Origin of the sequence: Thalassospira australica, from assembly GCF_044790785.1 — a bacterium.
GTDB classification, from domain to species: Bacteria; Pseudomonadota; Alphaproteobacteria; order Rhodospirillales; family Thalassospiraceae; genus Thalassospira; species Thalassospira australica_A.
In genome coordinates, this window is record NZ_CP085258.1 from 1,423,737 (window position 1) to 1,480,251 (window position 56,515).

Genomic DNA, 56,515 nt, shown 5'->3' on the forward strand with positions numbered 1-56,515 from the left:
TTGCCAATCGCGGCACAGGTTGCAGGGGATGATCCCGACAGGGCGGAAAAGATCGCGCAAGCCCCAAGGTTGGAAATCACCAATCCCCCCGGCACACGCGTTAACCAGCGATCAAGTACGGAATACAGATCCCCGCCGGCGCGCGAAGACGCGACAACCGCCCCCATCAGGATGAACATCGGGATCGCAAGTACTTCGAAACTTTCGAGTTTGGAAAACAGGATTTCAGGCAGCAGCGGCAGGGCGCTTGCGCCATCGAAAATCCAGATAAAACCGACCCCGACCATCAAAAGCCCGATACCGACCGGAATGCCGGAAAACAGGACCAGGGTCGTGGCAATGCCAACGATCGCAGCAAGAGAAAGCGGATCCATTGCATCTGCTCCTTAAAACGGGTTATCTTCGATATGGAAGGCTTTCGACCGGTTGGTCAGAAGGCACATCAGATCGGCGATGAATTGCAGGAACAGCAGGCCAAAACCGACCGGCAGCATCAGATATGGCTTCCACAGTTCGGCGGCCCAGATGGTCGGTGATTTCCAGCCGCCCTGATAGGCTTCGATGACCAGCTCCATGCCGTAAAAGGCAAACAGCCCGCTGATGCCAAGCCCGCACAGGAGGGTCGCAACCGCAAGCAGCCTGCGCGCACCGCGTTTCAGATACATCGGCAACAGATCGACATTCACATGCCCGCGCAGCAACTGCACATAAGGCAGGCCGATCAGGGTGCCACCGATCATCAGATAGATCACGGCCTCGGTCTGCCAGACGGTGGATGAATTCAGGATATAGCGGATAAAGACCAGTTGGCAGATCAGCAGCATGGCAATGAAGAACATCGCTGCTGCGGTAACGCCGCAGGCCCTGGAAAGAAAGTGAACGACATTGATCACATGATCGAGCGGCCCGCGCGGTGCCATCGGGGCAGGGCGCGCACCATTGCCGGGGCCGCCGTTTTCGGGCAGCGGTTCGACATCGGGTGGCGGCGGGAAACTGTTATGGTTCGATCGGGCACGCGGTGCCGGGTTGCCTTCGTCAGGCAGGTCGACCGGAAGGGAATTGGGAAAAACTGCGTTCGCCACGCTGGGACTCCTGAAGATCAAGGTCGTCGCAAAAAAGCGGAAAAGCGGTGGCACCGGCATGCACAGCATGCATCCGGTGCCACGCCACCATTATTCGACGGAAAGAGCCATATCGAGCAGTTCCTGGCCGCCCGGGGTTTCTTCGACAAATTTGGCATAGGAGGTTTCCTTCGCCAGATCCTGCCATGCCTGGAAATCTTCAGGCGTCAGATTGGCGATTTCAACACCGGCATCCTTGAATACCTGGATGCTGGTTTCGTCCTCTTTCTTGCCTTCAGCGAAGTAATAGGCCTCGGCTTTTTCCGCTGCGGCATGCAGGGCATCGCGTTGTTCGTCGCTCAACGCGTCATAGCTGCGTTTCGACATCAGAAGCGGCTGATACATGAACCACAACGCACTTTCGGCAGCAGGGGTATAGCACTTGACCTGCTCGTACAGGCGATAGGAGACAAAGCTCGACGAGCTGGTATTGGTCGCATCAAGAATGCCGGTCTGCATTGCCGGATAGATTTCCGAGCTTGGCATGGCAGCGATGGATGCGCCAGCACCCTGAAGCATCTGTTCGAACGACTTGCCTGCCGCACGAATTTGCATGCCTTTTACATCTTCCGGTTTGAGGATGCAGCCCTTGGTCGAGGCAAAGCCGCCCGCCAGCCAGCCCTTGACGATGGTAACGACCTGATCGCCATTCAGGATTTCTTCGATCTTGTCCATCATCGGCGATTCATTGAGCCGCTGGGCATGTTCGTGGTTTTTCACCAAGGCGGGCATCAGGGTCAGGTTGAATTGCGGGTGACGACCGCCGGCATAGGCCAGCGGATAAATGATCATGTCAAGCTGCCCGCGGGTCATCGGGGTCCATTGCTCGTTGGCTTTGAACAGCGAACTGGACGGGAAAATCTGGATTTCCAGATCGACATTGGCGGCCTTGACTTCCTCGGCAAGAATTTCAGCGACTTTGTTGCGAATGTCATTGCCCGAAAACTGGTGCGACAGTTTCAACGAGGTTGCATCGGCAGTCGAAGACATGCCGAAGGTGGCGATGGACAGGGTGATGGCGGCGACGGACGCCGACAGGGTACGTTTGAAAATCTTCATCTTTTCCTCCCGGATGAAGCATGCGTTTCTGGATGCATTCCTGACGCGTTTTCGCGTCTTTTTATTGGTGCGATTTTCGCAATATCAAAAAGCGTTACAGATTTCTGGCATTCTGTCTACGAGTTTTTGTATACCAGAAATGTGTATTGCAGTGCCACAGATGTACGCATAAGGATCGCGGCCATTTTCCCGGTTTTCTGCCAATTAACTTTTGCGTCGCAGTAGGGTTTGGGTGCGGGGCAGCACGGAAAAGGCTTTGCGCAGTACCATTTTATATGTTCTGGTATACCACGATTGCAGCGCAAGGATGAGGATTCCCATGTCACGGAACGGCAAGCTCGCCACCGATCTGGTTCAGAAACTTGAACGCGATATTGTCACTGGGGTTCTTAAACCCGGCGACAAGCTGGACGAGCGCAGCCTGTCCGAACGGTTCGGCGTATCCCGCACGCCGGTGCGCGAGGCCCTGCAAACGCTGGCCGGGTCCGGGCTGGTGGCGACCATGCCACGGCGCGGAACCATTGTTGCCTCGATCACGGTGGCCGATCTGATCGAAATGTTCGAAGTCATGGCCGAACTGGAGGCCATGTGCGCCCGCCTTGCCGCACGGCGCATGGCGCGTCCGGACATCGAAAAACTGATCGCACTTGGTGATGAATGCGGCATGCTTCAGGAACATGCAGACGCCGATGCCTATTACGAGGCCAACGTCAATTTCCACGAAGTGATCTATGCCGGATGCCGCAACAGCTTCCTTGAACGTCAGACCAAAAATGTGCGCAACCGTCTGGCACCCTATCGCCGTTTGCAGTTGCACCGGCCGGGACGGGTGAAAAAATCCAATGCCGAGCATTCCGAAATCCTCGAAGCGATTTCGACCGGCGATGCCGAACGGGCGGGCAAGCTCATGCACCAGCATGTCGCGGTTCAGGGCGAGGCGTTAAACGATCTTCTTGCCATCGTGCCGCGCGGTTATCTGGAGCCATTGGCAAGCTAGACGCTTGCGCTGCTTTGCGCTAAAACCCGCGCATGGCAAAGAAACGTTTGGATCAATTGCTTGTCGAACGCGGACTGGTGGAAACCCGGTCCAAGGCGCAGGCTTTCATCATGGCAGGCAATGTCTTTAGCGGCGAGCAACGGCTCGATAAGCCGGGGCTGCAATGCAAGGAAGACATGTCACTGACCCTGCGTGGGCAGCCCCATCCGTGGGTGTCGCGCGGTGGGCTCAAGCTTGAAAAGGGGCTTGCCGAGTTCGGCGTTGATGTCACCGGTTTTACCGCGATTGATGTCGGCTCCTCGACCGGTGGTTTTACCGATGTCTTGCTGCAAAACGGCGCAGCCAAGGTCTTTGCGGTTGATGTCGGGCAGGGGCAGCTTGACTGGAAACTGCGCAATGACGACCGGGTTGTTGTGATGGAAAAGACCAATGCGCGTCACATTACGTCAGAACAAATCCCCGATCCCATTGATATCGTCGTCTGCGACGCCAGCTTTATCGGCCTTCGCACCGTGTTGCCCGCAAGCCTTGATCTGGTCAAGCCGGGCGGTTGGCTGATTGCACTGATCAAGCCGCAATTCGAAGTCGGCAAGGAACGGGTCGGCAAAAAGGGTGTGGTCCGTGAACCGGAACTGCATCAGGAAGTCTGCGATACCATTTCCGACTGGCTGGCAAATCTACCCGGCTGGCAGGTGCTCGGCATCGCGACAAGCCCGATCACCGGACCCGAAGGCAATGTCGAATTTCTGATTGGCGGGCGGAAATCGGCTTAATCAATACCGATTCCAGCCAACAGCATCTGGCTTATTTGCCGATCACTTTCAGGAAATGATCGATCCCGGCCTGGGCGCAATCCTGATCCTGCGGCGGGGTGCCGGAACTGACCCCGATCCCGCCGACAACATCCCCGTCAACCAATACCGGCAATCCCCCGGCCACAATCGACAGACGCCCGCCGCATTCGGAATCGATACCGAATGCCACCATGCCCGGCTGGGCCGCGGCGGCATATTCGTGGGTGGCCTTGCGCGCACCCGCAGCGGTAAATGCCTTGTCCTGGGCGATGGCGGTGCTGGTGACCTTGCCGCCATCCATGCGTTCAAAGGCAATCAGAACACCGGACTCATCGGTGATGGCGATGCACATCGGAATGCCGATTTCGGTGGCGCGATTGCGCGCACCTTCGATCAGGATTTTGGCATCATCGATCGACAGGCGTTTGATGGTCAGCATCGGGCGTCTCCGGCAGGGTGTTATGAAACGGCTTTTTCTTGCCGGGGCATCTTAGGGGCGGCGTCATCGGGTGATCAACCGGATAAAACGTCTTTTCACATGGTGGAAGCAGCAAGGGCGATGCCACCGGTTTCCACATGATCGCGGGTGTTGCTTCCGACCGGTATTGATGGCGCAAGGGCGGCTATCGCGCCAAGGGCAAGTTCCCGAACCGCCGGATTGGCCTGCTCACGTATCAGAAGGGCGATATCGACATTTGGCAAGACCGGCAGGGCCGGGTCGTCAACAATCTGCAATCCGGCATATTCCGCCGTGCAGCGCGGCATCGCACCCAGCGCATGGCCGCCATCGACCGCGGTGATGATCATGGAATTGGAGTCGCTGCTGTGGCTGATGCGAAAGGCGATTTTTTGCCGCGACAGAATTTCCGTAACCGAACGGCGGATAACGCATCCGTCGTGAAACATCGACAGGCGCAAGGGACGGGCGTTGTGGTCAAACCGCGGATCGGCGACCCAGACCAATGGTTCGGATGTCACATGCAAGGACGGCGTTTCGGGATCGGCCGTCAGGATGGCAAGGTCAAGATCGCCATTGGCAACCCGTTTACCAAGGTTGCGGCTGATATCGGCATGGCAGCTTATTTCCGTTTCCGGCAGGCGCAGTGCCGCAATCCGCAGGATTTCCGGCAGGTAAATCGCGGCATAATCATCGGGAAGCCCGATGCGCAGTATCGCGGGCGCGGCATCAAGAAGATCGGCCAGCATCTTGTCATTCAGGCCGATGATCCCCTCGGCATAGGATTTGACGACAAGGCCGGTTGTGGTCGGGGTAATGGCATTTCGGTCGCGCGTGATCAGCGGCGCGCCAACGGTATCCTCAAGCTTTTTGATCTGCTGGCTGATGGCAGGTTGCGTGCGCAAAAGCCGTTCGGCCGTGCGTGTGAAACTTTGCGTATCCAGCACCGTCAGAAATGTTCTGAGCAGATCGATATCGACATTCAGAAGAGCCATAAGCGCAATTTATCCCGACGATAAGACGAAGCAATTTCACATCGATATAGCATCGCTGCAAGATAATCGCTATCAGCCACGGCGCATTTTGCACAAACCGCATATCGCCTGCCGTTTCGAAAGACCGGACCATGCCCCATGTCATTTCCGATACCCTGCGCAATGCCGGAAGCAATTCTGTTGCTCCCTCCGCCACCACGGACAGCGCGCAGGGTAACGAAGGATTGACCCCGATGGTGCAATCATCCCTTTGGGCGATTATCGCCCTTGTGGTGGCTGCCATCCTGATGGGGCTTGGCCCGATTTTTGTCCGGTTTAGCGATGTGTCACCTGATGCGTCGGCTTTCTGGCGCGTTGCACTCGCCGCCCCCCTGTTGGGTGCAACCGTCTTTCTGATACCGGCAGGATCATCAAAACCGGCCAACGGAAATGGTGTTTCTGCGCGCAAGCGTGGTGATACGGGCTTGATGATCCTTGCCGGTCTTTTATTTGCTGCTGATCTTGTTGCCTGCCATATGGCGATTGAAATGACGACGGTCGGCAATGCGATTTTACTTAACAACCTTGCCCCGGTGATTATCGGGTTCCTTGGTCTGTTTGGCATTGCGCGCAAACCCGGCGTGATGTTCTGGTGCGGGGTACCGTTTGCCGTTATTGGCGGCTATTTCCTGTTTCGCGCAAGTGAAACAGGCGCGGGATCCATGCGCGGCGATGCCTTTGCCGTTCTGGCCGCCTTTTTCTATGCCGGTTATCTGATTGTCATCAGCCGTCTGCGCCGTAATCACAGCGCGGTATCAATCATGTTCTGGAGCACCCTGACCACCATGATCGCCCTTGGCGCCATGATGGTGATCAAAGGCAATTTCGTCCTGCCGCCACATATGACAGGCTGGCTGGCGCTGATCGGGCTTGCGGTGCTGGTGCATGTTCTGGGGCAGGGGATGGTGTCGGTCGGGCTGAAGCGCGTTGACGAGGCCACCGGATCAATGATCCTGCTGTTGCAGCCCTTTGTCGCCTCGATCCTTGGGGCGGTGATTTTGGGCGAGATGCTTAATCAGTGGCATATCATGGGCAGTACGGCGGTGGTTGTCGCACTTCTGATCGCGACCCGTCGCCGTCGTACTCTCTAAGCTTATCGGGCAATCATGAACCAAAGGGTTCCAACCGGCATCAGGGTGGCGACAATACCCAGCATCGTCCAAAGCCTTACGCATTTGTCATAGGCTGCCGGCATGGCAGCTTCGCCCGCTGCAACCGTTTGGGCCGCGATCCGCGACATATAAAGCTGCAAGGGTAAAAGCCCGACCAGCCAAAGGGTCGCCGCCATGGCAAATAGACTGATGCCAATCGTCAGATGCGGGCTATCGGAAAGCGAGATGCCCCCGGCATGAAACAGCCCGATACCGCCAATCACAACCAAAGCCGCGCCAAAGGCGGTAAAGGCCAGATCGGTGACATTCACCAACCGGCAGGCAAAGGCAATGATCACCGGGTTTTTGCTGCGGTCGGCCAGGCTTTTCCAGACTGCGGTAACGATGATATTGCCCAGAAACAGCACGGCACCCAGAAGGTGAATGAATTTGACGGTGGTGTATTCCATCTTTGATGGCCTTCGAATTGCGGGATATCAGGATCTGGAATTTCAGATCAGGTTTTTTTCCGGTGCTGTCAGATCTTCGGCAAGAAGCCCCAGCACAAAGTCGTCAAGCTCCTGATCGGCAGGCGGGACGATCATGCCGTCAATCACCAGCATGGCGATGCCATGCGCGCGGCTCCATGCCGCCAGCGCACGGTTATAGGCCAGTGCGGCATCGCTAAGGGTCATGTCGGCCCGGCGATCAACCGATGTAACGGCGCGCTGCAAAACGTCAAAGGCGTTATCGGCGGCCTCGCGCAATTCGGGATATTGATCGAGCGGCGGGCGTTCGCGGCCAAAAATCAGGCGAAAATGCTGCGGGAAATCGACCGCGAAATGCACATAAGCCGCACCCAGCGCCATGATTCGTTCTTCATGGTTTTCAACATTTTCCGCGACATTTTCCAGACGCTCAGCAAAACGTTCAAACGCATCAATCGCTACTGCCGCCAAAATGCCATCCTTACCGTCAAAATGGCGATAGGGCGCTGCTTCCGACACACCGGTCATGCGCGCCAGCCGCCGCAGCGAAAGCCCGCTCGGACCTTCTTCGTTCAGGATGTTTTCGGCTTTTTGCAGCAGGACATTGCGGACGTCACCGTGGTGATATTTCCCCATTGGCTCGTATCTCGATTTTCTTATGTTAACTTCGTTAACTTTACTGACTTAGACGAGTATGTGCAAGCCCGTTTTTGTCTTTCAGATCGACATGAAAAGATTTTAAAAATAGGGTGTTGCTCTCGGGTTTTCTATAGCGAGAAACTGTACAGCAGGTTGGGAAGATGTTTGGTGAACTCCCTAAAGAAAGGCGTCGGTTTTGGCTTTTTTTCATCGCTGCGATGCTGGTTATCGTGGGGAGTGAGAGGCTTTGGGCGTTTCTGCCTTCTGAGGTGCCGCCGGGACTTGCCTTTGATGAATTCAATAAGCGCTGTGTCGTTAACGTTGATGACTTTTCAGTGCTTGCCAATGATGTGGAAATTGCCCCTTACCTTATTGATGGCGAGCGCATGAAAGCCGCCTTCTCCGAAGGGAAGGCCTATGCGTGGCAATACGAGCACAAGTCTTACGACGAGGTTTCTGTGTTATTGTCTGTAACGGAAAACCGTACGTGTACTGTGCTGATGTCCGGACAGGGTTTCGATACGATGAAAAGTGCACTGGAAAGTGGACTGGATGGAAGAATCAAACAGATCGATCTTCCGCCGGAACGACCGGGAACGGTTTCATATATTCTGTTCGACGAGTCTGGTTTTACTCGTCGTGCGATCATCGTTTTGACCCCGGTAGCAAAGAAGGGTTTTGACTTTGGTGTTGCTTTAGTCAAACCAGTGAATAGCCATTTTCGTGATGGAATCACGCTGGATGACTACCCTGTTTTTGAGGAATAACTCGAGTTGCGGCTTCGGGATTGTCCGGGGATTACGGTCTCACGCGTGATTAACTCAGAACAAAATCGAACCGCGCGATGTCGCCGTCAGATGCTTTTTGAACATCCATCAGCAGTGCCGGGTTAAACAGAAAGTCCCGCTCGTTGCGGGCTTCGCCAGGGAAATAAAGCTGTGTGGTCAGAACCCGGTCGTCCCCGTTTCGCACCTTGACGTGATAATGCGGGGTTCGGCTGCCATATTCGGCGGGTCGGATGGTTTCAAAAAAGTACCGGCCTTTGGCATCGGTTTTCTGATACCCGCGCAGCCGGAAACCGCGATTGTCATATTCACCGTCGCGATTGGCATGCCAAAGATCGACGATTGCGCCGCTGACCGGCTGGCAATCGCGGGTCAGGACAAACCCGATCAGGGTTACCGGGGCACCATCCGCATCGGCCCGAAAATCAGATTTTTCCGGAGGCTGGCGGCTATAAAACGGGCCTTCGGTGCTGCTGCGGGTTGGTTCATCATCGGTGCCGCAGGATGGCGTAATGTCGCGATTTACCGGCTGGGCGCGTAAGGTGGGTGCAAACATTCCCGCAGAAATGCCGGTCGCGCTGGCGGCAAGCCAGCCTTGCAACAGGCTGCGGCGGGTTGGCATGGCGTGACTTTGCCCGGATCGTGATAACGGCATGGCATATTGCCCCTTTCATCGCCTTTTGGCCTCGGTCTGCATCTTGGGATGCAGGCTGTCCGATAAAGTCGAGATAGCGGCTTTTACCCAAAAATCAACGTCCCGGCCCGATTTGTGATGACAGGAGACTGGTAAATTCAGGCCGGCGTTGTTGGTGTTGGCTTGTCGGCTTCGGCAGGTTGCGGGGCGGCAGAAGCATCGCCCCTCTGATCCGCAGAGGGTGTTGGGGCGTCGGGTTGCGGTGCCAGTGCTGGGGGTGGGGTGAGGTTACCATCGCTGCCCGATGTGTCGGCTGTGGGCACGGATGCCGTTGCGACCGGGGCCGTGGTATCAGATGCCGGGGCGGGTGTTGGAGTGGCTACCGATGCCGCCGCAGTTTCCGGCGTCACAGATACCGGTGCCATATCCGTGCTGGATACGGCGGATTGGGGGGCTGCGTTGCTCGTATCCGTTGCTTTTCCCTGTTCTGTTGCTGTTGACGATGTCGGAGCAGGATCAACGGGTTTAACCGGTGCGGCAGGCTCGTCGGGCGTGATCGAAAGCGTTGCGGACGGCGATGGGGTCGGGGCGGCTTTATCATGATCAGGGCGGATCAGGAAGCGGTCGGACAGGGTATCGCGCCCGACCAGAAGCGGCTGGGTAATGCCCGGTACTTCCAACAATCCCAGTTCAACATCACAGACAACATCGCGCAGGACCAGCTTCGTTCTGATCACGGGGGCTCGCACCGGGGTGCTGTTGGCGCTGGTTGTGATCTGCCGGAAGGTGCTTACCGGCATGGCAAGCCGCCAGGTGATCTGTCGCTGGATCAATTTGGAATTGTCATCAGGCGCGCTGTCGACAGTCAGCGAAAAGGATACTTTCACAGGCGGGGTTGCGTCCGTGTCTCCGGGCGTCCCGGTGCTGTTTTCGGCTTCGTCTTCGGGTTCCTCAACCGTGAGGTCACTAACGAAAAGGCAGCTTTGCGGGGCCGCGCCAAGGATCATCGAGGGCAGGGCCGCAATTCCCCAATCGGGCAAATCGACCGGTTCATCGGCATAAAGGACGGTGCGATTGCCCAAGCCGCCATCCCGCCCGGCGGGCTTTGTGGCCGATGCCGGTTTGTTGTTGGATGCAAGCATGATCAGGGCTTTGTACAATGTCGGGTTCATGCACCATTGACGGCGCACAATCCCGCTTGTGACAGACTAGTTCAGTAAAATAATGCCGCCGAAATTACTTGTTGCGGTTCCAGCCATCACACTGGCCGCGATGGCGCAGCAAATGATCAGCCAGAACGATGGCAGCCATGGCCTCACCCACCGGAACAGCACGAATGCCAACGCACGGGTCATGGCGGCCCTTGGTCACGACATCGACATCCTTGCCGTAAATATCGACACTTTTTCGCGGTGTCAGGATCGAACTGGTCGGTTTGACGGCAAAACGCACAACAACATCCTGACCGGAAGAAATCCCGCCCAGAATGCCGCCCGCATGGTTGGAGCCAAAGACCGGCTTGCCATCTTCTCCCATGCGCATTTCATCGGCATTTTCGATGCCAGTCAGTTCGGCGGCCTCAAAACCGTTGCCGATTTCAACACCCTTGACCGCATTGATCGTCATCATCGCCTTGGCCATGTCGGCATCCAGCTTGTCATAGACCGGATCGCCAAGCCCGACTGGAACACCGGAACAAACAACCTCGATTACGGCACCGACGGATGATCCATCCTTGCGTAGCCCATCAAGATATTCTTCGAAAACCGGAACGGCGGCTGCATCGGGGCAGAAGAACGGATTGTTATCAACCTCGTCCCAGTTCCAGTTGTCGCGATTGATTTCCTTGGTGCCCATCTTGATCAGGGCACCGCGGATTTTGATGTCATCACCAAGGATTTTGCGCGCAATCGCCCCGGCGGCAACCCGCATCGCGGTCTCGCGTGCCGATGAACGCCCGCCGCCACGGTAATCACGTATGCCGTATTTTTCCCAATAGGTGTAATCGGCATGGCCCGGGCGGAACTGGTTTTTAATCTCGCCGTAATCCTTGGATCGCTGATCAACATTTTCGATCAGAAGGCCAATCGGGGTACCGGTGGTTTTGCCTTCGAACACACCGGACAGGATTTTGACCTGATCGGGTTCGCGGCGCTGGGTGGTAAAGCGCGACTGGCCCGGTTTGCGTTTTTCAAGAAACAGCTGGATGTCTTCTTCGGTCAGGTCAAGAAGCGGCGGCACCCCGTCAACGACGCAGCCGATTGCCGGGCCGTGGCTTTCGCCAAAGGTGGTGAAGCGAAACAGGGAGCCAAAACTGTTGCCAGCCATTTCCGATATCCAGAATTCAGGTGTTTGAAGACAAAACGGGCTGCCAGCAAGGCAGCCCGCAAGATCATATCATGTTCAGATCAGGCTTTCTGAACATTGATGTCCGGTGCGTCTGCCTGCTTCATGCCGACCGTGTGATACCCGCAATCGACATGATGGGTTTCGCCGGTAACACCGGTCGAAAGGTCTGACAGGAAATACAGACCCGACCCGCCAACATCATCAAGGGTGACGTTGCGGCGCATCGGTGAATTATATTCGTTCCATTTCAGGATATAGCGAAAATCGCCAATCCCCGACGCGGCAAGGGTCTTCATCGGACCCGCCGAAATGGCATTCACACGGATGCGATCCGGACCCAGATCATTGGCAAGATATTTCACGCTGGCTTCCAGTGCGGCCTTGGCAACACCCATGACATTGTAATGCGGCATCACCTTTTCCGCCCCGTAATAGGACAGGGTCAAAAGCGAACCGCCATCGGTCATCAGCTTTTCCGCGCGCTGTGCAACGGCGGTAAAGGAATAGACCGAGATGTTCATTGAAAGCGCAAAGTTTTCAGGCGAGGTATCGACATAGCGACCACGAAGTTCGTTTTTGTCGGAAAAACCGATGGCATGCACGACAAAGTCCAGCTTGCCCCATTTTTCTTTCAGCGTTTCGAACACGGTATCAATGCTTGCGGCGTCGGTCACGTCGCAGGGCAGGACGATATCGCTGCCGACAGACTCCGCCAATGGGCGCACGCGTTTTTCAAGTGCTTCGCCCTGGAAGGTAAAGGCAACCTCGGCGCCGGCGGCAGCCACAGTGCGTGCAATACCCCAGGCGATGGATTTATCGTTGGCGACGCCCATGATCAGGCCACGCTTGCCAGCCATCAGGCCGGAAATATTCTCTGCGGAAAAGCTCATTTTCCCTCTCGTTCCCACGATCTCTCTCTGGCAGGCATACAGCGCGGAACAAAGCTGTGACCCACACAGGAAGCATTTGACATTGGGCGCATCCTACACAAAGCGAGGCCAAGGTCAATCTGGCCTGTTTTATCTTGTGCCGGCACGCTATCCTGTTGATCAATTGCACTATAACCAGAAATGGCGCAGGGATAAGTGTTTAATGGTTCCAATCGGGCAAATACTGAACGATCGTACCGGATTCTGGCGTTATGCCGTCATGCGTTTTATCCATGATAAATCCGTTCAGCGTGCAGCAGGGCTGTCATATACAACCCTTCTTGCCATGGTTCCGTTTCTTGCCGTTGCCCTGACGGTCCTGTCGGCCTTTCCGGTGTTCGAGCAATGGAAAGGCCAGATCATGGGCGTGGTCCTGAACAATTTCCTGCCCGAAACCGGCGAACAGGTCACCGATTATCTTGGCAATTTCCTTCAGAATACCGGCCAGATGACGGCGGTGGGAACGATTGTGCTGGCCTTGACCGCGGTCATGTTGCTTGGTGCCATCGAAGGTGCGATGAACGATGTGTTTCGCGTGACTACACCGCGCAAACTGTTGGCAAAACTCGTCGTTTTCTGGACCTTGCTGACGGTTGGGCCAATGTTGCTGGGGCTGAGCCTTTCGGTGGCATCCTATATTTTCGCCATGCGCTATTTGGTCGGGGCTGACGGGCTTGGCGAACATATCGGGCAATTGACGTTTTTGGCTCCATTCCTTTTATCCGCGATTGCCTTTTCGCTTCTGTTTATCGGCATGCCGAACAGATCGGTCGTGATCGTTGACGGGATTTTGGGCGGCTTGGTGGCGGCAGGATTGTTCGAGGCGCTTAAAAAAGGCTTTGGGTATTACGTCATTAATTTCCCGACCTATCAGACTATCTATGGCGCGGTGGCGATTGTGCCGATCTTCCTGTTATGGATGTATCTGACCTGGATTGTCGTCCTGCTGGGGGCACAGGTCGCAGCTGCCCGGTCCGAATGGCGCGCGGCAAGGGCGGCCGGGCTGATCCCCGACCCACGCGGTGCCGTGCCCGGCCAGATGGAACGCATCATCGCGGTATTGCGGGTTCTGGAATATCTGCAACATGGTTTTCGCGAAGCGACCAAACCGCCGACCTATCGCCGGATGTTGCGTGAAACCAAACTTGGCGGGCGGGATCTTAACTGGGCGCTGGCCGCCCTTCGTCGTGAAAAGCTGATTGAACGTTCCGAAAGCCATCGCTGGATATTGTCGGGCGATCTGTCGCGGATTACTTTGGTCGATCTGATGTCGCGACTTGGCCTGTTTCTGGACTATGATCGTCTGCTTCTGGTCAATGCCGATGGCGGCTGGCCGGTGGCGGTGCGCGAACGTCTCGTCGAACTGGAAAAGACCCGGCAATCGGTCCTGGATGTCGAGGTCGGTGCGCTTCTTGATCTGCCAAAACCCGATGACAAAGTCCCCGAAACGGTGGAGCCAAACCGCGATCCGGAATCATCCGGCGAGATCGGCCCCAAGGACATGACGCAGATTGTCGATTAATCCCGGCTATCGGGGGTTGTGTTCCCGGTTTCGTCGTCGGCACGGTTCGTTTCTATCCTGATAGCACCATCGCTGCTGCGCAGATGCAAGTCACGCTGCGGGAACGGGATTTCGATATCGTGTTCCTTGAAGCTGTCCCAGACATTCAGCAAAACTTCGCTGATGATATTGCCGCGCCCGCCTTGCGGATCGTTGATCCAGAACCTGATTTCAAGGTCGACCGAATTGTCGCCAAAGCCACGCAACAATGTATTGGGGCCGGGGCTTTCGAGAACACGCTCGCATTTGGCCGCTGCCTCGTTACAAAGCTTGATCGCGAAATGCGGATCGCAGCGATAGGCAATGCCGACCGGAACCTTCAGGCGCAATTTAACGTCTGAATGACTCCAGTTTTCGACCTGATTGGTGATCAGGTCCTCGTTCGGGATCAGGAATTCGGTGCCGTCGCGGGTCCGAACCGCGGTGTAGCGCGCGCCAAGCGACTGTATCCAGCCAAACGTATCGCCAATCGCAATCACGTCACCCGGCTTGATCGACCGGTCCAAAAGCAGGATCACGCCGCTGATCAGGTTGGCGACAATGCGTTGCAAACCAAATCCGATGCCAACACCGATGGCACCGCCAAATACCGTAAGGGCGGTCAGATCGACACCGATGGTCGACAGGGCAAACAAAACCGCAATAGACAGTAACACAAGCTTCAGAAGCTTTGACATCAGCACCTGAACCGACGGTGTCAGCCGGTGGGTCTTCTGAATGCGCTGTTCGAAAATGCGCGAGGCAAAGGACGCCACCCACAGCAGGATCGACAAAGACAGCATCGCTTTGAGGATGCCGAATACCGATATCCGGAACTGTCCGATATGAAGGGCCAGGCTATCGAGCAGATCGATTGTTGGATCAAGCCAGCCGACGATATTAAGGGCTGCCAACCCCCAGGCGATAATGGCTATGCTGCGCGCCCAGACCGGATCATTGACCACCGCAGTGCCCAGACGAATGACGATCCACGCATTCAGAAGGCTCGCGACCAGTCGCAAAACGTTGTGGTGCAACCCCGCCTGTATCGCAACGGCATCGATAAACCAGATCAGCAAAACCAGAATGATCGGAAAGGCAAGGTCGGGCAGCACCGCCAGCAACCGCCGGAACCCGGCATAATGCAAAAGGGCCCGCCAGTTCTGCAAACGACCAAGCTGATGTGACAGAGGTGCGCGCAGCAAAAGGGCAGGTATCACGGCTAGCAGACAGACTACAACCTGCAACAGGATCGGGACCAGCAGGATATTGGTTTCCACCCACACAACGACCTGTTCGAGCCAATCGACAAGCTGGTCGGGATTCCAGAATTGCTCCATATGTCCCCTTTATTCATACTTTCGAATGGAAAGCCTTTCATTTCATATGGTAACGCGAAACCGTTTACGCGAGATAGGGATGGTATAACGCCTATTGACGGTTGCTTCGGGCACTCCCTTGACGATAGATAGCTATCTATCTAAATCTTGAGTCTCGTGAATCCTCCCGCAGGTGTTTCTCCATGACAAATCCCGTTGATAGCAATGCGTCGCGCGAACAGTTTGGTTTCTGGCTGGGTATGCTCGCCCGGCAATGGCGCGCCGAGGTCGACCGGCGTTTATCGCCTTTCATCCTGACCGAAGCCCGCTGGATAATCCTGTTTCGCCTCAGCACCGCCGACCATGATCTGACTCAGAAGGAACTGGCGCGCATTGCCGGGGTACAGGGCCCGACACTGGTGCGGACGTTGGACTGGCTGGAGGAAAAAGGACTGATCGAACGCCGCGAAGTTCCCGATGACAGGCGGGCAAAAACCGTTCATCTGACCGAAAAGGCCGGACCGGCACTGCGCCAGATACAATCGGTGATCAAAGGTGTGCGCTCCCAGATTTTTGCCGATGTTTCGGATGAGGAACTTCAACAATGCCTTGCGGTGTTCAAAAAGATCGGCCGCCAGTTCGATGCCTTTGCCGGGGCAGCACAGGACAAGGACATCATCATGGTCGGGCGCATTCAAAGGGACGCCTGAACCCAAAAAGCCGGGATTTACGCCCGGCTTTTCACAACGTCGATATATAAGGTTTATCGTGCCTTATAGGGATGCTTTTCCGACCATTCACGCACGAAATCAATCAGGTCGTCATCGCGATTTTCCGGCAGCTTGACGGTCAGGTGCACATACTGGTCGCCGCGTTTGTTGCCCCGGTCATAAGCCGCACCTTTACCGCGCAGGCGCAGTTTTGTGCCGCTATTGGCATTGGCGGGCAGTTTCATGCTGACCTTGCCATCAATCGTCGGCACCTCGATCGAGCCGCCAAGCACCGCTTCGGAAAGGCTGATTGCCAGATCGCAATGAAGGTCATTGCCCTCGCGGCGAAATACCTTGTCAGGATGGACATGCAGCTTGATCAGTGCATCGCCCGCATCCCCGCCATTCATGCCGGCCATTCCCTGGCCTTTCAGGCGAAGGGTCTGTCCGTCCTCGCTGCCAGCTGGAATGCGCACTTCAAGGCTTTTGCCGCTCGCAAGGTTGATGCGTTTGGTCGTGCCGATGATCGCTTCACGCAGATCAAGGCTCAGCTCATAGGAAATATTTGGTCCCTTGACCCTTTCAGCCTGTCGACGCCCGCCAAAGCCGCCGAACCCGCCGCCGCTTCCACGTGCACCTTTGCCGAAAATCTCGTCAAAGATATCTTCGGCATTGGCACCTGAAAAACCGAACGGGTCGCCGCCGGCCTGACCGCTATAACGCGCACCGCCACCGCGGCCAAATGGCCCGGTTTCGCGCCCGTCGGCATCAAGTTCGCCCGCGTCATATTTCTTGCGACGTTCGGCATCCCCCAAAAGATGATAGGCGGCCGAAACTTTCTTGAACCGTTCCTCGATCTTGCTGTCGCCGGGATTGACATCGGGGTGAAGCTCGCGCGCAAGTTTGCGATAGGCTTTCTTGATTTCGTCCTGGGTGGCGTTTTTGGCAACGCCCAAAGTCTTGTAGGGATCCTGCATCGCCTGACCGGTTGGATAATGGGAAACTCTGTATGTGTATTATAAGCCTGTCTTACGGCTTGCAAGAAAGGCATTTGTTTTTATCACTGTCCTTGACATGGCTCAGATATGAAAAAGCGGCGCCATTCGCAAGGAACGCGCCGCTTTTAAAATGTCATGTCGTGAAGATCAGTTCACAACTTCCCAACTGCCGTCTGGCTTGCGGCATGCTGTGCCATAGGCCTCTTCCTGCTGGCCGCCGATGGTGACGGTTTGCTGGTATTCACGGCAGTAGTCCTGGGTTTTCGGCTCCTGATAGGTGCGGACCGGGGTAACAGTACCGCGTGCGCCCGTATCAGGATTGTTCCAGGTCGAAGTCTGCCCCGTGGGCGCACTTTCAAGCGTGCGCTGGGTATTTTGCGCCATGATGGCCCGGTCGGCATTGTCAAGCGACTTGCCGACCTCGCTGCCGATAAAGGCACCGGCAAGCGTGCCGAGTGCCACACCGACAAGCTGCCCGGACCCTTTGCCGAACTGCGCACCGGCAACGGCACCGCCAACCGCGCCCAAAAGGCCGCCTGCGGTTTGTTTCTGACCCTGATCCTGTGCGCAACCGGCAATGAATGCGGTCATCATGACGGGGATTACGATATGACGGAATTTCATATTTATTTGCCTACCTTGTCTTTCCTGTCCCAACCGATATGTTCTGTATCTACGGAACGATCTTGCTTGTGTCGTTTCACGTATATCCAAAACCCGTATCTTTCGAATTTGGTGCGGATTTTGAACTATCAAAGGAATCCTGACCCCAATGGACGAAAAAAATACGCCAAAAATTGGGCATGAAGCCCACGCGGTTCCGTTCGATCTGTTTGACGTGTGGTTTAACGAGGCAAAAAACAAGGAAAAACCGTATCCCGATGCGATGACACTGGCGACCGCAGATGCGCAAGGGCGGCCTTCTGCGCGGATTGTCCTGCTTAAGGGGTTCGATCAACGGGGATTTGTTTTTTATACCAATTATGAAAGCCGCAAAGGCGTTCAGCTTGCCGAAAACAGCTTTGCCGCACTGTGCTTCCACTGGAAGTCGCTTGAAAAATGCGTGCGGATCGAGGGCGCGGTGACACGCGTCGACGGGGCGGAATCGGATGAATATTTCGCATCCCGCCCGCGCGGCAGCCAGCTTGGCGCCTGGGCATCGATCCAGTCCCGCCCGATGAGCGGCCGGTTCGATCTGGAAAAACGGGTGGCCGAATTTACCGCCAAATTCGGGCTGGGCAAGGTGCCGCGCCCCGACCATTGGGGCGGCTTCCGCCTGATCCCGGATCGCATCGAATTCTGGTCCGAAGGCACGTTTCGTCTCCATGACCGGCAACTTTATACCCGCGATGCCGAGGATAAGGGCTGGAACCTGCAAAAGCTGTTCCCCTGAGCGGCAGGCATAGTCCCGAAAGACAAACGCGCGGTCATCGGGTTCGCGCGTTTTTTATGCTGAATTATGATGGGCTTTATGATTGGTGTTGTTATGGCTCTTCCGGCGGGCAGAACACTTCCTGCAACACAAGGATGATTTTGAGCGTATCGGGATTGGCCAGCGAATAATAAATCGTCTGCGATTCCCGCCGTGTTTTCACCAGCCCCTCGCGTCGCAACCGTGCGAGATGCTGTGACAGGGCCGATTGCTTGATGCCCAGTTCGCCTTCAAGGGTACTGACCGATTTCTCGGTCGTCCCCAGCGAACACAAAACCATCAAACGCCATTCATTTCCCAATGTTTTCAGGAACTCCGCGGCTTCATGCGCGTTTTCCTGAAGGGTTTTATAGTTCATACAGGACGGCTTCCATTCTCGCAGTCGGTTGGGCTATTTTCTGGCGCGTTATATCCGACAAACCGGATGATCTATTCAATCTTCGGAGTTCGGCAACGCATTGGTTTAATGTTACACTGCTTTTTGCCACTACATAAGTAAATCGTAGCGTAAAGCCCTGTCTGGATGAATGGACGGGTTGTTTTGCAAAAGTTTTGATCTTGAACAAGGAAAAATGCGCTTGTCGGTTGCAGACTGATCAACTCTGGGCCTTGACGCATTGATCTGATCGCAACAAGGCATATGTGTCACTAGACACCAATCTCGGGAGTGAGTGCGATGGCAGTAAGAACAATTCTGGCCCCGGTGGCCGGTTCAAACATCGATCAGCGTGTATTGGATCTGGCGTTTCGAACGGCCAAAAGATTTGATGCACATCTCGAAGCGTTGTTTGTCGCGGCCGAGCCGCAGGACGCCATTCCCATCGTTGGCGAAGGCATGTCGGGCCTGATCATCGAAGAAATGATGCGTGCCGCCGAAAGCGAAACCCAGCGCCGCGAAACCCGTGGTCGCGCGTCCTATGAAGCCGCCCGCGACGCTGCCGGTGTGGCCGAGGCCACCCTGCCCGCGCCCGAACTACAGGCCACCTGCGCCTGGCGACGCGATAACGGGCGCGAGGATGAAACGGTCGCCCGGCGCGGGCGCCTGTTCGATCTGGTGGTCATCGGTCGCGACCCGCGGGAGGCCGCTGCTTCGCTAACATTCGATGCCGCCCTGATGGAAACCGGTCGTCCGTTGCTGGTGGCACCTGAAAAGACGCCCGAAACGGTCGGAGAAAAAGTTGTGATCGCCTGGAATGGCGGGGTCGAAGCCGCCCGTGCTGTGACCTCGGCCATGCCGCTTTTGCGCACAGCCAAAGAAGTCACCATCGTCAGCGTCGGCGAAGTCCCCCATGGACGTGCCTGCGCCAAGGCCCTGGCCGAACAGTTCCGTTGGCACGGAGTCGAGGCGCGGGTGTCCGAACTGCCCGACCAGTCCCATGTTGCCAACGCCTTGATGTCAGAGGCAGAAAAGGTCGGTGCCGACAGCATCGTGCTGGGGGCCTACAGCCATTCGCGGTTCAAGGAAATGATCCTTGGCGGGGTTACACAGGACATGCTGGCAAAATGTACTTTACCGTTATGGGTAATGCACTGACCTCTGCGTCATCCTAACCTCCTGTAATCGGGACGGTTATTTGTCATACCATTGGTATATGCCGCTAAAGGCGCAGTCTTCTGCGCCTTTTTTCTGTTGCATCTGCGAACAAAACCCGCCACCGTTACTGAAATCTTACAAAACGGAACCCCGATAAACGAGGTGTTTCGCATAATGGAAGACAGTGGAAGAAACGTCCGGTAGGGGGAAATCCCATGTTATCACTTCGCGATGTCATTGATTTCGCATCCATGTCCGAGGATCTGGCACAGGAACTTTCCCGCCAGAATATCGGTTTGCCCGATCTTGGCGCTTTCGTCGCAGGCTACGCTGCAATGGCTGGCAATGCTGTTAGCAGTTGCAACGCAAAGCCCTGTGCCGCCAATGATGTGGACGGCGAATAAGTCCCTGAAAATCTGATCGACTGGTCAGAACAGCGTGATCTGGCCGTCATCCTGTTGTGCGGTCTTTGCCCGATCAGGCATTTCTTCTGACCATTCCAGAACATGATCGGGCACCGGGCCCAGCATGTGGCGCACGGCATCAAACCGGTTGGCCGGATCAATCCATCCGGCAATATGGTTCGGCCCGATCACGGCGGGCATCCGGTCATGGATATGGGCAATCGAGGGCGCGGGGGCGCAGGTGATAATCACGACCTCCTTGCCGTTTTCAAGCCCGGCAAACAGCACGGGCTGATGATCTGGCAGGGTGATGCGGGTTTTATGCCGGGTTGTTCCTTCCTTGCGCCATTCAAACCAGCTTGTCGCCGGGATCAGGCAGCGCCTTTCCAGCAACGGTCGGAATGTCGGCTTTTGGTCAAGCGTCTCGGCTCGCGCATTGATCAATGGCGCATTCAGGCTCGAAACGCTTAACCCCCAGCGCCGCAGGGCAGGTTTCTGACCGGGCAGCACAACAATTACCGGATCGGTCGGGTGACGAATACCCGAAAGGTTTTCAAACGTCGCGTCGTCATTCAGGCTTTCGTCGTCCTGCCGCTCGGCAAAATCCGATGCCTTCTCGCGGATAATATCCCCAAGGTCGATGGCAAGTTGCGTCTGAAACGCGTTCATGTCGCTGACAAGCTGATATTGGCTGCACATCGGATGATCCGTCTTTGAATTGATAATGATCATAGCCGTTTGACTGGTTTTGGCAAAACCTTCGTCCTATATAGGCAATGCGTTGTACAGGGTGGTCGTCATTCTTCAATCCGGTGCACCGCAATGCTATAAGGATATGAATTGCCGATATAACGCGCCATTTCGGCGCGGGATTTGAAAGAGTTGTCAAATGAACGCCACTGCCCCGAAAACCGTTGTTTTGACTGGTGCAAGTCGCGGGATCGGCCATGTTACGGTCGGCTATTTCGCCGCGCGCGGCTGGCGGGTGATTTGCTGTTCGCGCGAAGCCCCGCCTCCCAGTTGTCCGCGTGATCCCGCCCAAGGCATTCATATCGCAGCCGATCTTTCCAAACCCGCCGATGTCGAAAATTTCATCCGCCAGGCCAACGAAATCCTTGGCGACGATCCCGTGCATGCGCTGGTTAACAATGCCGGGGTATCGCCCAAAACGCCCTATAAGGAACGGCTGGGCTGTCTTAATGGCGATCTTGATGCCTGGCGCGATGTGTTCGAACTGAATTTCTTTACCCCGCTGACCCTGTCGCGTGGCTTTGCCGCGGCCCTGCACCGGGGCAAGGGGGCGATATGTAACATTACCTCTATCGCCGGCCACTATGTCCATCCCTTTGCCGGATCGGCCTATTCGACCTCCAAGGCAGCTTTGTCCGGCCTGACCCGTGAAATGGCGGTGGAATTTGCCGAACTGGGCGTGCGGGTCAATGCCGTTGCCCCCGGCGAAATCAAAACCGCAATGATTTCCCCGGAATACGAGGCACTCGTGCCTCGCATCCCGATGAACCGCATGGGCACCCCCGAAGACGTGGCCGCCGCCGTTCATTATCTGGTCGGCGAGGACAGCAGTTATGTCACCGGCACGGAAATCTTCGTGACCGGTGGGCAGCATCTTTACTGATTCTGGAAATACTTGCGGGTTCTGTTTGAAAAAAAACAGCCGGGATTTGATGGCTGTTTTTTCAGGACTGTGTTGGCGGGGGGATGTAAAACGCCGGATCATATTCCGCCTTTCCTGCCGGGATGGCATCCACCAGCGGCCGGGCCATGAAATACTGGTCGGGAACGCCGTCCAGCTTCAGATCGGGCAGGGGGGCAAAGCCGAACCGGCTGTAATATTCGGGCTCGCCCAGCACCACACATCCTGCTGCATCATGGGTTCGCAACCGGGCAATGCCCGCTTGGATCAGTTCCGATCCGATGCCCAGACCCTGACGGTCGGGATTGACCGCGACAGGGCCAAGCCCGAACCAGTCGATATCCCTGCCATCGATTTTAACCGGCGAAAATGCGATACAACCGACCAGTTCATCGTCCTCGATGGCGACCAGCGACAGGCTGAGCTTGCCTTTCTCGCGTAGCGTATCAACAATCAGATGTTCGGTTTGCTGGCTATGCGGTGCGGTTGCAAACGCGGTTGCCAGCAATGCGTGGATTGCCGGGATATCGGCCTCTGTCTCATCGCGGATAAGCATGATCGGACCCGTCCCATCCTGTGACTTGGCATCCGCTACCTGCGGATCTGTCTTACGACTATAACGGGTATTTGAATTAGTCCAACAGGCTTTTCAGCCAGTCGCGCTTTTGTTCCAGCCGACGGGCTTCCATATCGAGCCATCCGGTGAACGGTGCGGCTTCATCTGCATGGTCTTCACGCAGTGCCAGAACGCGATCCAGTTCCAGTTCGCAAACATCATGCAGGATTTCAATCTGGTCGCGCCGCGTTTCTTCATCCAGCAGATGCAAAAACCGCATTTTAAGGGCCATGACAAGGCGTGAAAGCTCGCCCGACGTATCGCGCAGCGTACCTTGCATCAGTTCATGAAACTTGTCATGCCCGGCTTTCGTCAGCGACAATTGCGCATCCGAATACGACCCGTCATTGCAATCCTCGCGCACAAGCCCTTCCAGCTTCAGAAGCTGAAGCGAACTGCCCATCATATCAAGCGACGGTCCCATGATATGGGCGGTAAAATGACGCACCGAATTGGCCAGATCGGCATAGCTGATCGGTTTGTTCGAAAGGGCAAGGGTGCCAAGTGCGCAAAGGCGCAGACATTCTTTTGGCAGCAAGGTTCTATCCGAATACATGAACGGTCCCTGTAAAAGTGCAGACACCGAAATTAACGCGAACGGTTCTTAATTGCAAATATTCATTTCTGAGGCATATTTCCTAGACGACCTTAATATAGAACACAAACCCAAAGCCGCAAACAGACAAGCCCGGAATTCATCACCTGCCAAAAATTGATACCGGAGACCATGGTGCCGCGTGTTCCGTGTGACTCCAAAAGAAAAAGCCCGGCGCACATGGCATCCGGGCTTCGACGTGATCTTCTGTATTCCGCCATATATAGCACGATTTTCGCAAGCCTTATGCGGCCTTGGAAATTCCCAGCTGCCCCCAAACAACCAGAAGCGAGTCGATCAGGTGATCGATCAGTTCATCATTATGAAGGGGCCCCGGCGTAAAGCGCAGGCGTTCGGTGCCGCGCGGCACGGTGGGATAGTTGATCGGCTGGACATAGATGTCGTGATCAAACAGCAACCGGTCGCTGGCTTCCTTACACATGCTGGCATCGCCCACCATCAGCGGCACGATATGGCTTGGCGCATCCATGACCGGAAGACCGGCTGCCCGCATGCGTTCACGCAACGTCTCGGCGCGTTCCTTCTGGGCTTCGCGTTCGGTATTGCTGTCTTTAAGGTGACGAACGGATGCCAGTGCACCGGCCGCAATGCTGGGCGGGTGGGAACTGGTAAAGATAAAGCCGTTGCCAAAACTGCGTACGAAATCGACGATTTCATGTTTGGCCGCGATATAGCCGCCAATAACGCCAAAGGCTTTGGCAAGCGTACCCTGAACGATATCGACCCGATCCATCACGCCGTCGCGTTCGGCAACGCCACCACCGTGCGGGCCATACATCCCAACCGCATGAACTTCGTCGAGATATGAAATCGCATTGTACTTTTCGCAAAGATCGAGGATTTCGCCAATCGGGGCGATATCGCCATCCATTGAATAAACGGACTCGAACGCAACGATCTTGGCGCGGTTCGGCCCCAGATCGCGCAGGATTTCTTCAAGATGTGCGACATCGTTGTGTTTCCATATCCGGCGTTCGGCCTTTGAATGGCGCATGCCTTCGATCATGGAATTGTGATTGAACGAGTCGGAAATGATCACGCAGTCCGGCAGTTTCGAGCCAAGGGTCGACAAAGTCGTCCAGTTGGCGACATAGCCCGACGTCATCAGAAGGGCTGATTCCTTGCCATGCAGATCGGCGAGTTCATTCTCAAGCGCGACATGCAGATGGTTGGAACCGGAGATATTGCGCGTACCACCCGCACCGCCACCCTGGCCAGTGATGGCGTTTTGCATGGCTTCAAGAACCTTGGGATGCTGTCCCATGCCAAGATAGTCGTTCGAACACCAGACGGTTATCTTGCGCGGCGCGTCCCCGTTGCCGGGGTGATAAAGGGCCTTGGGAAATTCACCGACAATGCGTTCAAGATTGGCGAACACGCGATAACGCCCCTCGGCCTTGAGGCCGGACAACGCGTCTTTAAAGAAGGTGTTATAATTCATCTTTTGTGTCTTTCGCCTGTCTCTTTGCCGCCGGTCCAGACTGGTTTCCCAACCCGTTCTCTCTCCCTTGGCAAAGCTCTGGTCCTGGCCGGATATGCGTGCATTTCCGGATCAGCATGGTCCCGTCTGACCGGGTCTTGATTACTCCTTATCGGACATGGCTTCCGATCCGGCATTGACCCTTGTCAAAAATTTTAAAGCGATTCCAGTTTCTGCAACAGCTTTACTGCGAACCATGCCGTCAAAGAAGGCATTCCATTCAGTGTGTGTCGATCTCGCCACCATTTGGCGATTCCGGGCAGCATCTCGTTTCCAATTTGGCGCGATTAAACGTATTTGGCAAGGTTTTGAAAGGACTTCCGCCCTACAATTAAATCGATTTAAGCAAGTGGCAAAATCTATCAAATGTATTTGTTTGGAAGTCTTGGGCTATTTTACTATCACTATATCCATCGGGATATAGTGATAGTGTGTTGTTTTCAATCGATTTAGTTCAATGTTGATGAGGTTCAGCCAAGGCCCTTGTGCCAGTCGCCAAGGGCAGCTTCGACCTTGTCGAACATATCATGGACCTGCGTTTCGGTAATGATCAGGGGCGGGCAGAAGGCAACACTATCGCCAAGTGCGCGCAGGATCACGCCATGTTCCATGCATTTTTCCGAAACCGCCTTACCCGCCGAACCGGCCGGCTGCATTGGTGTTTTCAGGCATTTGTCATCGACCAGTTCGAACGCTCCGATCAGTCCACGCCCGCGCGTTTCGCCGACATGCTCGAACTTGTTCAGTTCTTTCAATCGCTTCTGGAACGGCGACATGACATTGCGGACATGCTCGATAATGCCGTCATCCTCATAGATTTTAAGGGTTTCGAGCGCAACGGCAGCCGCGACCGGATGGCCGGAATAGGTAAAGCCATGGCCGAATGTGCCAATCTCGTCGGATGCCTTTTTCGTCGCCTGATAAATCTTGTCATTGATAAACAGGGCTGAAATCGGCTGATAGGCCGATGAAAGCTGCTTGGCGACCGTGATCATGTCGGGTTTGAGCCGGAAGGTTTCGGTGGCAAACATCCGCCCGGTCCGACCAAAACCACAAATGACTTCATCGGCAATGAACAGGATATCGTACCGGTCCAGAACTTCCTGCACCTTTTCGAAATAGGTGCGAGGTGGCACGATGACGCCACCGGCCCCCATAATCGGTTCGGCAATGAACGCCCCGATGGTTTCCGGCCCTTCGGCCTGGATCAGGTCTTCAAGCTGTTCGGCAAGGCGGGTTGCAAAATCCTCCTCTTCCTCACCGGGCCGGGCTTCGCGCCAGTAATGCGGGGTTTCGGTATGGATGATGCGATCAATCGGCAAATCGAACAGTTTGTGATTGTTCGGAAGCCCGGTCATCGAGGCCGCAGCCACCGTTACACCGTGATAGCCCTTCTTGCGCGAAATGATCTTTTTCTTTTCCGGCTGGCCAATCGCATTATGATAATACCAGACCATTTTGACTGCGGAATCGGTTGCTTCGGAGCCGCTATTTGCAAAGAAAACCTTCGACATCGGAACGGGGACGAGTTCCAGCAATTTCTCGGCCAGATCAATCGCCGGGTTGGTGCTGCGCGACGCGAATGTATGGTAATAGGGCAGGGTTTCAAGCTGCTTTGTCGCGGCTTCGACAAGGCGCTTTTCGCCAAATCCCAGTGACGCACACCAAAGGCCTGCCATGCCTTCAATAAAATCGCGGCCATTGTCATCGGTCACATAAATTCCGTGACCCTTTGAAATGATATGCGGCCCGGTTTTTTCGTGCGCGGCAAGGTTGGTATAGGGATGCAGATAGCTTGCGATATCGCGGCTGGCCGCGGAATTGCCTTTGGCCGATGGGGCAGTCGGGACGATGGTGGCGTCTGTGGTCATGATAACCTCTGTTTCGTGCAGGAAACTTCCTGATGCTTTCAAGCACTTTAGGGTGCAATCCTTGGCTTGAAAATCATTTGTTGGTCCAAAAACAAAACCGGCCGGGCAAGGCACCGGCCGGTCTGGAAACAATGTGATATACGAATGCTTTAGTGCGACATCAGAACCGGCACCGTCATGTGGCGCAGAAGGTGCTGTGTCACACCACCCATCATCAGTTCGCGCAGGCGCGGGCGGCCATAGGCACCACAGATAATCAGATCGATGCTTTCATCGGCGGCACGCGACAGCAGAAGATCGCCGACACTGATGCCCGTCGCATTCATGTTTTCCTTGCGGACATTCACCCCGTGGCGTTCAAGACGCGACCCGATATCAACACCAGGAACCGGGATGGAATCACGTGCGCCTTTGTTCGGATCGGCACAAAGAACAAGGGCGGATTTGGCTTTTTCAAGAAACGCCATGCCGTCATTCACCGCACGAACGGCTTCGCGATAGGGCTTCCACGCGACCATGACGCGGTCGCCAATCGTTTCGAACCGACCGGCATAGGGCACAACCAGAACCGGGGTGCCGGCGGTCAGAATGGCCTTGTCGGGCATGTCCGAGGTCGAGGACGGATCGGCGCTATCCGGGTCATGCTGGCCCAGAACCGTCAGGTCATGATGACGTGCATACATCGCCACCGTGTCGGCAATTTCAGACGCGACACAGGGGGCTTCCTGCCAACTGAACGTGACACCGGCGTCTTCGCAGGCCTTGGCGAAGTCGTGTTTGGCTTCCTTGGCAGTTTCGGCCATAGTGGCGCGCTGCTGATCAATGATTTCCTGGGAAATCTGGACTTCCATGAAACGCGGAATGTCGGCATAGGGCAGAAGAAACAGCCCGGTCAGATGGGCTTTGTGTGCTTTGGCAACTTTCAGGGCAACCGAAAGCCGTTGGGCGCACGGCACCGAATTGTCGATATGAACAAGGATATCCCGATACATCTGCCAGTCTCCTTTTCCGGGCAGCGCTACCGCAAACAGGGCAGCCGCTTGGTTATGAGAAGCAGTCTAATGCGATCAGTGGTGGCATTCTTTGTTCTATCTCAAAGTACACCTCTCGCGTTTATCGAGTGTCGCGTGACCCTGTGGCGAGAAAATGGCTGTCGGCGATCCTGATCTTTTCTAGCCGTCGGACGGCTGGGAAGTCATCGGGATGACCTTTTCCATGGTCGGGGCACCGCCGGTGCCGGGTATGGTGTTCGATTGCGCCGGGTTTTGTGGTGGATTTTTGGCTGGGCTTGCCGCTGGGCTTATTATCGGATCGTTCATCATCGGTGCCCCCGATGATGACATTCCGGTCATGTTGTTGCCGGTAATAACCGCGAGACTTTTATGCAATTGCTGCGATAGTGTCGGCCAGTTTGTCTGCAATGTATTACACGCCGCCGGGTCGTTTTGCTGGACGCAGCGCTGCGCCATACGATCAAGAATGTCGAGCGCAATGCGCGCTTCGTCAATCTGTTGGCGCTGCATATCGGTGATCGCCGGTTTGGGCGCTGTCACGAGCGCGGATTGGCCGTTTTGTCCGGGTTTTGCGGTGCCTTGCGATGAAGGTGCGGCAACTGTTTTACCCCATGGCGTGACGATTTCAGACTGCTGGTCGGCGGAGGAATTGTTCTGTGCTATGGGCTGAACACAGCCCGACAGCAAGGCCGCCGATATAGCCATACCGGACAGGAGGCGTGCGTTTCTGATCCTCATGACGTGCTCCTTTGGCCGCAAAGCGATATGCGCCGGGCCGTTCCCTTTACCAGACAGTGCCATTTATCATACGGCCTTGCTTTTGCTCGGGAATATATTGAACCCAGTTATACGCGATGTCCAGAAAAGGGCATGTGACAGTTGCCGCGCGATCAGTCTTTTGTCCGTTGTGCGTCGCGCGAAACCATGGCGATGATGGTTTCAAAAAGTTCCTGTTTTGCCTGTTCTGCAGTGATTTCGCCGGTTGTCGCGGCGTAGGAAAGGGCTTCGGCAGCCCCCAGAAACCCCCAGAGGCGGGGCATGGGGATGGGGCCGGTATTGCTGAACGGTGTCAGGATTGTCCGGCATTTATCAATGAACAGAAGATGATAGTCGCGCTTGACCTGTTCAAGTTCCGGCGAGCAGGCAAGGGCGGCAATCACGCCAGATATTTCGCGCCCCTGTGACAGCACGCAATCGACATAGGAGGATGCAATGACCCATGCTTTGTCTTGGAGGGTATGGTTGCTGGCTTCGAGTGTGGCGTCCATCAATGCGGTCTGGCGTCTGTCGTAATCCTGATATAGCGCGATCAGCAATCCCGACCGGCTGCCGAAATGATCATAGACCACCGGTTTCGTTACCCCGGCCCGCTCTGCGAGATAGCCAAGGCTGAGTGCCTCCGTGCCTTCGTCATGGGTCATCTGCCATGCAACGTCGAGAAGCTGTCGGTTACGGTCTTCCCGTGCAAGCCGTTTGCGCGGTTTGCGGGTGGATTCTTGGGGGGCAGTAGTTGACATATCTATATACCAAACGTAACTTACTAGAAGTAACTTACTTATAGTATATAGAGATTGCCCTTAAACGGCAATCCGTTGACAAGGAGATTAGCAATGCGTGCGCTTGTCGTTATTGCCCACCCAAACACCGGTTCGTTCAGCCATGCGGTTGCCAGCCAAATCGGCAAGGGGATCGAGGATGCCGGTCCTGAACACAGTTTCGAGCTTGCCGATCTGTCGGCCGAGGGATTTGATCCGCGTTTCAATCAGGACGATATTGCCGCGTTCGAGATGAGGGCCCCGTTCCCCGATGATGTGCTTGCCGAACAGAAACGGATTGATGATGCCGATACGCTGGTTCTGGTTTTTCCGATTTATTGGTGGTCGATGCCCGCGATCCTGAAAGGCTGGATTGATCGGGTATTTTCCAATGGCTGGGCCTATGAGGATATTGATGGTGAAAAGGTGATCAAAAAACTGAACCATCTGAAAGTTCATCTTGTCGCAATTGGTGGTGCAGGGCTTGGCACTTTTGCCCGGCATGGCTATTTCGGGGCGATGAAACTGCAAATCCATCAGGGCATTTTTGATTATTGCGGGGTGGAAGTTGCGACATCGGAATTGATGCTGCTGGCTGATGGCAACGATCCGGCGGAACACCTTAAAAAAGCGCGAAAGATCGGGGCCGCGATCCCGGCCAAAGTGATGAAACCTGAACTGGATATGGCGGGATAAATCCCGGCAAACCGGCCATCAAAAGCAAAACGCCCGCAGGGAAAATCTGCGGGCGTTTGAATTTGGCAATGTGCTGCAGGCTTAGTCGTGCTTGCCGCCATTGGCTTTGGACCAGCTGATCGGATCGGCAAGGAAGGCACGAACACCTTCGATGGCTTCTTTGGGGAAATATTCGCCTTCTTCGGCAACCGCCAGAATATCGGCCCAGGTTGCCAGATAATGCAGTTCGATATCATCCTTTTTCAGTTCCTCAAGCGCGTTGGGGAACACGCCATAGAAGAACACGACAAAGGCATGTTTGCATTCGGCACCGGCTTCGCGGATCGCATTGACGAAATTGACTTTCGATGCGCCGTCGGTGGCAAGGTCTTCGACCAGAAGAACGCGTTGGCCTTCGTGGATGTCGCCCTCGATCCGCGCCTTGCGGCCAAAGCCCTTTGGCTTTTTGCGGACATACTGCATCGGCAGGTCAAGAACATCGGCCAGCCACGCGGAATAGGGGATACCCGCCGTCTCACCACCGGCAACCGCGTCAAATGCCTCGTACCCGGCCTTATCCGACACCTGACGGGCGGCAAGTTCCATGACCTTCCGGCGTGCGCGCGGGAAGGAAATCAGTTTGCGGCAATCGATATAGACCGGGCTCGCCCAGCCTGAAGTCAGGATATAGGCCTCTTCCGGGCGAAAATTCACAGCCCCGATATCAAGCAAAATCTTTGCGACGGTTTTGGCAGCATACGAGCAATGCGCGGTCGAAGTTTCGTTGGTCATGGCGACTATACCCTTTTCCGGATCGAATATTTGCGCACGTCTTAGCGTTTTTGAACGCAAAGCGCAAAGAAAAGCCGCTGTCCGGCTGGTCAGGATCGAAGACGTGATCACGCCGGAGGGTGATTTGCCCGATCACGGGCGGCATGCAAATCCCACAATCCCGGTTTGAGGTATCACAAATGATATCTCAGATATCATAATTGCAGTTCTAGATAGCTTTTGTTAAGGTCGGAACATGCGTGGATGAAGGGTTTGCGTCATGATTACCGCAGGACAAATGCGCGCAGCGCGTGCGTTGCTGGGCATTGATCAGAAAACATTGGCTGAAATGGCCGGAATTTCGGTGCCCACCATCCAACGGATGGAGGCCAGCAAGGGTAATGTACGCGGTGTGGTCGATACGCTGGCCAAGGTGGTCGATGCACTTGACCGGGCAGGGATTGAGCTGATCGGTGATCATGCTCCAAGCATCGGGACCGGGCGCGGTGTGCGCCTGAAAGAACCGGAAATGAGGCCGCGTCTGCCAGACGGACAGGTCGAAGAATAACGACCGCAATAGATTTTGCGACGGCGACCGCCGACATATGCCGACGATCCCGCCGCCTTTTGCAAGGCTGCCGGAGACCATGGAAACCAGAACCTCGAAAACTGATCAGGCATCCGAACCTGGATATGCCGACCTGTTTACCCCGAAACTTGTGACCGTCCTTCGTGAGGGATACGGGATTAGGGAACTGCGTGCGGATGCGATTGCCGGTCTGACGGTGGCGATTGTCGCCCTGCCGTTATCGATGGCGATTGCGATTGCATCGGGTGTTTCCCCAGCACAAGGGCTTTATACCGCGATTGTTGGGGGCATTCTGGTGTCACTTCTGGGTGGCAGCCGTTTTCAGATCGGCGGACCGGCGGGGGCGTTTATCGTTCTGGTGGCGGGCACGGTACAGGCGCATGGCCTGGAGGGGGTGATCATCGCGACCATGCTGTCGGGATTGATGTTGCTGGCCATCGGGGCGCTTAAGCTTGGCACCTATATCAAATTCATTCCTTATCCGGTGACAGTTGGTTTTACCGCCGGGATTGCGGTGATTATTTTCGCAAGCCAGATCAAGGATTTGCTGGGGCTGACCCTGTCGGGGGCGGAACCGGGGCCTATTTTGGAAAAACTGCCGGTGATCTGGTCGGCGTTACCGGGGGTTGATCCGGTAACAGTTGCTCTGTCGGGGGCGACGATCCTTGTGATTGTCGGGGTCAAACGGCTGCGCCCGCATTGGCCGGGCATGCTGATTGCGGTGGCCGGGGCCGCATTGGCGACCGCGTTGTTCAATCTGCCGGTATCGACCATCGGCAGCGTCTTTGGCGGTATTCCCGGTGATTTCCCCATGCCTGCCTTGCCGGAATTCACCCTTGCCAAGGTCCAGGCGGTTTTGCCCAATGCGATTGCCTTTGCGCTTTTGGGCGCGATTGAATCGCTTTTGTCCGCCGTTGTGGCCGATGGCATGACCGGGCGGCGGCACCGGTCCAACTGTGAACTGGTGGCCCAAGGGGTTGCCAATATGGCATCGGGCCTGTTTGGCGGGATTTGTGTCACGGGTACGATTGCGCGCACGGCGACCAATGTGCGCGCCGGTGCACATGGCCCGGTCGCAGGCGTGCTGCACGGATTGTTTTTACTGTTGTTCATTCTGGTGGCGGCCCCGCTGGCAAGTTTCATTCCGCTGGCAAGTCTGGCGGGTGTGTTGGCGATTGTCGCTTGGAATATGATTGAAAAGCATGCTTTTGCCACCCTGCTTCGGGCGTCGCGCGGCGATGCGGCGGTGTTGCTGGCGACCTTTTTGCTGACGGTTTTCCGCGATCTGCTTGAGGCGATTGTCGTTGGCTTTGCCCTGGGATCAGTTTTGTTTATCCAGCGCATGTCGAAAACGACTGCGGTTGCCACCCATACGCCGTTTGTGGCCGAAGACCGGGCAGATCGGGCAAACGGCGGGGTCGGGGCATCGGATATTTCATCGACGACTGATCCCGACATCATGATTTACCGGATTTCGGGTGTATTCTTTTTCGGGGCAGCAGCATCAATCGGATCGGTTCTGGACCGGATCGGCGATACGCACAGGGCGCTGATCATTGATTTTGTAGCCGTGCCGTTTCTCGATTCAACCGCGGCCAACACCATTGCCAGTCTGGCGATGAAAACACGCGGGCGCGGGATCGAGGTGATCCTGACCGGGACGTCACATGATCTGCGGCGGGAATTGTTCGCCCATGGCATCAAGCCGCCGATGGTTCATTATGAACCCGATATCGAAACTGCGGTCGGGCGGGTGAGCGCACATCGGGCAGATTCTGCGCCTGCCGTTACGGCATAATAGATCGCAGTCGGACTTGGCCCGGATCGGGACGGCGCACAGATTGCCAGAATAACCCAAGCCCTTGTCAGGCATTGGCAAAATCGGGTTTTGGGTTTATTTGGTATTGCGATACCAAATTAAAACGAAAGGCACGGCCATGTCGCAGGACACCGGACTTGTCGTCGATATCAATGACGGCGGCATCGCGACCATCACCATTTCACAACCGGAGCGTAAAAACGCGCTGACCAAGCCGATGTGGGGTGAACTGGCCCGGATTGCCGGCGATCTTGGCGGGGACAATCATCTGCGCTGTGTCGTGATCCGGGGCGGCAGCGGGTCCGGGTTCGGGGCCGGGGCCGATATCCATGAATTCGTCCGTGAACGTGACGGCTTTGAAAAGGCCCGCGATTACGGGATGCTCCATGCCGAGGCCTTGCAGGCGCTTCGGGTTTGCCAGCATCCGGTCATTGCCGCGATTGACGGGCCGTGCATCGGGGCATCATTTGTACTGGCCGCCGCATGTGATTTGCGGATTGCGGCCGATAACGCCAAGTTTGCCGTGCCGCCGATGAAGCTTGGCGCGACGCTGGGCTATCCGGAATTGCAGATCATGCTGGATCTTCTGGGCGAGGCGGTTTTGTTTGAAATCCTGCTTGAAGGGCAGGTATTCGATGTTAAACGCGCATGTGAAATCGGCTTTGTTGCTCGCAATGTGCCGCTTGATGCGTTCGAGGCGGAAATCAATGCGACCGCCGTCCGCATTGCCGGGGGCGCACCAATCACGCAACGCCTGCACAAGAAAATGATCAACCGCCTGAAAGAGGGCGGGGCCATCGGTGCCAAGGAATTTGACGAAGGATACCGCGCCTTTGACAGTGCGGATTTCAAGGAAGGCTACACCGCCTTTCTCGAAAAGCGAAAAGCGGTGTTTGAAGGCAAGTAACCGCCTAAAACAGCTATCAGATCGGCAGGTCCGGGGTTAGCGGCACATCGGTGATGCCGTAATCGACGCCCATCTTGTGCAACTCGCTTGTGATTTGCGATCTGTGATGGGTTTGATGGTTGAAAAGCTGCATCAGGAAAAGCTGACGCGGCAATTTGCGTACCACACCATCCAGCCCCATCAATTCACGAATGTCATCCTGCCAGCCATGATCGGGGGCATCGACGAATTCGGCAATTGCAGCGTCGGTTTCAACGCGCATTTTGCGAAGCGTTTCGAAATCATCGGCCATGATCGTGCGCGCATTGAACGGCTCGGCCTGCCCGGTTTTCAGGATGCCGAGGATGCGGTGATCAATATACATCAGATGGTTCAGGGTTGCGTGGATCGATCCGAAAAACATGCCACGGTCGCGGCGGCGTTCTTCGTCACCGATCTGTTCGCAAAGATCGTACAGAACGCCATTTTGCCAGATGTTGTAACGGGCCATCGCACGGCCGTAATCGTTGAAATTCATCTTTGCCATTTTGGCGGGTCTCCTGTTCGGCGTTAATCGGTCTGCACTTAATCTGCGGCAACGACGACGGTGTCGTCGGTTTGGGCCGGGGCGGGTTGTTCGATCTGCTTTGCCTCGGCCACGAAATGGACCATGAGATTGGCGAAAATGCCAAAGGCCAGCATTGATGCGGTCACAGGCAGAAGGCTGCCATCATGAACCTGTCCGATAATGGTGCCTGCCAGTGCGCCGGTGGCAAACTGGATCGTCCCCATCAAGGCGGTGGCCGTCCCGCCGATATGCGGGAAATACTGCATGAAGCATGCCGTGGCATTGGGTGCTGTCAGGCCGATTGTACCAACCGCAATCATCACCAGCGGCACCACAGCATAAAGCGACGGTTCAAAGAAATTCACCGCAATGAACAGGCCGATGACAGCCGCAAGCTGCAGCCCGGTGCCAACCGCCAGAATCTGATGACATTCCATGCGTTTAAGCATGGGATTGTTCAGCCGGTTGCAGATGACAATAACGATGACATTGGCGCCAAACAGATAGGGGAACTGGCTGGGTGATACGCCGAAATAATCGATATACATGAATGGGCTGTCGGTCAGGAAGCTGAACATCACCGCACTCGCCCCGGTATGGGCCAGCATGAAACCGACGGCCTTGCGCGTGCGCATGACTTCGAGATAGGTCCACCAGACGCGGCGCGCCGGACCGGCATAACGCGGGCGCAGTTTGGTGGTTTCGGGCAGCTTGAACCAGACAACCACCAGCATGATGCTGCCATAGATCACCAGCAGAACGAAAATTGCCTGCCACTGGAAATAGGCCAGAAGGACCGAGCCGACCGTGGGTGCGACCAGCGGTGCAATCATCATGATCACCGCGATCAGGGCAAACATGCGTGCGGCTTCCTTGCCGTCAAACAGGTCGCGGACCGATGCACCGACGATGACAAGGGCAAAGCCGCCGCCAATCGCCTGGATAAAGCGCATGACGTTGAGCGAGAAAGAACTGTCGACAAAGATGATCATCGCACTGGTGATGATGTAAATCACCAGCCCGACAAGGGCGACCGGGCGGCGACCTACACGATCCGAGAGCGGCCCGCCGATCAGCTGCCCTAATGCAAAGCCGATCAGAAAGGTGCTGATCGAAACTTCGACATTGTGGGTCGGTGCACCAAAATCGGCTGCCATCGCCGGAATGGCGGGCAGGTAGGTGTCAATCGCAAAGGGCGCGGTTGCGATCAGGGCGGCAAGCAGGATCGCAAGGCGTTGTGTATTGATCGGGGTGCTGGCATCTTTATTCGCCATGTCTTCCGTATCCGTTTCTTATGGTGGCAGGTGGGGCGTGATCCGTCCGGTTTCCAGTGCCGGTGTTTAACGGGACTTCCGGCCATCAGCCGCAATACCGGAAACAAGGGCATATTCGTCGGCATCCCGATACCGGGTGCGGTGAAAATTCCGGTTATGGTGTGGCGGTGGCGTTGGAAGGCCGCACCATTACGGGAGGCGGGGCCGGGTGGATCGCAGCCTGAAACGATTCAAGTCCTGCCATTATCCACGGAAATTTTGTTTTTTCCAGCCCGGCGATTTTTACGGGCTGAATATCAGCTATGCATATAACCGGTTGAGGCGGCAAAAGAATACAGGTCCCAAAAGAAAACGGCACCCCTAAGGATGCCGTTTTCAAAGATGTCACGACGGAAACGATCAGGCGTCCGCGTCGGCACTTTCCGTTGAGGTTGTTTTGCCGGTAAAGCGTTGTAGCAGGAATACCGCAACGATCAGGGCAATCCCGATGGCATCGGTCGTCAGGCCGCCCGAAATCATCAGCAATGCTGCGGCAAAAGCCATCGCACGAACCAGAATGTTCATTCGGCCCCCGAACAGGTAGCTGACAATCGCGCCAGACAGCATGTAGATGCCGACCAGTGCGGTAAGCGTATTTACGCCGATCGTCATCCATTCGCCCTGCATCAGCAGACCCGGGCTGTAGAAGAACATGAAGGGTACGATAAAGGCCGACAGACCGATGCGGAACGATGTGACCGATGTGCGCAGCGGTTCGGACCCCGCAAGTGCCGCCCCGGCATAGGATGCCAGTGCGACCGGTGGGGTGATTGCGGACAGAACCGCATAATAGAACACAAAGAAATGCGCGATCAGCGGATCAATCCCCAGCTGGATCAGACCAGGAGCGACCACCGACGCTGCGACCGCATAGGCCGCTGTGGTCGGCATGCCCATACCCAGCATGATCGAAATCAGCATGGCAAACAAAAGCGCAATGAACTGGCTTTGCTCGGCAAGTGCAAGGAGCATCGAAGAGAAGCGCAAGCCCACGCCAGTCAAACCGATGATGCCGACAATGATCCCTGCACAGGCACAGACGGCAATCAACTGGATGGCCATGCGCGAGGACAGGTCAAGTGCCTTCAGCACCTCTTTTGGTCCCATGCGATGAGGTGTCAGCCATGAAACGACAAAGGCCGAAGCCATGGCAAGCGTACCGGCACGGATCACGGAATAGCCCATGAACAGCGCACCCACCAGTATCACGACAGGCAGGAACAGATAGAACTGTTTGATCAGGGCGGAAAACTGCGGCAGTTCGGAACGCGGCAGACCGCGCATATTGTGTTTCTGGGCTTCGAAATCGACGATCAGGAACACGGATACGAAATACAGCACAGCCGGAATGATGGCCGCGACTATCAGCTCGGTATAGGGAATTCCGGTGACTTCGGCCATGATGAAGGCACCTGCGCCCATGATCGGGGGCATGATTTGCCCGCCCGACGAGGCGGCGGCTTCGACCGAGGCGGCGACCTGAGGCTTGTAGCCGACGCGCTTCATCAGCGGAATGGTCAGCGACCCCGTGGCAACCACGTTACCGGCAGAGGTGCCATTGATCATCCCCATCAGGCCGGATGCAAATACTGCAACCTTGGCCGGCCCGCCACGCTTGTGACCGGCAGCGGCAAAAGCGAAATTGACGAAATAATCGCCGACCCTGGATGCCTGAAGAAAGGCGGCAAAGGCGATGAACAGCATGATATAGGTAGAGGAAACCGCCGTCGTCGCACCGAGAACGCCGTTATCGGTATAGATATAGGTAAACAGGCGGTCGAAGGAATAGCCGCTGTGACGAAGGAAGCCCGGCAGCCACGGTCCGACAAAGCCATAAATCACAAAGATCGAGGCAATGATGATCAGGGCCAGACCCGCCACACGGCGGGTGACTTCAAGGATCAACAATAGTCCCGAAAACGCGACCCATGCATCAACCGGGGTCGGCATGACACCTGCACGGAACTGCCACGGGACGAGGTTGGCCATCAGATAGGCCGCAACCGAAAAACTGTTGATCAGCAGGACATAGTCATAAAGCGGCGCACCTTGCGCGTTCGGACGAAACAGCCAGCCGGCACCGATGGCGACCATGGTAGAGGCCGCAACCGCGATACCGAAATATGTGTAGGCCCCGGGGGCAGGGAATTTGGCCCCGGCACCGAACACCTGATAAGCACCATAGAGCGCAATGGCGAGGGCAAACAGGGCAGGCAATCCGGCAATGGCCGTGATAACGCGTTCGGCCATCAGGTTTCCGGTCTTGCCGGTTGCTGCATCGCGCGGCGCGATCGAGGCGTAAAGGCCAAAACCGATCATCAGGCCACCTGCAACGTGCAGGATGCGAAACGCCCAGGTTTCCAGCGGAAACACGTTCAGCACCATCAGGTGAAATACGGTGTAAAGAACGCAAAAGGCAAAGAAAAATCCGGTTTCCCAGCGGCGCAGGGGACGTCCCATCGACGAGGGATCGTCATCGACACCGGAGGCAAGCACTTTCTGCTCGACGGTGTCGGCTTTGGAATCGACCATGGCGGTTTTCCGTGCAGTCAGATGTGATAATAGTCCCGCCCGATGGTGCGCAATGCATATGCAACGGACGGGACAAAAGGATCATACAAAGGCGTAAGGCTTATTCTTCGTATTCTGGCGGATACAGGTTGCCAGGAATGTCAAAGCCTTTTTCCTTGTAGTAACGGATCGCGCCCGGATGGAACCACATGAAGCCGTTCTGGTTGAAGTTTTCAGCCAGGGTATCTTTGGCTGCCCCGTGGATCTGCATCATGCGGTCATTGTTATCAAGAACCGTTTTCATGACGTTATAGACGAAGTCGGCCGAAAGATCCTTGTTCGCGACGCCAAAGTTGGCCATCGACACGGTGCGGATATCGCCTTCAACCCCGGCATAGGTGCCAGCCGGAATGATGAATTCGGTTACCGACGGGAAGGAGCCGAGGATTTCGATCATCTGTTCGTCGTCAAAACCGAAAATGTTGGCATCGTTTTCAGCCTGAATCTGGCTGAAGGCCGAAATCGGAATACCGGCAGCAAAGGAGAAGCTGTCGATCAGGCCGTCCTGCAACTGACCGGCTGCGTCGGCAGCACCGCCATATTGCAAGTTGACGTTAAGGCCAAGGGTTTCAAAGAAACGCGACCAGTAGGTTGCTGCCGTGCCGGTACGCGGACCGACATTGACGGTTTTGCCGTCAAGATCCGCCACATTGTCGATGCCCGAATTGGCAAGCGCAACGGAATGGAACGGGGTCGGATACATAGGGAAGGTCGCACGCACATTGTGCATGGTGACGCCCGGTGCCAGTTCGCTTTCGCCAACCCAGCCTTCATATGCCGGACCCATGGTGACCATACCCATGTCGAGCTCGCCGCTGTTGACGAGTGCCATGTTGGCAACCGGACCACCGGTGACTTCGGACGATGCCGAAACGCCAAGCATTTCCTGAACCAGACCGGCCCAGCCAGCGCCGTAAATAAAGTAGGTGCCGCCCTGCGATGCGGTGCCGACCTTGACCGATTCCGGCCAGTCGGAGCGATCCTGTGCCTGTGCCGCCGGTGCCAGAGCCAGCATGGCCGCGGTGACGGTTACCGCACCTGCCACTTTGGCATGATGCTTGATGAAGTTGGTAAACATTCTGTCCATTCCTCCCTACGGAATTGCATCATAGTTTTAACCGGCGTCCGCTGATGCGGTTTCTTTAGCTCCGGCAGACGCCTGTTCGGCCAACTGCATGATCACAATGACCTCCAGTCCCCTGATATTGTCCGATAAGACAATTGGTTCCTATGGTTCAATGGTTCAATGCCGTTGCGTCAAAAATAACGCAAGTACGATGCCAACTATGCTTTTAAGGCTAAAAATATAAAATACTTATATATTTCAGGTGGTTATTTGATTATTTGACAAGGTGGCGAAATCTTGAGTGTGTGGCTATCCGCACATAACGGCAGTGCAACATGTGTGGGATGCCTATCACTTGTTGCGAAAATTTTCGGGTTGAATACCGTATTTGGCGAGTTTGTCGTAGAAGGTTTTACGTGGTACGCCAAGGGCGGTGACGGTGGCTGTCACATGACCGCCATGCTGGCGCAGCGCTTCGCAAATCACGCCTTTTTCAAACGCTTCGACCTGACGGGGCAGGGACAGGATATTCTCGACCGGTTGCACGCTGTCCCCGGCAAACGGATCAAGTCCCAATACCCGCCGTTCGGCGGCATTGCGCAGTTCACGGACATTGCCGGGCCAGTCATACATAGTCAGGCGGGTTATTTCTGCCCCGCCAAGGGGACTTGTATCCCGGCCAAATCTTTCTTGCGCCTCTTTCATGAAATACTGGAACAAAAGGGGGATGTCGTCCTTGCGTTCGCGCAGTGGCGGGATATGAAGCTGCACGACATTCAGCCGGTAATACAGATCCTCGCGGAAGGCCCCGCGCGATGATGCTTCGCGCAAATCGACCTTGGTCGCGGCAACCACGCGCAAATCAATCGGCTGCAACTTGTTCGAGCCCAGGCGTTCCAACGCGCGTTCCTGTAAAACGCGCAGCAATTTGATCTGAAGCGACAGCGGCATGCTTTCGATTTCATCAAGGAACATGGTGCCCTTGTCGGCAAATTCGAACTTGCCGATGCGTTTGTTTTCAGCGCCCGTAAAGGCCCCTGCTTCGTGGCCGAACAGTTCGGATTCAATCAGGTTTTCGGGCATCGCGCCGCAATTGACGGCCACAAACTGGCCGGGGCGACCGGATGCCTCGTGCAGGGTACGCGCAACGACTTCCTTGCCCGCACCGGTTTCGCCATTGATCAGGACATGGGCATCGGTCGCGGCAATGTTGCCGATCAGGGTGCGCAGCTTTTCCATCGCGGGCGTGCGCCCGATCAGGCCCGATACTTCCTTGCTGTGACGGGCCAGTTCGGCCTTGAGCGTCCTGTTTTCAAGAATCAGCTGGCGATGGGCCATGGCGCGACGTGCCACATCGATGAAGTGATCGGGATCGAACGGTTTTTCGATGAAATCGAACGCGCCTTCGCGGATGGCGCGCACCGCGGTGGCAACGTCGCCATGTCCGGTGACAAGGATCACGGGCATTTCCGGTTCGATTTTGCTGATGCGGGACAGCAGTTCCATACCATCCATGCGCGGCATGCGGATATCGGTCACAAGGATACCGGGCCAGCCACGGCGAATACGTTCCAGCGCACTGCCGGCGTCGCTATGACATTCGACGACGATATCGGCAAGCTCCAGCGTTTGCTGTGCGGCTTCCCGCACATCTTCGTCGTCATCGACAAACAGAACGCAATGGGCCGTGTTGTTCAATTGCCTTCCCCTTTTTATCCGTTCCGGATCAGGGGGCGATCATGCGATGTACCATCAGATCCGTTTCTACGCCTTCTGTTTCGGCGGTTTGGCCGGATGTTGTATCAGGCAGGGGCGATGACGTCGAGGTTGATGTGGTATCACCCCCGGGCATCTGATCTGCACATCGCAATTCAATCGTGAAACAGGCCCCGCGCGTCGGGCGGTTTTCCGCACGAATGGTGCCGCCGAAACTGCGAATGATGCCATAACAGATCGAAAGCCCAAGCCCCAACCCATCGCCAAATGGCTTGGTGGTAAAGAACGGATCAAAGAGTTTGGACAGGTTTTCGGAGAGGATACCGGGGCCATTATCGGTGATGGACACGAGAACGCGATTGTCCTTTTCTTCAAGTGTCACGTCGATTTGCGGGAATTCTTCGTCCCGGCAGGCATCGGCGGCGTTGCTCAGGATATTCAGGAAGACCTGTTCAAGCTGGTTTTCCTCGGCCGTGACCAGCGCCACGTTTTGGGCCGTCCGATACCGTATGTCGGCCAGTCCGGCCCGCCCGGTTTCACGCAGCAGATCAATGGCCTTTTCCAGCGGTCCCGCCAGTGCTACCGGGTGCGTGTCATGTTTCGGGCGGCGCGCAAAGGTTTTCAGGTGGTTGGTGATCCGGCCCATGCGTTCGGTCAGTTCGGAAATCCGGCCCAGATTGCGGCTGGCGGTTTCGTCATTGCCGCGCGCAATGAATTTCAACGCATTGTCGGCATAGCTGCGAATGGCGGTCAGCGGCTGGTTGATTTCATGTGCGATCCCGGCCGACATCTGGCCAAGGGCGGCAAGTTTGCCGGCCTGCACCAGTTCGGCCTGTGCAGTGCGCAGGGCATCCTCGGTCCGGCGGCGTTCGCTGATTTCCTCGGCAAGGCGCAGGTTGGTGCTCATGAGGTCGGCGGTGCGAAGCCGCACCTGGCGTTCCAGTTCGCGTTGCGACCAGTCGCGAATTTCGATTTGTTCAAGCATCGCGCGGCGCCGTTGCAGCAAAACAAACAGCGTTCCCATGATGATGATATGGACCGCCCCGCCAATGAAACCCGCGGTCAGGATCGACTGGTCGAGAACCGACTTGTCGGTCAGGAGGTACATTTTCCATCCCTGCTTGGGCAGGGGGCTGCTGACCACCAGATAGGGTTTGGCATCGCTTTTCGACTGTTCCACGTCCCCGGCGGCTTCTTCGCCCGTGATCCTGAAGGCAATAAGTTCTTCGGGGGTAACGGTTTCGGTCGGGGCAAGCGACAGAATGCCGATGCCTGCATCGTGCGGCCATTCGCCCTGTTCGACCGGCATCGGATCAAGGGGATAGTCGCCATACTTGCGTGATGACATCAGTGCAGGGCGATCTTCGGGGGAAATTCCTTCCAAATCGCGAAACCGCCATTCCGGGCGCGATGTAATGATAACGATGCCGTTTTCATCGGTAACCAGAACGTTTTCGCTACCGCGTGCCCATCTCTGAACCAGAGTTTCCAGATGGGTTTTGACGACCATCGCCCCTTTAAACTTCGCCCCGTTTGGACGCACCGGATGCGAGATATAATAACCCGGCACATTGGATGTGATGCCGAATGCGAAATAATGGCCGGTCAGTCCGGCTTCGGCCTGTTTGAAATAGGGGCGAAAGGCAAAATTGCGCCCGACAAAGGAGGCGTCGCTGTTCCAGTTGCTGGCCGCGATTGTTGTGCCGTCGTCAGCCATGAAATAGATATCCGACGCCCCGCTGTCGGCGGCCAGTTCTTCCAGATAGACATTGACCTCGGCGGCGTCGGCCGGGCTTGAATGCAGGGCAAGGTCAAGAATGCGTTTGTCACTGGCCAGCGTGATCGGAAGATATTCGTGTTCCTTGATGGCACCCTGAAGGTTGGAACGATACAGTTCGAGCTTGTTGCGCCCGTCTTCTGCAATCTCGACAAGGCGGGTTTCGCGCCACAGTTCCGTGGTCAGCCAGACGGTGACGGGCAACAATATCAGCAGCCCGGCCAGAACCAGCCGCGCACTTCGTTTTGCCGATATGGATGTCTTGAGCATTTCCCGTCAGACCGTTTTTCAGAATTATGTCGGTAGATTATGATGACATATTGGTAACAAAGCATAGCCGAAAAAGGTCGCGCACGTCAGGTGCTTGATAAAAGCACGGACTGTCTGTACCAATCAGGAACGATCAGGCGATAGCTTCCTGCCTGTACGGGAAATCAATAATCCGACAAGGATGAGACCCTGAATGACCGATAACGATCCGCACCTGATCTGGGTTTTGGCCGATGACCGTGCCGGAAACGTCAATCAGGCCATCGGTGTGGCAGAAGCCCTTGCCCAGCCGTTTAAACGGGTCGATATCGGTTATACCAGTCTGGCGCGCCTGCCCAATGTCATTCGCCGTGCCAGCCTTTTGGGGATCGATACCCCTTCGCGTGCAAGGCTTGTGGCACCGTGGCCCGATCTGGTGATTGCCGCAGGGCGACGCACCGCGCCGATTGCGCGATGGATCAAAAAGCAAAGCAACGGCCATACAAAATTGTGCCAGATCATGCGCCCGGACGGGGGCGAGGGGGCGTTTGACCTGATCGCGGCCCCGGCCCATGACCGGATGCCGATGCGTGAAAACGTTCTGGAAATTCCCGGTGCGCCGCACCGCGTAACCGAAACCAGACTTCTGATCGAGGCCGATACCTGGCGCCCGCATTTCAAGGGGCTGCCAAAACCGCGTGTGGCATTGATTGTCGGGGGCAGCACCAAAAGCACGGTCTTTACCGCCGATATGGCGCGCGAACTGACCGGGCGGGCGATCGAGGCGACCAGGGCGGTAGATGGCAGTTTGCTGGTGACGACAAGCCGTCGTACCGGGTCGGAAAACGAGGAAATCATTGCCGAAATGCTGGGTAATTCGGGGCTGCCATATCACCTGCATGACTGGAATTCAAAGGACGAAAACCCGTATTTCGGTTATCTCGCGCTGGCCGATACCATCATCGTTACCGGTGATTCTGTTTCGATGTGTTGCGAGGCAGCCGCCGCGCCGGGCGGGGTTTATATCTATGCCCCCGATGGTATTGCAAACCCGCGCCATCAGCTTTTGCATCAGGCATTGTATGACGGCGGTTATGCCCGGCCGTTGTTGCCAAATACCGAAATCGTACCGTTCAAACATCCCTCCCTGCAACCGGCCCGTATGGTCGCACAGCGCTGCCTTGAATTGCTGAACGCCCCGGTTTCGTAGGAATTTTTGATCCGAAACCCCTGTTTCTGTCGTGATCGTTACGGAAGCCGGACGCCGCTTCCGGACGGGTCGATATGGTCGACCAGAAAATCGATAAAGGCGCGAATACGCGCGGCAAGATGTTCATGTCCGGCAAAAATCGCATGGATCAGCTGTTCGTCATTCGGGTTCCAGTCCGGCAGGATTTCAACCAGCGTTCCGGCCTTCAGATCGCCCTGAACATGGAACCGGCCAAGCCGCGCCATGCCCAGCCCCGAAAGGCATAACCGGCGCATGGCCGGGCCGCTGTCGCACAGGAAATTGCCCGATACCGTCCGGCCAAACCGTTCGCCGGTGTCGGGATTGGTGAAAGGCCATTCATTCATCGGGATCGGGAAGTTGAATCGCAGGCAATTGTGACTGTCCAGTTCGTCCGGATGGCCGGGCAGGCCGCGTTTGGCAATATATTCCGGCGATGCGACGATGGTGCGGCTGCTTTCGATCAGTTTGCGGGCCTTTAGCGATGAGTCGGGCAATGATCCCGATCGGATGGCGATATCGGCCCGTTCTTCAAGCAAATCAATAATCCCGTCGGTCAGGGAAAAATCCAGTTCGACCTCGGGATAGCGTTCGAGAAAGGCGGGGATCAGCGGCTGAACATACATCACACCAAACGCGATGGAGGCATTGACGCGCAACCGGCCACGCGGGGCGGCCTTGCCGCCGCTGGCGACCGCCCGTTCGGCATCGTCGATTTCATCAAGTACCCGCCGGGCGCGGGCCAGATACATTTCGCCTTCGGGCGTCAGTTGCAATCCGCGCGTGGATCGCACCAGAAGGCGGGTCGCCAGCCGGTCTTCGACCCGCGTGACAAGCTTGCTGACAGCGGATGGCGACAGGCGCAGTTTCCGACCGGCTTCGGAAAAGCTTCTGAGTTCCGCGACCCGGATGAAGACTTCCATTTCCCCTGCGCGATTATCCAACTGATCCTCCGGCTTTGAATTCAATTCAAAGGCGTTTGTCGCGCAATCCGGATTATCGTGCAAGCATTCCATCGGCATAGTGGGCGGCAATGAACGGGGCGGGATGCCCCACCAACCATTTGTGCCCGCAGACGCATGGCGCGCGGGCCGGAGAATTGAAATGCCGCTTGCTTTATTTGCGTTGACGATCGCGGCCTATGCGATCGGCACGACGGAGTTTGTCGTCGTCGGCTTGCTGCCGACCGTGGCAAACGATCTTTCGGTGACCCTGCCGATGGCCGGGTTGATTGTCAGTGTCTATGCCCTTGGCGTCACGTTCGGTGCGCCGGTTTTAACCGCCCTGACCGGGCGGATGCATCGCAAGACCCTGATGCTGGGTCTGATGGGGGTGTTTGTGGTTGGCAACAGTGCCGCCGCACTTAGCCCGACCTATGAAATGCTTTTGGTTGCGCGGGTGATTTCGGCCTTTGCGCATGGTGTGTTTTTCTCCATCGGGGCGACGATTGCCGCCGATCTGGTGCCGGAAAACCGTCGGGCATCAGCGATTGCGATGATGTTCATGGGGTTGACGGTTGCGATTGTGACCGGTGTGCCGCTTGGCACCTATATCGGTCAGATGTTTGGCTGGCGGGCGACTTTCTGGGGTGTTTCGCTTCTTGGTGTGATTGCCTTTGTCGGGATTGCGGCATTGCTGCCCTCGAACCTCAGCCGGGCGGAACCCGCACGCCTGCTTGATCAGGTGCGCGTACTGGGCAGTGGCCGGTTGCTTCTGGTGTTTGGCATGACGGCGTTCGGTTATGGCGGCACGTTTGTCACCTTTACCTATCTGTCCGCAGTTCTTCAGGATATCACGGGGTTCAGTGAATCCAGTGTCAGTCTGATCCTTGTGTTCTATGGGCTTGCGATTGCGGTTGGCAACCTTGCGGGCGGACGTATTGCGGATCGGAACCCGGTCCGGGCGCTGACCATCCTGTTTGCCTTGCAGGCCGTCACACTTGTGATCTTTACCTTTACTGCCGTTTCGCCGATCCTTGCCGTTGTCACGCTGGCGGCCCTTGGTTTCCTGCAATTTGCCAATGTGCCGGGGCTTCAGCTTTATGTCGTGCAACTGGCAAAGCTGCACCGTCCGGGCGGGGTGGATGTTGCATCGGCGCTGAACATTGCGGCGTTTAACCTTGGCATCGCGATTGGCGCGTGGGTTGGCGGGATTGTTGTTTCCTCCTCGCTTGGCCTGTCGGCAACGCCTTGGGTTGCGGCCCTTCTGGTGGCGCTTGCGGTTGGTCTGACCATGATCAGCGGTGTGCTGGATCGCCGGACCGATACCGCCCTTCAGACCGCATAAGCGATATCGGGGTTGCCGCATCCTGTGCACCGGATGTGGCACCCTTTACCGGAAAGACTTGTTTTAAGGGCCTTTCTGGCGTTTTCTGATTGTTCGCCCCACAAAACCGGTTTTGATATGTCCATATCGACTGCGCTGCCTGCTGCCGTTCCTGAACATTTCCCCCGCCAGATTGCGGTTCTGATCCTTGTTGTTGTTGCCTGTTCCTTTGCCGGGAACCATGTGGCGGCAAGGCTGGCGTTTGAAAACGGCACCGGGTTGCTTCTGGCGATCCTGTGCCGGTCGGGGGTGGCACTGGCGATCCTGATTGCGCTTGTGATCTGGCAAAGGCAGACGATCCGGCTTCCGGCCGGGACGCGCAAATGGCAATTGTTGCTGGGTCTTCTGATTACGATCCAAAGCCTGTGCCTGTATTCGGCGGTGGCCCGCATTCCGGTCGCGTTGGCCCTTTTGACGGCCAACAGTTTCCCGATCATTCTGGCGCTGATCACCTGGGCATTGGGCGGGGCACGACCGACCCTGAAATCGGCGGCCCTGATGCTGTTCATCCTGTCGGGGCTTGTCCTGGCGCTTGATGTGCCCGGTGTTCTGGCGATGGAGGGCGATGTCGGTGCGAACTGGTGGCAGGGGATTGGTTTTGCACTGGGGGCGGCAACGGCCTTTGCCGTCGCTCTTTGGGTGACCGATCACAAATTGTCGGCATTGCGCGGATCGGTGCGCAGCATGTTCACCATGGTGATCGTGTTTGCATCGATGATCATTGCCGGTTTCGCCGAACTGGTGCCGGGCGGAATGGCATTGCCATCCGCAACACCGGGCTGGTTCGGTCTTGGTGCATTGGTTCTGCTTTATGGTGGTGCCTTTTCCGTCCTGTTCATTTCGGTGCCGCGGCTGAATATGGCGCGCAATGCGCCGGTGATGAATATGGAACCGATTGCCACCCTGCTGTTTGGCTGGGTGGTGCTGGAACAGATGATCAGCCCGGCCCAGATGCTGGGCGGGTTGGTCGTGATTACCGGGATTGTCATCCTGACGGTGCGCAAATCGGCCTGAGTGCCGGAATTATCGGAACCTTCGGGTTCGGCAGCCGTTGCGAAGACAGTCGCGACATTTCCAATGAGGAATTCAGATGTTTAATGTATCTGCAAATGGTGCGGTGATCCCCGCTCTTGGCTTTGGCACGTTTCGCATGCCCGAAGCCGACGTTCTGCGTATCGTGCCACAGGCGATCCAAACCGGCTTTCGCCATATCGATACCGCCCAGATTTACGACAACGAAGCCGCCGTCGGGCAGGCGATCCTTGACAGCGGTGTTCCGCGCAAGGACATCTTCCTGACCACCAAGGTCTGGGTCAGCAATTACAGGCATGATGCCTTTGTCAAATCGGTCGATGAAAGCCTTGAAAAGCTTAAAACCGATTATGTCGATCTGCTGCTTTTGCATTGGCCGAACAAGGATGTGTCGCTTGCCGATCAGATCGGGGCGTTAAACGAGGTCAAGCAGGCCGGCAAGGTGCGCCATATCGGGGTCAGCAATTTCAACATTGCCCTGATGGATGAAGCCGTTGCCCTGTCGGAGGCGCCGCTTGTGACCAATCAGGTCGAATATCATCCATTTATTGATCAGACCAAGGTCATGGACGGGGCGCGCAAACATGGCATGGCGCTGACCGCCTATTATGCGATGGCCGATGGCAAGGTGCTGGAGAATGAGCAGCTTGCCGAGATCGCCAAATCGCATGACAGGTCGGTCGCGCAGGTGGTTCTGCGCTGGCTGTTGCAGCAGAATGATGTCATCGCACTGTCGAAAACCGCAACCGAAAGCCGGGTCGCGGAAAACTTCGATATCTTTGATTTCGAACTGAGCGGCGAGGAAATGCAGGCCATTCATGGTCTGGCCGATAAAAACGGCCGGATCGTCAGCCCCGACGGGCTGGCACCCGATTGGGACTGATGCTGTTTTCAGGAAGCAGCAGGGCGGGCGGAGCAGTTTTCTGCCCAAGGTATTGAGAAATATACCTTTATCGCCGCATTGAGCTTTGGATAAGAATTTTTTCCGGTTTTTCTGGAAAAAGTTCTTGATTTGTTCTTTTGTTTATGGCATAAGAGCAAAATCAACGGGACAAATGGGCCCGGAGACAAACCCGCAAAGCGTGATTCGCTTTTGCGGGTTTTTTGCGTTTCGGGCGGCAAAAACAGGAATGAGACGATGATGCGACAGCGATCTGACGGGATGACATGGTGGGGGTGGTATCGCCAAAGGGACGTCACTGGCGCATGGAAAAGCCATTACGGCGGTGGTGCGCTTGGGCCGTGAGGCCTCGGGATATTTGCGAAAAACTGTTGTTTATCATGACGGGAGAAATGTGCCCTTGGGGCAAGGGTGTTCGGCAGAATGGTTCGGGCCGAGGCGAAGTTGGTCCGGTTCGGTTCAGTCCGGTCGGTGAAGCGTGAAAATGTCGAGAATCAGCGGGCCCGAATTGCGCCCGGATTGCGTCCGGATTGGATCGGCTGGCCGGGTTGCCGGGATTGGTCGCCAGCGAGCCGATTGAGCGTTCGGAGATGCCGAAAGGCCGGTCATCGATGGCGGGATTTGTGCCAGCCATGCGGCAACGCTGTGGCCCTTGGGGTGAGGTGCGTTTTGGGGGCAACCGAGAGCGACGGGTGTTTTTTTCGGAGCGGCGTGGTCCGTCTGGTCGGTGGCGTTTGGCGATGCCGGGAGCTGCGGGATGGCTGGATTGGCTTGGTGATTGACCAAATCGTCATTCCGGGCGCAGCGGAGCGCAGACCCGGAATCTGTGCCCCATTGAAAGAGCTGGATTCCCGCCTTCGCGGGAATGACGATCAGGTTGGGAATGCCGATCAGGTTAGGAATGACAATCGGATTGGGAGGGCTGTGTCAGCAATCTGAGGGCCGGGTTATCCGGCCCTTTTATGGCTTAGACCGCCTGTGAATGCCGCCCGTGGGCGTGATCAAGATAGGTATCAAATGCCGCACAAACCGCACGGACCAGCGGGCGGCCGCTTTCGGTAAGGTAGATGTGTGTGCCGTTAACTTCGACGATGCCATCCTGTGTCATGGCGTGGACCCGGTCGATTTCCCATGTGAAATGGTCGACGGATGTGCCGTGATCGGCACAGATGGCGGCGACATCGACCGTCAGGTTGCACATCAGTTCGTTGATGATGTCGCGCCGGATGCGATCCTCGTTGCTGACTGCAATGCCCTTTTCAATGCCGCATTCGCCCGCCTCGACCGCGCGTTGCCAGCGGGCAAGGGCCGGGTCGTTCTGGGCATAGCCCTGTGGCAGCGATGAAATGGCCGAGGGGCCAAAACCGATCAATGCTTCGGCGCGGTCGGTGGTGTAACCCTGAAAATTCCGGTGCAGAAGGCCGTTTTTCTGCGCGATGGCCATGGCATCGTCATCGCGGGCGAAATGGTCAAGGCCGATGGCGCTGTAACCATGTGAGGTCAGTTGGGTCTGGATGGCTTCGTACTGGGCCCAGCGGGCTGCGGTGTCGGGCAGGGCTTCGGTCGGGATCAGGTTCTGGTGTTTTTTCATCCATGGCACATGGGCATAGCCGAATACCGACAGGCGGTCCGGGTTCAGCGTGACCGTCTGATCAACGGTTTCGATGATGCTGTCGACCGTCTGGAACGGCAGGCCATACATCAGATCAACATTGATGCCCGAAATCCTGTGCGCGCGCAGGCGGGCAATGACATCTTCGACCAGTTCGAAGGATTGCACGCGGTTGACCGCACGTTGCACAAACGGGTTGAAATCCTGAATGCCGATGCTGGCACGGGTAAAACCGCAATCGGCCATCGCATTGATAAATTCCGGGGTGGCGGTGCGCGGGTCCATTTCAAGGGCGACTTCGGCGTCGTCAAGGATATCGATGCGGTCCGTCAGATCGGCCATGATCGCGCGAAGGTCTTCGGGTTTAAGTGCCGTCGGGCTGCCGCCGCCAAAATGAATATGCGAGACCTTGAAACGGTGGGCAGGGTCAAGCTTTGACAGCAGGCTTTCGATTTCAGCCCGAAGGGTCAAAACGAAGTTGCCAACCGGGTCATATTGCCTGGTGATTTTGGTGTTGCACCCGCAGAACCAGCACATTTCCCGGCACCACGGGATATGCAGATACAGCGATAAGGGTTGTGCGGGATCAAGGTCACCCAGCCAGCTTTCGAAAACCCTGCCATTCACCGACGCGCTGAAATGCGGTGCGGTCGGATAGCTGGTATAGCGCGGCAGACGCAGGTCGTATTTTTCGTAAAGGGCGAGTTGCATGACGGACATCCCGAAAATTCGTTCTGTCCGTCTTTTGCATTATTCCAAATTCATCTTCCTTGATATGCGTCAAGGAGTGGCAAAGCGGGAAATTACAGATGCTTGAAAGCTGAAATCAGATCGGCACGCAGGATCGCCAGCCGTTCATTGCCGGTTTCCTCGTCATAAGGTTCGGCCTTGCCGACACCCCAGATCGGGCCGGGCCATGCGGCATCATTTTTGAACCGGGCGATGACATGACAATGCAGTTGCGGAACCATGTTGCCCAGCATCGCGACATTGGTTTTATCGGCGTTGAAACGGCGCTTAAGCGTTGCAGAAACAATCGCGCATTCATCGCCGAGCAATTTGCGTTCATCCGCACTCAGATCATCATAATCGACCAGATTGGCGCGTTTTGGCACAAGGATCAGCCACGGATAGCGGGCGTCATTCATCAGCAGGACATGGGACAGCGGCCCGTCGGTAACGAGATCGGTGTCGGCAGCAAGTTGCGGATGAAGGGCGAAATCGTCGATCATGGCGGGCCTCTTTGGGGCTGGGGACAGATGAGAGTGAAATCTTATAGACGGAACGCAATAGCTTGTCGCGCGTTCCGGTAAGAGGACAAAATTGTCCGTTCGAGTGTTGTTTTTGAATAACTTGCAATAATTGCCGTTCCTGCCTAGCTAGGTCCTGACCCTGGCCGGGGTCGGACAAATGCGATACAGGAGCATGACCGGCATGACGGACAGAAAGCGGGTGGTAATCGTTGGCGCAGGGTTTGGCGGCATGAGTGCCGCCAAGAAACTTGCGGGCAGGGATGAGGTTGACGTCATCCTGATCGACAAGCGCAATCATCATCTGTTTCAGCCGCTGCTTTATCAGGTGGCGACCGCCGACCTGTCGCCCGCCGAAATCGCCTGGCCGATCCGCAGTATTTTCAGCCGCTATCCCAATGTTTCCGTTTTCATGGGTGAAGTCACCGGGCTTGATTTGCCAGGCAAGCGGATCATCGCGGGGGATCGCGACCTGTCGTATGACTATCTGGTGATCGCGACCGGGGCGGTGACATCCTATTTCGGTAACGATCACTGGGCGATGGTCGCACCGGGCCTTAAAAACATTACCGAGGCGACCGATATTCGCAAAAGTCTGCTTCTGGCGTTTGAGCGGGCGGAAAACAGTGAAGACCCGGAAGAACGGCGGCGGTTGCTGAACTTTGTCGTGGTTGGCGGCGGGCCGACCGGGGTCGAGATGGCCGGGGCGATTGCCGAGCTTGCCAAGCAGGCATTGTCCCATGATTTTCGCCGGATTGATCCGCGCGATGCGCGCATCATCCTTGCCGAAGGCGGCCCCAGATTGCTGGGCACATTTCCCGAGGATTTATCGGAATATACCCGCAAATCGCTTGAAAAAATCGGTGTCGAAGTCAGGGTCAATCAGCAGGTTTCCGACATTACCGCGATGGGTGCGCAGATTGGCGATGAATTCATTCCGAGCGCGAATGTGATCTGGGGCGCGGGTGTCCGGGTTGATCATCTGGCCGACTGGACCGGGCGGGAATGTGATCGGGGCGGTCGGGTGATGGTCAATACCGACCTTTCGGTGCCGGGTTATGAGGACGTTTTTGTCATCGGTGATGCGGCGCATGTGCCGTGGCGTGATGGCATGACGGTGCCGGGTATTGCGCCCGCGGCCAAGCACCAGGGCAAGTATGTTGGCGGGCGTATCCTTGATCATATCGCGAAGCGCGAAACACCGCCATTTGCCTATCGCCATGCCGGAAATCTGGCGACGATTGGCCGTCATCGGGCGGTGATTGACCTGAACGGGTTCAAGCTGCGCGGCTGGCTGGCGTGGTGGTTCTGGGGGCTTGCGCATATCTATTTCCTGATCGGTCTGCGCGCGCCCGCCCTTGTGATGGTGCAGTGGGTCTGGAGTTATCTGTTCCGCAAAAAAGGCGCGCGCCTGATCACCGGGCTGATGTCGGGCGAGGTATCGGAACAAATAAACCCGGCACAAAGCCCGGCGGGAAAGCCGGCAAAAACACCACCGGGGGAATGAGGGGGCGATCCATTCCCCGGTGATGGTGCCGTCAGGTCGTTCAGGCCATCATTGCGATATCGGAAATCTGCGTGTGACGTGCCTGCAATTGCATGACGATATCGGCGACTTTTGCCTCGGCATCGGCGATGGATTTTTGGGTGCGGTCGTCACCGAATTCGTCATATTCGATAGCGGCACCGTGCTGATCGGTGATGCCGATATATTCCAGCGGGGCAAAGACGCCGCCTTCGACATGATTAAGATGGGCCACGCGCCCGCCGGGATCATATCCGAAATCGCCGCGCGAGGATAAAACCACCAGTGATTTGCCACCCGTCAGCATCGGCCAGTAGGGGACGCCATCACGCGACCGGTCAAAGCCGAAGGTGACACCGACACGGACGATATTTTCGATCCATGCCTTCATCTGGGCGGGCATGCCGAAATTATACATCGGCACCCCGGCAACGATCACATCGGCGCGCAGCAATTCGGAAAGCAGTTCGTCGCTTTCAGCCAGTGCTTGATGCATCCAGTCTTCGCGCTGATCGGGTTTGGTGAAGGCCGCATGAACCCAGTCACCCGTTACCGGGCTGGGCGGATTGGCGCCGACATCGCGATAGATGATTTCGTCATCCGGGCGGGTGGCGCGCCATTGTTCGATGAATTTGGCGGTAAGGCGGCGCGAGTGGGAGCCGTGGGCGCGCGTGTCGGATCGGCCGGGGCGCGCACTGCTGTCGATATGAAGGATGGTTGTCATGGGGCACCTTTGATCGTTAATGATGATATTTGTTCATCTGTTTCGATTTGCATTGCCCCATATTTGACTTGGATATAGGCTTTGATCAAAATCGAATATCTCAGCCAATAGATGAATTGAGTTCATCCATATGCCCTTGCCCCCGCTTGCGACCCTGCGTGCTTTTGAGGCCGCCGCCCGACACCTTAGTTTCAAGCGGGCGGCGTCCGAACTTGCCGTGACGCCAACCGCGATCAGCCATCAGGTGCGATTGCTTGAAGAAACCCTTGGTGTGCGGTTGTTTGATCGCAAACCAAGGCAGGTGACACTGACCGCCGCCGGGCAGGAACTTTATCCCACATTGCGCGACGGCTTTGCCGGTTTTGCCGCCGCCATTGACCGGATCAAGGCGCGCAAACCCCAACGCGGGCTGACGGTATCGGTGCTGGCATCCTTTGCGGCCAAGTGGCTGTTGCCGCGCCTTGGCGGTTTTCAGGCGGCACATCCCGATATTCATTTGCGCCTGCATACATCGGCCGAGACGGTTGACCTTCATTCCGGGATGGCTGACGCGGCGGTTCGATATGGCAAGGGGCCGTTTCCGGGCATGGTGGTGCAAACCCTGTTTGCCGACCGGTTCGCGCCGGTTTGCAGCCCGATGCTGAATATCCAACAGCCCAACGACCTGCGCGGGCAGACCTTTTTGCATCTGGAATGGCTGCGCCCGGACGAGGCGACGCCGACCTGGGCGCGGTGGTGCAAGCGGGCCGGGCTGGATGATGTCGATTTATCAAGCGGGCTTAGTTTCAGTGACGATACCCACGCCATTCAGGCCGCGATTGCGGGGCAGGGTGTTGTTCTGGCCAGTTCGGAAATGGTGCGTTCGGAAATCGCCGCCGGGCTTCTGGTGCAGCCATTCGGCCCGGTGATGGAAGGGCATCATTATCACCTGATCCATACCGGCAGGAGTGCGAACATCAAGGAAGTCGAGGCATTCGGCGCGTGGCTTTCGGACGAAATCGCCAAAGATGGTGCCGTGTGATGAAGGTGCCCGGGATGCCGTCCTGCTTTGGCATTGACGCGGCGGCGGTGATGCGAAACCATGACGGCCCGAAACAATGCTCCGGTCAGGTGTCCAATGCCCCGTTTCAGCGCCAATCTTTCCTTTCTGTTTGCCGATCTACCGTTTGAGAAGCGTTTTGCGGCGGCAGCGGCGGCCGGGTTTGGCGGGGTCGAATATGTCGGCGCCTATGACATGCCGATGGCAAGCGTCAAATCGCTGCTGAGCGATAATGGCCTTGAGCAGGTTTTGTTCAATATGCCGACCGGGGATTGGGAAAAGGGTGAACGCGGGCTTGCCTGTCGTCCTGGGCGCGAGGATGCGTTTCGCGATTCCGTGGTCAAGGCGCTTGATTACGCCGCCGCGACCGGATGCAGGATGGTGCATTGCATGGCGGGGGTGATGGGCAAGGGCGAGGATGCCGGGGAACTGGCGCGGCTTTATTGCGACAATCTGCTTTATGCCGCCGATCTGGCCGAACAGGCCGGGGTCAAGATCCTGATCGAGCCGATCAATCCGGTCGATATGCCGGGTTATTTGTTAAATTCCGTCGAACAGGCTGCCGTGATCCTTGATCAGCTTGATCATCCCAATCTGGCGCTGCAATTCGATATTTATCATGCGCAGATTGTCGGCGGGAATATCGCCGCACGTCTGGACAAGCATCTGGACAAAACCGCCCATATCCAGATTGCCGGTGTGCCGGGCCGCCGTGAACCCGATAGCGGCGAGCTTAATTATCCGTTCCTGTTTTATATGCTTGACCGGGTCGGTTATGACGGCTGGATCGGCTGTGAATACAAGCCGCACGGCGATACTGATGCCGGTCTTGACTGGATCCGCCCGTGGATGCCGAAATCCTGATCAAATCTATTCGATCAGGATGGCGCGGAAGTCGTTTACGTTGGTCAGCGTCGGGCCGGTGATCAGGAGATCGTCGATTTTGGCGAATGCGCTATAGGCGTCGTTATTGGCCAGATATTCCCGAAGGTCGATCCCGGCCGATGTCGCCTTTTGCCAGCTTGTCGGGTCGATGATGGCACCGGCGTTATCTTCGCTGCCGTCGATGCCGTCGGTATCAATGGCGAGCGCGCTGAACCCGGCGTGATCGCGGAACTGGATCAGGAGAGAGAGCAGAAATTCGCTGTTGCGGCCACCACGCCCCCCCTTGGCGCGGACCGTGACGGTTGTTTCACCGCCCGATAGCAGCACACAGGGTCTGGCGGCCGGTTGGCCGTGATTGGCGACCTGATGGGCGATGCCGGCATGGACGATGGCGACCTCGCGGGCTTCGCCTTCGATGGCGTCCCCCAGAATGACCGGATTGATGCCAAGGTCGCGGGCGACCCTGGCTGCGGCCTCCAGACTGTCCTGCGGGCGTGACAGCATGACGATTTCATGCCCGTCAAAGCATTTGTCGCCCGGTTTGACGGTTTCATGGATGTCGTTGTTTAAAAGTTCGGTCGCGGCAAGCGGGATTTCGATCCGGTAACGGCGGATGATATCAAGCGCATCCTGCCCGGTTGTCGGATCGGCAACGGTGGGACCGGATGCGATGATTGCCGGATCGTCGCCCGGCACATCGGAGACCAGATAGGTCACCATGCGTGCGGGGGCACAGGCGGCGGCCAGCCTGCCGCCCTTGATCGCGGACAGGTGTTTGCGCACACAGTTCATTTCGGAAATGGTCGCGCCGCTATGGAGCAGGGCCTTGCTGATTGCCTGTTTGTCTTCGAGTGTCAGGCCCGGACCGGGCAGGGCCAGCAGGGCCGATCCGCCGCCC

56 protein-coding genes (2 of these 56 only partly in view) are annotated in these 56,515 nt (G+C 56.4%); 21 read left to right on the forward strand and 35 right to left on the reverse strand.

Annotation, left to right across the window (positions count from 1 at the left end; genetic code table 11):
• The 3 genes from LG297_RS06815 to dctP all read right to left on the reverse strand — a co-directional run.
• Positions 1–374: the 5' portion of a TRAP transporter large permease gene (locus LG297_RS06815; protein WP_404426170.1), read on the reverse strand. Its footprint begins 943 nt before the window's first position; 374 of the gene's 1,317 nt are visible here — the first part of the coding sequence; the start codon lies at positions 372–374; its stop codon lies beyond the left edge, outside the window.
• A gap of 12 nt (positions 375–386) precedes the next feature.
• Positions 387–1,082, reverse strand: a complete 696-nt coding sequence (locus LG297_RS06820) for a TRAP transporter small permease (protein ID WP_404426171.1) — start codon at positions 1,080–1,082, stop codon at positions 387–389.
• Positions 1,083–1,172: 90 nt separating this feature from the next.
• Complete coding sequence (gene dctP, locus LG297_RS06825) at positions 1,173–2,180, reverse strand: TRAP transporter substrate-binding protein DctP (RefSeq protein ID WP_404426172.1); 1,008 nt, start codon at positions 2,178–2,180, stop codon at positions 1,173–1,175.
• Positions 2,181–2,499: 319 nt separating this feature from the next.
• Here dctP and LG297_RS06830 point away from each other — a divergent pair, with 319 nt between their 5' ends.
• Positions 2,500–3,177, forward strand: coding sequence for a GntR family transcriptional regulator (locus LG297_RS06830; protein ID WP_404426173.1), 678 nt, complete (start codon positions 2,500–2,502; stop codon positions 3,175–3,177).
• Between the two features lie 32 nt (positions 3,178–3,209).
• Positions 3,210–3,950 carry a TlyA family RNA methyltransferase gene (locus tag LG297_RS06835; protein ID WP_404426174.1) on the forward strand — a complete coding sequence of 247 codons (741 nt, stop codon included), beginning with the start codon at positions 3,210–3,212 and terminating at the stop codon, positions 3,948–3,950.
• A 31-nt stretch (positions 3,951–3,981) separates the two neighbouring features.
• Here the strand turns inward: LG297_RS06835 and LG297_RS06840 are convergent, their stop codons facing one another.
• Complete coding sequence (locus tag LG297_RS06840; protein WP_404426175.1) at positions 3,982–4,410, reverse strand: heme-binding protein; 429 nt, start codon at positions 4,408–4,410, stop codon at positions 3,982–3,984.
• Between the two features lie 95 nt (positions 4,411–4,505).
• Positions 4,506–5,423, reverse strand: coding sequence for a LysR family transcriptional regulator (locus LG297_RS06845; protein WP_404426176.1), 918 nt, complete (start codon positions 5,421–5,423; stop codon positions 4,506–4,508).
• 131 nt (positions 5,424–5,554) lie between these two features.
• Between LG297_RS06845 and LG297_RS06850 the strand changes: the two genes are divergently transcribed.
• Positions 5,555–6,553 (forward strand): DMT family transporter, encoded by a 999-nt coding sequence (locus LG297_RS06850; protein ID WP_404426177.1) that lies wholly within the window; start codon positions 5,555–5,557, stop codon positions 6,551–6,553.
• Between the two features lie 2 nt (positions 6,554–6,555).
• Here the strand turns inward: LG297_RS06850 and LG297_RS06855 are convergent, their stop codons facing one another.
• Together LG297_RS06855 and LG297_RS06860 are read right to left on the reverse strand one after the other, a co-directional pair.
• On the reverse strand, positions 6,556–7,023 hold the full coding sequence (locus LG297_RS06855) for a DUF2269 family protein (RefSeq protein WP_404426178.1): 468 nt from the start codon (positions 7,021–7,023) through the stop codon (positions 6,556–6,558).
• Between the two features lie 42 nt (positions 7,024–7,065).
• Complete coding sequence (locus LG297_RS06860; protein WP_404426179.1) at positions 7,066–7,677, reverse strand: TetR/AcrR family transcriptional regulator; 612 nt, start codon at positions 7,675–7,677, stop codon at positions 7,066–7,068.
• Positions 7,678–7,841: 164 nt separating this feature from the next.
• Between LG297_RS06860 and LG297_RS06865 the strand changes: the two genes are divergently transcribed.
• Entirely contained in the window at positions 7,842–8,447 is a 606-nt protein-coding gene (locus LG297_RS06865) for a hypothetical protein (protein ID WP_404426180.1), read from the forward strand.
• 49 nt (positions 8,448–8,496) lie between these two features.
• Here the strand turns inward: LG297_RS06865 and LG297_RS06870 are convergent, their stop codons facing one another.
• The 4 genes from LG297_RS06870 to fabI form a co-directional block, all read right to left on the reverse strand.
• Positions 8,497–9,120 (reverse strand): intradiol ring-cleavage dioxygenase, encoded by a 624-nt coding sequence (locus LG297_RS06870; protein ID WP_404426181.1) that lies wholly within the window; start codon positions 9,118–9,120, stop codon positions 8,497–8,499.
• Positions 9,121–9,257: 137 nt separating this feature from the next.
• Positions 9,258–10,271, reverse strand: a complete 1,014-nt coding sequence (locus tag LG297_RS06875) for a hypothetical protein (RefSeq protein WP_404426182.1) — start codon at positions 10,269–10,271, stop codon at positions 9,258–9,260.
• Between the two features lie 64 nt (positions 10,272–10,335).
• Entirely contained in the window at positions 10,336–11,427 is a 1,092-nt protein-coding gene (aroC, locus tag LG297_RS06880; protein WP_404426183.1) for a chorismate synthase, read from the reverse strand.
• A gap of 80 nt (positions 11,428–11,507) precedes the next feature.
• Entirely contained in the window at positions 11,508–12,338 is an 831-nt protein-coding gene (gene fabI, locus LG297_RS06885; RefSeq protein ID WP_404426184.1) for an enoyl-ACP reductase FabI, read from the reverse strand.
• Positions 12,339–12,540: 202 nt separating this feature from the next.
• Here fabI and LG297_RS06890 point away from each other — a divergent pair, with 202 nt between their 5' ends.
• The gene (locus LG297_RS06890) at positions 12,541–13,899 is read left to right on the forward strand and encodes a YihY family inner membrane protein (RefSeq protein ID WP_404426185.1); all 1,359 of its coding nucleotides are present in this window, start codon (positions 12,541–12,543) and stop codon (positions 13,897–13,899) included.
• On the opposite strand, the gene LG297_RS06895 is transcribed toward LG297_RS06890, so the two are convergent.
• Positions 13,896–15,257: a mechanosensitive ion channel family protein gene (locus LG297_RS06895; RefSeq protein ID WP_404426186.1), complete on the reverse strand. Its 1,362-nt coding sequence runs from the start codon at positions 15,255–15,257 to the stop codon at positions 13,896–13,898. The genes LG297_RS06890 and LG297_RS06895 overlap by 4 nt on opposite strands.
• 182 nt (positions 15,258–15,439) lie before the next feature.
• On the opposite strand from LG297_RS06895, the gene slyA reads away from it, so the two are divergent.
• Complete coding sequence (gene slyA, locus LG297_RS06900) at positions 15,440–15,946, forward strand: transcriptional regulator SlyA (RefSeq protein WP_404426187.1); 507 nt, start codon at positions 15,440–15,442, stop codon at positions 15,944–15,946.
• A gap of 53 nt (positions 15,947–15,999) precedes the next feature.
• Here the strand turns inward: slyA and LG297_RS06905 are convergent, their stop codons facing one another.
• Positions 16,000–16,923 carry a DnaJ C-terminal domain-containing protein gene (locus LG297_RS06905; RefSeq protein WP_404426188.1) on the reverse strand — a complete coding sequence of 308 codons (924 nt, stop codon included), beginning with the start codon at positions 16,921–16,923 and terminating at the stop codon, positions 16,000–16,002.
• Between the two features lie 168 nt (positions 16,924–17,091).
• The gene (locus LG297_RS06910; protein WP_404426189.1) at positions 17,092–17,568 is read right to left on the reverse strand and encodes an RT0821/Lpp0805 family surface protein; all 477 of its coding nucleotides are present in this window, start codon (positions 17,566–17,568) and stop codon (positions 17,092–17,094) included.
• A gap of 148 nt (positions 17,569–17,716) precedes the next feature.
• Between LG297_RS06910 and pdxH the strand changes: the two genes are divergently transcribed.
• A complete protein-coding gene (pdxH, locus tag LG297_RS06915) occupies positions 17,717–18,337 on the forward strand; it encodes a pyridoxamine 5'-phosphate oxidase (protein WP_404426190.1) in 621 nt (206 codons plus the stop codon).
• Positions 18,338–18,428: 91 nt separating this feature from the next.
• Here the strand turns inward: pdxH and LG297_RS06920 are convergent, their stop codons facing one another.
• Positions 18,429–18,734 carry an ArsR/SmtB family transcription factor gene (locus LG297_RS06920; protein WP_404426191.1) on the reverse strand — a complete coding sequence of 102 codons (306 nt, stop codon included), beginning with the start codon at positions 18,732–18,734 and terminating at the stop codon, positions 18,429–18,431.
• Between the two features lie 318 nt (positions 18,735–19,052).
• Here LG297_RS06920 and LG297_RS06925 point away from each other — a divergent pair, with 318 nt between their 5' ends.
• Together LG297_RS06925 and LG297_RS06930 are read left to right on the forward strand one after the other, a co-directional pair.
• Positions 19,053–19,910 carry a universal stress protein gene (locus LG297_RS06925; RefSeq protein ID WP_404426192.1) on the forward strand — a complete coding sequence of 286 codons (858 nt, stop codon included), beginning with the start codon at positions 19,053–19,055 and terminating at the stop codon, positions 19,908–19,910.
• Positions 19,911–20,125: 215 nt separating this feature from the next.
• Complete coding sequence (locus LG297_RS06930; protein ID WP_404426193.1) at positions 20,126–20,314, forward strand: hypothetical protein; 189 nt, start codon at positions 20,126–20,128, stop codon at positions 20,312–20,314.
• A gap of 24 nt (positions 20,315–20,338) precedes the next feature.
• On the opposite strand, the gene LG297_RS06935 is transcribed toward LG297_RS06930, so the two are convergent.
• Positions 20,339–21,013 carry an SOS response-associated peptidase gene (locus LG297_RS06935; protein ID WP_404426194.1) on the reverse strand — a complete coding sequence of 225 codons (675 nt, stop codon included), beginning with the start codon at positions 21,011–21,013 and terminating at the stop codon, positions 20,339–20,341.
• Positions 21,014–21,203: 190 nt separating this feature from the next.
• On the opposite strand from LG297_RS06935, the gene LG297_RS06940 reads away from it, so the two are divergent.
• Positions 21,204–21,947 (forward strand): SDR family NAD(P)-dependent oxidoreductase, encoded by a 744-nt coding sequence (locus tag LG297_RS06940; RefSeq protein ID WP_404426195.1) that lies wholly within the window; start codon positions 21,204–21,206, stop codon positions 21,945–21,947.
• A 61-nt stretch (positions 21,948–22,008) separates the two neighbouring features.
• On the opposite strand, the gene LG297_RS06945 is transcribed toward LG297_RS06940, so the two are convergent.
• The 7 genes from LG297_RS06945 to LG297_RS06975 all read right to left on the reverse strand — a co-directional run bounded on the left by LG297_RS06945 (position 22,009) and on the right by LG297_RS06975 (position 29,078).
• Positions 22,009–22,521, reverse strand: coding sequence for a GNAT family N-acetyltransferase (locus tag LG297_RS06945; protein WP_404426196.1), 513 nt, complete (start codon positions 22,519–22,521; stop codon positions 22,009–22,011).
• A gap of 76 nt (positions 22,522–22,597) precedes the next feature.
• A complete protein-coding gene (locus LG297_RS06950) occupies positions 22,598–23,137 on the reverse strand; it encodes a hypothetical protein (protein WP_404426197.1) in 540 nt (179 codons plus the stop codon).
• Positions 23,138–23,420: 283 nt separating this feature from the next.
• Positions 23,421–24,638, reverse strand: coding sequence for a 5-aminolevulinate synthase (gene hemA / locus LG297_RS06955; protein ID WP_404426198.1), 1,218 nt, complete (start codon positions 24,636–24,638; stop codon positions 23,421–23,423).
• Between the two features lie 509 nt (positions 24,639–25,147).
• On the reverse strand, positions 25,148–26,548 hold the full coding sequence (locus tag LG297_RS06960) for an aspartate aminotransferase family protein (protein ID WP_404426199.1): 1,401 nt from the start codon (positions 26,546–26,548) through the stop codon (positions 25,148–25,150).
• Positions 26,549–26,697: 149 nt separating this feature from the next.
• The gene (locus LG297_RS06965; RefSeq protein ID WP_404426200.1) at positions 26,698–27,540 is read right to left on the reverse strand and encodes a universal stress protein; all 843 of its coding nucleotides are present in this window, start codon (positions 27,538–27,540) and stop codon (positions 26,698–26,700) included.
• A gap of 180 nt (positions 27,541–27,720) precedes the next feature.
• The gene (locus tag LG297_RS06970; RefSeq protein ID WP_404426201.1) at positions 27,721–28,299 is read right to left on the reverse strand and encodes a hypothetical protein; all 579 of its coding nucleotides are present in this window, start codon (positions 28,297–28,299) and stop codon (positions 27,721–27,723) included.
• Between the two features lie 152 nt (positions 28,300–28,451).
• Complete coding sequence (locus LG297_RS06975; protein ID WP_404426202.1) at positions 28,452–29,078, reverse strand: TetR/AcrR family transcriptional regulator; 627 nt, start codon at positions 29,076–29,078, stop codon at positions 28,452–28,454.
• Between the two features lie 93 nt (positions 29,079–29,171).
• Here LG297_RS06975 and LG297_RS06980 point away from each other — a divergent pair, with 93 nt between their 5' ends.
• Positions 29,172–29,792 carry an NAD(P)H-dependent oxidoreductase gene (locus LG297_RS06980; protein WP_404426203.1) on the forward strand — a complete coding sequence of 207 codons (621 nt, stop codon included), beginning with the start codon at positions 29,172–29,174 and terminating at the stop codon, positions 29,790–29,792.
• Between the two features lie 81 nt (positions 29,793–29,873).
• On the opposite strand, the gene LG297_RS06985 is transcribed toward LG297_RS06980, so the two are convergent.
• Positions 29,874–30,563, reverse strand: a complete 690-nt coding sequence (locus tag LG297_RS06985) for an orotate phosphoribosyltransferase (protein WP_404426204.1) — start codon at positions 30,561–30,563, stop codon at positions 29,874–29,876.
• 259 nt (positions 30,564–30,822) lie between these two features.
• Between LG297_RS06985 and LG297_RS06990 the strand changes: the two genes are divergently transcribed.
• From LG297_RS06990 to LG297_RS07000, 3 genes are all read left to right on the forward strand, one after another.
• Positions 30,823–31,110 (forward strand): helix-turn-helix domain-containing protein, encoded by a 288-nt coding sequence (locus LG297_RS06990; protein WP_404426205.1) that lies wholly within the window; start codon positions 30,823–30,825, stop codon positions 31,108–31,110.
• Positions 31,111–31,189: 79 nt separating this feature from the next.
• Entirely contained in the window at positions 31,190–32,929 is a 1,740-nt protein-coding gene (locus LG297_RS06995; protein WP_404426206.1) for a SulP family inorganic anion transporter, read from the forward strand.
• 139 nt (positions 32,930–33,068) lie between these two features.
• Positions 33,069–33,857, forward strand: coding sequence for an enoyl-CoA hydratase/isomerase family protein (locus LG297_RS07000; protein WP_404426207.1), 789 nt, complete (start codon positions 33,069–33,071; stop codon positions 33,855–33,857).
• Positions 33,858–33,873: 16 nt separating this feature from the next.
• Here LG297_RS07000 and LG297_RS07005 read toward each other — a convergent pair whose 3' ends face one another.
• The 6 genes from LG297_RS07005 to LG297_RS07030 form a co-directional block, all read right to left on the reverse strand.
• Positions 33,874–34,383 (reverse strand): DinB family protein, encoded by a 510-nt coding sequence (locus LG297_RS07005; protein ID WP_404426208.1) that lies wholly within the window; start codon positions 34,381–34,383, stop codon positions 33,874–33,876.
• 38 nt (positions 34,384–34,421) lie between these two features.
• Positions 34,422–35,678 (reverse strand): multidrug effflux MFS transporter, encoded by a 1,257-nt coding sequence (locus LG297_RS07010; RefSeq protein ID WP_404426209.1) that lies wholly within the window; start codon positions 35,676–35,678, stop codon positions 34,422–34,424.
• Between the two features lie 399 nt (positions 35,679–36,077).
• The gene (locus LG297_RS07015; RefSeq protein ID WP_404426210.1) at positions 36,078–38,249 is read right to left on the reverse strand and encodes a TRAP transporter permease; all 2,172 of its coding nucleotides are present in this window, start codon (positions 38,247–38,249) and stop codon (positions 36,078–36,080) included.
• A gap of 100 nt (positions 38,250–38,349) precedes the next feature.
• Positions 38,350–39,366 (reverse strand): TAXI family TRAP transporter solute-binding subunit, encoded by a 1,017-nt coding sequence (locus LG297_RS07020; RefSeq protein ID WP_404426211.1) that lies wholly within the window; start codon positions 39,364–39,366, stop codon positions 38,350–38,352.
• A gap of 339 nt (positions 39,367–39,705) precedes the next feature.
• Positions 39,706–41,052, reverse strand: coding sequence for a sigma-54-dependent transcriptional regulator (locus tag LG297_RS07025; RefSeq protein ID WP_404426212.1), 1,347 nt, complete (start codon positions 41,050–41,052; stop codon positions 39,706–39,708).
• Between the two features lie 28 nt (positions 41,053–41,080).
• Positions 41,081–43,117, reverse strand: a complete 2,037-nt coding sequence (locus tag LG297_RS07030) for an ATP-binding protein (RefSeq protein ID WP_404426213.1) — start codon at positions 43,115–43,117, stop codon at positions 41,081–41,083.
• Between the two features lie 193 nt (positions 43,118–43,310).
• On the opposite strand from LG297_RS07030, the gene LG297_RS07035 reads away from it, so the two are divergent.
• Positions 43,311–44,306, forward strand: coding sequence for a mitochondrial fission ELM1 family protein (locus tag LG297_RS07035; RefSeq protein WP_404426214.1), 996 nt, complete (start codon positions 43,311–43,313; stop codon positions 44,304–44,306).
• Positions 44,307–44,344: 38 nt separating this feature from the next.
• Here LG297_RS07035 and LG297_RS07040 read toward each other — a convergent pair whose 3' ends face one another.
• Positions 44,345–45,268: a LysR family transcriptional regulator gene (locus tag LG297_RS07040; protein ID WP_404426215.1), complete on the reverse strand. Its 924-nt coding sequence runs from the start codon at positions 45,266–45,268 to the stop codon at positions 44,345–44,347.
• A gap of 160 nt (positions 45,269–45,428) precedes the next feature.
• On the opposite strand from LG297_RS07040, the gene LG297_RS07045 reads away from it, so the two are divergent.
• The 3 genes from LG297_RS07045 to LG297_RS07055 all read left to right on the forward strand — a co-directional run bounded on the left by LG297_RS07045 (position 45,429) and on the right by LG297_RS07055 (position 48,564).
• Positions 45,429–46,610, forward strand: coding sequence for an MFS transporter (locus tag LG297_RS07045; protein WP_404426216.1), 1,182 nt, complete (start codon positions 45,429–45,431; stop codon positions 46,608–46,610).
• 117 nt (positions 46,611–46,727) lie between these two features.
• Entirely contained in the window at positions 46,728–47,663 is a 936-nt protein-coding gene (locus tag LG297_RS07050; protein WP_404426217.1) for an EamA family transporter, read from the forward strand.
• Between the two features lie 76 nt (positions 47,664–47,739).
• Complete coding sequence (locus LG297_RS07055) at positions 47,740–48,564, forward strand: aldo/keto reductase (protein WP_404426218.1); 825 nt, start codon at positions 47,740–47,742, stop codon at positions 48,562–48,564.
• A gap of 985 nt (positions 48,565–49,549) precedes the next feature.
• On the opposite strand, the gene hemN is transcribed toward LG297_RS07055, so the two are convergent.
• Positions 49,550–50,905 carry an oxygen-independent coproporphyrinogen III oxidase gene (gene hemN / locus LG297_RS07060; protein WP_404426219.1) on the reverse strand — a complete coding sequence of 452 codons (1,356 nt, stop codon included), beginning with the start codon at positions 50,903–50,905 and terminating at the stop codon, positions 49,550–49,552.
• Positions 50,906–50,997: 92 nt separating this feature from the next.
• Positions 50,998–51,426: an HIT domain-containing protein gene (locus LG297_RS07065; RefSeq protein WP_404426220.1), complete on the reverse strand. Its 429-nt coding sequence runs from the start codon at positions 51,424–51,426 to the stop codon at positions 50,998–51,000.
• 202 nt (positions 51,427–51,628) lie between these two features.
• On the opposite strand from LG297_RS07065, the gene LG297_RS07070 reads away from it, so the two are divergent.
• Positions 51,629–52,951 carry an NAD(P)/FAD-dependent oxidoreductase gene (locus LG297_RS07070; RefSeq protein WP_404426221.1) on the forward strand — a complete coding sequence of 441 codons (1,323 nt, stop codon included), beginning with the start codon at positions 51,629–51,631 and terminating at the stop codon, positions 52,949–52,951.
• Between the two features lie 40 nt (positions 52,952–52,991).
• Here the strand turns inward: LG297_RS07070 and LG297_RS07075 are convergent, their stop codons facing one another.
• Complete coding sequence (locus LG297_RS07075) at positions 52,992–53,693, reverse strand: FMN-dependent NADH-azoreductase (protein WP_404426222.1); 702 nt, start codon at positions 53,691–53,693, stop codon at positions 52,992–52,994.
• 130 nt (positions 53,694–53,823) lie between these two features.
• Here LG297_RS07075 and gcvA point away from each other — a divergent pair, with 130 nt between their 5' ends.
• Both gcvA and otnI read left to right on the forward strand, forming a co-directional pair.
• Complete coding sequence (gene gcvA, locus LG297_RS07080) at positions 53,824–54,714, forward strand: transcriptional regulator GcvA (protein ID WP_404426223.1); 891 nt, start codon at positions 53,824–53,826, stop codon at positions 54,712–54,714.
• Between the two features lie 96 nt (positions 54,715–54,810).
• A complete protein-coding gene (otnI, locus tag LG297_RS07085; RefSeq protein WP_404426224.1) occupies positions 54,811–55,596 on the forward strand; it encodes a 2-oxo-tetronate isomerase in 786 nt (261 codons plus the stop codon).
• 6 nt (positions 55,597–55,602) lie between these two features.
• Here the strand turns inward: otnI and LG297_RS07090 are convergent, their stop codons facing one another.
• Positions 55,603–56,515: the 3' portion of a glycerate kinase gene (locus LG297_RS07090; protein ID WP_404426225.1), read on the reverse strand. It continues 350 nt past the right edge of the window; the window shows 913 of its 1,263 coding nt (coding positions 351–1,263); the start codon falls outside the window, past its right edge; its stop codon occupies positions 55,603–55,605.

Excerpts from the sequence above, each read along its gene's own strand:
- LG297_RS06935 (WP_404426194.1), bottom strand. The coding sequence starts at position 21,013 with ATGTGCAGCCAATATCAGCTTGTCAGCGACATGAACGCGTTTCAGACG.
- LG297_RS06895 (WP_404426186.1), bottom strand. The coding sequence starts at position 15,257 with ATGGAGCAATTCTGGAATCCCGACCAGCTTGTCGATTGGCTCGAACAG.
- LG297_RS06995 (WP_404426206.1), top strand. The coding sequence starts at position 31,190 with ATGGAAACCAGAACCTCGAAAACTGATCAGGCATCCGAACCTGGATAT.
- LG297_RS07000 (WP_404426207.1), top strand. The coding sequence starts at position 33,069 with ATGTCGCAGGACACCGGACTTGTCGTCGATATCAATGACGGCGGCATC.
- LG297_RS06960 (WP_404426199.1), bottom strand. The coding sequence starts at position 26,548 with ATGACCACAGACGCCACCATCGTCCCGACTGCCCCATCGGCCAAAGGC.
- LG297_RS06905 (WP_404426188.1), bottom strand. The coding sequence starts at position 16,923 with ATGCAGGATCCCTACAAGACTTTGGGCGTTGCCAAAAACGCCACCCAG.
- LG297_RS06875 (WP_404426182.1), bottom strand. The coding sequence starts at position 10,271 with ATGAACCCGACATTGTACAAAGCCCTGATCATGCTTGCATCCAACAAC.
- LG297_RS07045 (WP_404426216.1), top strand. The coding sequence starts at position 45,429 with ATGCCGCTTGCTTTATTTGCGTTGACGATCGCGGCCTATGCGATCGGC.
- LG297_RS06870 (WP_404426181.1), bottom strand. The coding sequence starts at position 9,120 with ATGCCGTTATCACGATCCGGGCAAAGTCACGCCATGCCAACCCGCCGC.
- otnI (WP_404426224.1), top strand. The coding sequence starts at position 54,811 with ATGCCCCGTTTCAGCGCCAATCTTTCCTTTCTGTTTGCCGATCTACCG.
- LG297_RS06980 (WP_404426203.1), top strand. The coding sequence starts at position 29,172 with ATGCGTGCGCTTGTCGTTATTGCCCACCCAAACACCGGTTCGTTCAGC.
- dctP (WP_404426172.1), bottom strand. The coding sequence starts at position 2,180 with ATGAAGATTTTCAAACGTACCCTGTCGGCGTCCGTCGCCGCCATCACC.
- LG297_RS07075 (WP_404426222.1), bottom strand. The coding sequence starts at position 53,693 with ATGACAACCATCCTTCATATCGACAGCAGTGCGCGCCCCGGCCGATCC.
- LG297_RS06985 (WP_404426204.1), bottom strand. The coding sequence starts at position 30,563 with ATGACCAACGAAACTTCGACCGCGCATTGCTCGTATGCTGCCAAAACC.
- LG297_RS07020 (WP_404426211.1), bottom strand. The coding sequence starts at position 39,366 with ATGTTTACCAACTTCATCAAGCATCATGCCAAAGTGGCAGGTGCGGTA.
- LG297_RS06830 (WP_404426173.1), top strand. The coding sequence starts at position 2,500 with ATGTCACGGAACGGCAAGCTCGCCACCGATCTGGTTCAGAAACTTGAA.
- hemA (WP_404426198.1), bottom strand. The coding sequence starts at position 24,638 with ATGAATTATAACACCTTCTTTAAAGACGCGTTGTCCGGCCTCAAGGCC.
- LG297_RS06920 (WP_404426191.1), bottom strand. The coding sequence starts at position 18,734 with ATGAACTATAAAACCCTTCAGGAAAACGCGCATGAAGCCGCGGAGTTC.
- LG297_RS06945 (WP_404426196.1), bottom strand. The coding sequence starts at position 22,521 with ATGCTTATCCGCGATGAGACAGAGGCCGATATCCCGGCAATCCACGCA.
- pdxH (WP_404426190.1), top strand. The coding sequence starts at position 17,717 with ATGGACGAAAAAAATACGCCAAAAATTGGGCATGAAGCCCACGCGGTT.
- LG297_RS06845 (WP_404426176.1), bottom strand. The coding sequence starts at position 5,423 with ATGGCTCTTCTGAATGTCGATATCGATCTGCTCAGAACATTTCTGACG.
- LG297_RS06860 (WP_404426179.1), bottom strand. The coding sequence starts at position 7,677 with ATGGGGAAATATCACCACGGTGACGTCCGCAATGTCCTGCTGCAAAAA.
- LG297_RS06940 (WP_404426195.1), top strand. The coding sequence starts at position 21,204 with ATGAACGCCACTGCCCCGAAAACCGTTGTTTTGACTGGTGCAAGTCGC.
- LG297_RS06950 (WP_404426197.1), bottom strand. The coding sequence starts at position 23,137 with ATGTATTCGGATAGAACCTTGCTGCCAAAAGAATGTCTGCGCCTTTGC.
- LG297_RS07055 (WP_404426218.1), top strand. The coding sequence starts at position 47,740 with ATGTTTAATGTATCTGCAAATGGTGCGGTGATCCCCGCTCTTGGCTTT.
- LG297_RS06990 (WP_404426205.1), top strand. The coding sequence starts at position 30,823 with ATGATTACCGCAGGACAAATGCGCGCAGCGCGTGCGTTGCTGGGCATT.
- LG297_RS07030 (WP_404426213.1), bottom strand. The coding sequence starts at position 43,117 with ATGCTCAAGACATCCATATCGGCAAAACGAAGTGCGCGGCTGGTTCTG.
- LG297_RS06925 (WP_404426192.1), top strand. The coding sequence starts at position 19,053 with ATGGCAGTAAGAACAATTCTGGCCCCGGTGGCCGGTTCAAACATCGAT.
- LG297_RS06835 (WP_404426174.1), top strand. The coding sequence starts at position 3,210 with ATGGCAAAGAAACGTTTGGATCAATTGCTTGTCGAACGCGGACTGGTG.
- LG297_RS07005 (WP_404426208.1), bottom strand. The coding sequence starts at position 34,383 with ATGGCAAAGATGAATTTCAACGATTACGGCCGTGCGATGGCCCGTTAC.
- LG297_RS06840 (WP_404426175.1), bottom strand. The coding sequence starts at position 4,410 with ATGCTGACCATCAAACGCCTGTCGATCGATGATGCCAAAATCCTGATC.
- LG297_RS06970 (WP_404426201.1), bottom strand. The coding sequence starts at position 28,299 with ATGAGGATCAGAAACGCACGCCTCCTGTCCGGTATGGCTATATCGGCG.
- LG297_RS06855 (WP_404426178.1), bottom strand. The coding sequence starts at position 7,023 with ATGGAATACACCACCGTCAAATTCATTCACCTTCTGGGTGCCGTGCTG.
- LG297_RS07010 (WP_404426209.1), bottom strand. The coding sequence starts at position 35,678 with ATGGCGAATAAAGATGCCAGCACCCCGATCAATACACAACGCCTTGCG.
- LG297_RS07015 (WP_404426210.1), bottom strand. The coding sequence starts at position 38,249 with ATGGTCGATTCCAAAGCCGACACCGTCGAGCAGAAAGTGCTTGCCTCC.
- LG297_RS07050 (WP_404426217.1), top strand. The coding sequence starts at position 46,728 with ATGTCCATATCGACTGCGCTGCCTGCTGCCGTTCCTGAACATTTCCCC.
- LG297_RS06930 (WP_404426193.1), top strand. The coding sequence starts at position 20,126 with ATGTTATCACTTCGCGATGTCATTGATTTCGCATCCATGTCCGAGGAT.
- LG297_RS06850 (WP_404426177.1), top strand. The coding sequence starts at position 5,555 with ATGCCCCATGTCATTTCCGATACCCTGCGCAATGCCGGAAGCAATTCT.
- LG297_RS07035 (WP_404426214.1), top strand. The coding sequence starts at position 43,311 with ATGACCGATAACGATCCGCACCTGATCTGGGTTTTGGCCGATGACCGT.
- LG297_RS06890 (WP_404426185.1), top strand. The coding sequence starts at position 12,541 with ATGGTTCCAATCGGGCAAATACTGAACGATCGTACCGGATTCTGGCGT.
- LG297_RS06965 (WP_404426200.1), bottom strand. The coding sequence starts at position 27,540 with ATGTATCGGGATATCCTTGTTCATATCGACAATTCGGTGCCGTGCGCC.
- LG297_RS06975 (WP_404426202.1), bottom strand. The coding sequence starts at position 29,078 with ATGTCAACTACTGCCCCCCAAGAATCCACCCGCAAACCGCGCAAACGG.
- fabI (WP_404426184.1), bottom strand. The coding sequence starts at position 12,338 with ATGAGCTTTTCCGCAGAGAATATTTCCGGCCTGATGGCTGGCAAGCGT.
- gcvA (WP_404426223.1), top strand. The coding sequence starts at position 53,824 with ATGCCCTTGCCCCCGCTTGCGACCCTGCGTGCTTTTGAGGCCGCCGCC.
- LG297_RS07065 (WP_404426220.1), bottom strand. The coding sequence starts at position 51,426 with ATGATCGACGATTTCGCCCTTCATCCGCAACTTGCTGCCGACACCGAT.
- hemN (WP_404426219.1), bottom strand. The coding sequence starts at position 50,905 with ATGCAACTCGCCCTTTACGAAAAATACGACCTGCGTCTGCCGCGCTAT.
- LG297_RS07070 (WP_404426221.1), top strand. The coding sequence starts at position 51,629 with ATGACGGACAGAAAGCGGGTGGTAATCGTTGGCGCAGGGTTTGGCGGC.
- slyA (WP_404426187.1), top strand. The coding sequence starts at position 15,440 with ATGACAAATCCCGTTGATAGCAATGCGTCGCGCGAACAGTTTGGTTTC.
- LG297_RS06910 (WP_404426189.1), bottom strand. The coding sequence starts at position 17,568 with ATGAAATTCCGTCATATCGTAATCCCCGTCATGATGACCGCATTCATT.
- LG297_RS06865 (WP_404426180.1), top strand. The coding sequence starts at position 7,842 with ATGTTTGGTGAACTCCCTAAAGAAAGGCGTCGGTTTTGGCTTTTTTTC.
- aroC (WP_404426183.1), bottom strand. The coding sequence starts at position 11,427 with ATGGCTGGCAACAGTTTTGGCTCCCTGTTTCGCTTCACCACCTTTGGC.